The organism is Dyella sp. (assembly GCF_035508675.1).
GTDB lineage: Bacteria > Pseudomonadota > Gammaproteobacteria > Xanthomonadales > Rhodanobacteraceae > Dyella_B.
Genome location: NZ_DATJMN010000350.1, coordinates 1 through 45,055 on the forward strand (window position 1 = coordinate 1; position 45,055 = coordinate 45,055).

At 63.6% G+C, this 45,055-nt stretch carries 46 protein-coding genes and 1 pseudogene; 22 read left to right on the forward strand and 25 right to left on the reverse strand.

Annotated features, from left to right (window positions below; all coding sequences use genetic code 11):
• Together VMA74_RS18435 and VMA74_RS18440 are read left to right on the forward strand one after the other, a co-directional pair.
• Nucleotides 1-481 (forward strand): annotated as a pseudogene (locus tag VMA74_RS18435) (hypothetical protein); the annotation flags it as partial.
• Entirely contained in the window at nucleotides 478-1,494 is a 1,017-nt protein-coding gene (locus tag VMA74_RS18440; protein WP_325369626.1) for a Rieske 2Fe-2S domain-containing protein, read from the forward strand. The pseudogene VMA74_RS18435 and the gene VMA74_RS18440, both read left to right, overlap by 4 nt.
• A 17-nt stretch (nucleotides 1,495-1,511) precedes the next feature.
• Here VMA74_RS18440 and VMA74_RS18445 read toward each other — a convergent pair whose 3' ends face one another.
• The 7 genes from VMA74_RS18445 to VMA74_RS18475 all read right to left on the reverse strand — a co-directional run bounded on the left by VMA74_RS18445 (nucleotide 1,512) and on the right by VMA74_RS18475 (nucleotide 6,322).
• On the reverse strand, nucleotides 1,512-1,898 hold the full coding sequence (locus VMA74_RS18445) for a VOC family protein (protein ID WP_325369628.1): 387 nt from the start codon (nucleotides 1,896-1,898) through the stop codon (nucleotides 1,512-1,514).
• A gap of 44 nt (nucleotides 1,899-1,942) precedes the next feature.
• Nucleotides 1,943-2,344, reverse strand: a complete 402-nt coding sequence (locus VMA74_RS18450; RefSeq protein ID WP_325369629.1) for a VOC family protein — start codon at nucleotides 2,342-2,344, stop codon at nucleotides 1,943-1,945.
• Entirely contained in the window at nucleotides 2,262-2,768 is a 507-nt protein-coding gene (locus VMA74_RS18455) for a GFA family protein (protein WP_325369630.1), read from the reverse strand. The genes VMA74_RS18450 and VMA74_RS18455 overlap by 83 nt, the downstream gene beginning before the upstream one ends.
• A gap of 45 nt (nucleotides 2,769-2,813) precedes the next feature.
• Nucleotides 2,814-3,521 carry a DnaA regulatory inactivator Hda gene (hda, locus tag VMA74_RS18460; protein ID WP_325369631.1) on the reverse strand — a complete coding sequence of 236 codons (708 nt, stop codon included), beginning with the start codon at nucleotides 3,519-3,521 and terminating at the stop codon, nucleotides 2,814-2,816.
• The gene (locus tag VMA74_RS18465) at nucleotides 3,518-4,669 is read right to left on the reverse strand and encodes an AI-2E family transporter (protein WP_325369632.1); all 1,152 of its coding nucleotides are present in this window, start codon (nucleotides 4,667-4,669) and stop codon (nucleotides 3,518-3,520) included. Before VMA74_RS18465 ends, hda begins: the two co-directional genes overlap by 4 nt.
• Before the next feature lie 114 nt (nucleotides 4,670-4,783).
• Nucleotides 4,784-5,371 (reverse strand): CDP-alcohol phosphatidyltransferase family protein, encoded by a 588-nt coding sequence (locus VMA74_RS18470; RefSeq protein WP_325369634.1) that lies wholly within the window; start codon nucleotides 5,369-5,371, stop codon nucleotides 4,784-4,786.
• A gap of 15 nt (nucleotides 5,372-5,386) precedes the next feature.
• On the reverse strand, nucleotides 5,387-6,322 hold the full coding sequence (locus VMA74_RS18475; protein WP_325369636.1) for a DUF2066 domain-containing protein: 936 nt from the start codon (nucleotides 6,320-6,322) through the stop codon (nucleotides 5,387-5,389).
• Between the two features lie 163 nt (nucleotides 6,323-6,485).
• Here VMA74_RS18475 and purM point away from each other — a divergent pair, with 163 nt between their 5' ends.
• The 3 genes from purM (at nucleotide 6,486) to VMA74_RS18490 (ending at nucleotide 9,010) form a co-directional block, all read left to right on the forward strand.
• On the forward strand, nucleotides 6,486-7,514 hold the full coding sequence (gene purM, locus VMA74_RS18480; RefSeq protein WP_325369638.1) for a phosphoribosylformylglycinamidine cyclo-ligase: 1,029 nt from the start codon (nucleotides 6,486-6,488) through the stop codon (nucleotides 7,512-7,514).
• Between the two features lie 86 nt (nucleotides 7,515-7,600).
• On the forward strand, nucleotides 7,601-8,263 hold the full coding sequence (gene purN, locus VMA74_RS18485; RefSeq protein WP_325369640.1) for a phosphoribosylglycinamide formyltransferase: 663 nt from the start codon (nucleotides 7,601-7,603) through the stop codon (nucleotides 8,261-8,263).
• Between the two features lie 42 nt (nucleotides 8,264-8,305).
• A complete protein-coding gene (locus VMA74_RS18490) occupies nucleotides 8,306-9,010 on the forward strand; it encodes a DUF3108 domain-containing protein (protein ID WP_325369642.1) in 705 nt (234 codons plus the stop codon).
• 78 nt (nucleotides 9,011-9,088) lie between these two features.
• Here the strand turns inward: VMA74_RS18490 and murA are convergent, their stop codons facing one another.
• Nucleotides 9,089-10,348, reverse strand: coding sequence for a UDP-N-acetylglucosamine 1-carboxyvinyltransferase (murA, locus tag VMA74_RS18495; RefSeq protein ID WP_325369644.1), 1,260 nt, complete (start codon nucleotides 10,346-10,348; stop codon nucleotides 9,089-9,091).
• Between the two features lie 40 nt (nucleotides 10,349-10,388).
• Nucleotides 10,389-10,628 (reverse strand): BolA family protein, encoded by a 240-nt coding sequence (locus VMA74_RS18500; protein WP_325369646.1) that lies wholly within the window; start codon nucleotides 10,626-10,628, stop codon nucleotides 10,389-10,391.
• 168 nt (nucleotides 10,629-10,796) lie between these two features.
• Between VMA74_RS18500 and VMA74_RS18505 the strand changes: the two genes are divergently transcribed.
• From VMA74_RS18505 to ptsP, 12 genes are all read left to right on the forward strand, one after another.
• Entirely contained in the window at nucleotides 10,797-11,807 is a 1,011-nt protein-coding gene (locus VMA74_RS18505; protein WP_325369648.1) for a KpsF/GutQ family sugar-phosphate isomerase, read from the forward strand.
• Nucleotides 11,808-11,825: 18 nt separating this feature from the next.
• Nucleotides 11,826-12,368, forward strand: coding sequence for an HAD-IIIA family hydrolase (locus VMA74_RS18510; protein ID WP_325369650.1), 543 nt, complete (start codon nucleotides 11,826-11,828; stop codon nucleotides 12,366-12,368).
• Nucleotides 12,365-13,027 (forward strand): LPS export ABC transporter periplasmic protein LptC, encoded by a 663-nt coding sequence (lptC, locus tag VMA74_RS18515; RefSeq protein ID WP_325369652.1) that lies wholly within the window; start codon nucleotides 12,365-12,367, stop codon nucleotides 13,025-13,027. Before VMA74_RS18510 ends, lptC begins: the two co-directional genes overlap by 4 nt.
• Nucleotides 12,993-13,598 carry a lipopolysaccharide transport periplasmic protein LptA gene (gene lptA, locus VMA74_RS18520; protein ID WP_325369654.1) on the forward strand — a complete coding sequence of 202 codons (606 nt, stop codon included), beginning with the start codon at nucleotides 12,993-12,995 and terminating at the stop codon, nucleotides 13,596-13,598. Before lptC ends, lptA begins: the two co-directional genes overlap by 35 nt.
• Nucleotides 13,599-13,605: 7 nt before the next feature.
• Nucleotides 13,606-14,325 (forward strand): LPS export ABC transporter ATP-binding protein, encoded by a 720-nt coding sequence (lptB, locus tag VMA74_RS18525; RefSeq protein ID WP_325369656.1) that lies wholly within the window; start codon nucleotides 13,606-13,608, stop codon nucleotides 14,323-14,325.
• A 167-nt stretch (nucleotides 14,326-14,492) separates the two neighbouring features.
• Nucleotides 14,493-15,977 carry an RNA polymerase factor sigma-54 gene (locus tag VMA74_RS18530; protein WP_325369659.1) on the forward strand — a complete coding sequence of 495 codons (1,485 nt, stop codon included), beginning with the start codon at nucleotides 14,493-14,495 and terminating at the stop codon, nucleotides 15,975-15,977.
• A 154-nt stretch (nucleotides 15,978-16,131) separates the two neighbouring features.
• Complete coding sequence (gene hpf, locus VMA74_RS18535) at nucleotides 16,132-16,455, forward strand: ribosome hibernation-promoting factor, HPF/YfiA family (RefSeq protein ID WP_325369661.1); 324 nt, start codon at nucleotides 16,132-16,134, stop codon at nucleotides 16,453-16,455.
• Nucleotides 16,456-16,767: 312 nt separating this feature from the next.
• Nucleotides 16,768-17,718, forward strand: coding sequence for an HPr(Ser) kinase/phosphatase (hprK, locus tag VMA74_RS18540; RefSeq protein ID WP_325369663.1), 951 nt, complete (start codon nucleotides 16,768-16,770; stop codon nucleotides 17,716-17,718).
• Between the two features lie 4 nt (nucleotides 17,719-17,722).
• On the forward strand, nucleotides 17,723-18,616 hold the full coding sequence (gene rapZ, locus VMA74_RS18545; protein ID WP_325369664.1) for an RNase adapter RapZ: 894 nt from the start codon (nucleotides 17,723-17,725) through the stop codon (nucleotides 18,614-18,616).
• 43 nt (nucleotides 18,617-18,659) lie between these two features.
• A complete protein-coding gene (locus VMA74_RS18550) occupies nucleotides 18,660-19,052 on the forward strand; it encodes a PTS fructose IIA subunit family protein (RefSeq protein ID WP_325369666.1) in 393 nt (130 codons plus the stop codon).
• On the forward strand, nucleotides 19,045-19,314 hold the full coding sequence (locus VMA74_RS18555) for an HPr family phosphocarrier protein (RefSeq protein ID WP_325369668.1): 270 nt from the start codon (nucleotides 19,045-19,047) through the stop codon (nucleotides 19,312-19,314). The genes VMA74_RS18550 and VMA74_RS18555 overlap by 8 nt, the downstream gene beginning before the upstream one ends.
• 128 nt (nucleotides 19,315-19,442) lie before the next feature.
• Nucleotides 19,443-21,185, forward strand: a complete 1,743-nt coding sequence (gene ptsP / locus VMA74_RS18560; protein ID WP_325369670.1) for a phosphoenolpyruvate--protein phosphotransferase — start codon at nucleotides 19,443-19,445, stop codon at nucleotides 21,183-21,185.
• 96 nt (nucleotides 21,186-21,281) lie between these two features.
• Here ptsP and VMA74_RS18565 read toward each other — a convergent pair whose 3' ends face one another.
• Nucleotides 21,282-22,163 carry a LysR family transcriptional regulator gene (locus VMA74_RS18565; RefSeq protein WP_325369672.1) on the reverse strand — a complete coding sequence of 294 codons (882 nt, stop codon included), beginning with the start codon at nucleotides 22,161-22,163 and terminating at the stop codon, nucleotides 21,282-21,284.
• A 91-nt stretch (nucleotides 22,164-22,254) separates the two neighbouring features.
• On the opposite strand from VMA74_RS18565, the gene VMA74_RS18570 reads away from it, so the two are divergent.
• The gene (locus VMA74_RS18570; RefSeq protein WP_325369674.1) at nucleotides 22,255-23,289 is read left to right on the forward strand and encodes a YeiH family protein; all 1,035 of its coding nucleotides are present in this window, start codon (nucleotides 22,255-22,257) and stop codon (nucleotides 23,287-23,289) included.
• Between the two features lie 78 nt (nucleotides 23,290-23,367).
• Here the strand turns inward: VMA74_RS18570 and tsaB are convergent, their stop codons facing one another.
• Nucleotides 23,368-24,072, reverse strand: a complete 705-nt coding sequence (gene tsaB / locus VMA74_RS18575) for a tRNA (adenosine(37)-N6)-threonylcarbamoyltransferase complex dimerization subunit type 1 TsaB (protein ID WP_325369676.1) — start codon at nucleotides 24,070-24,072, stop codon at nucleotides 23,368-23,370.
• 96 nt (nucleotides 24,073-24,168) lie between these two features.
• Between tsaB and VMA74_RS18580 the strand changes: the two genes are divergently transcribed.
• Nucleotides 24,169-27,015 carry a valine--tRNA ligase gene (locus tag VMA74_RS18580; protein WP_325369678.1) on the forward strand — a complete coding sequence of 949 codons (2,847 nt, stop codon included), beginning with the start codon at nucleotides 24,169-24,171 and terminating at the stop codon, nucleotides 27,013-27,015.
• 38 nt (nucleotides 27,016-27,053) lie between these two features.
• Here the strand turns inward: VMA74_RS18580 and rimI are convergent, their stop codons facing one another.
• Genes rimI through pssA form a run of 3 tightly spaced genes read right to left on the reverse strand, consistent with a single transcriptional unit; the run spans nucleotide 27,054 to nucleotide 28,776 of the window.
• A complete protein-coding gene (gene rimI, locus VMA74_RS18585; RefSeq protein WP_325369680.1) occupies nucleotides 27,054-27,524 on the reverse strand; it encodes a ribosomal protein S18-alanine N-acetyltransferase in 471 nt (156 codons plus the stop codon).
• Entirely contained in the window at nucleotides 27,524-28,003 is a 480-nt protein-coding gene (locus VMA74_RS18590; protein WP_325369682.1) for a hypothetical protein, read from the reverse strand. The genes rimI and VMA74_RS18590 overlap by 1 nt, the downstream gene beginning before the upstream one ends.
• Nucleotides 28,000-28,776: a CDP-diacylglycerol--serine O-phosphatidyltransferase gene (gene pssA, locus VMA74_RS18595; RefSeq protein WP_325369684.1), complete on the reverse strand. Its 777-nt coding sequence runs from the start codon at nucleotides 28,774-28,776 to the stop codon at nucleotides 28,000-28,002. The genes VMA74_RS18590 and pssA overlap by 4 nt, the downstream gene beginning before the upstream one ends.
• Nucleotides 28,777-29,021: 245 nt before the next feature.
• Between pssA and VMA74_RS18600 the strand changes: the two genes are divergently transcribed.
• The 3 genes from VMA74_RS18600 (at nucleotide 29,022) to VMA74_RS18610 (ending at nucleotide 31,868) form a co-directional block, all read left to right on the forward strand.
• Entirely contained in the window at nucleotides 29,022-29,462 is a 441-nt protein-coding gene (locus VMA74_RS18600) for a DUF4124 domain-containing protein (RefSeq protein ID WP_325369685.1), read from the forward strand.
• A gap of 151 nt (nucleotides 29,463-29,613) precedes the next feature.
• On the forward strand, nucleotides 29,614-31,314 hold the full coding sequence (locus VMA74_RS18605) for a proline--tRNA ligase (protein ID WP_325369688.1): 1,701 nt from the start codon (nucleotides 29,614-29,616) through the stop codon (nucleotides 31,312-31,314).
• A gap of 224 nt (nucleotides 31,315-31,538) precedes the next feature.
• Nucleotides 31,539-31,868, forward strand: a complete 330-nt coding sequence (locus tag VMA74_RS18610) for an H-NS histone family protein (protein WP_325369689.1) — start codon at nucleotides 31,539-31,541, stop codon at nucleotides 31,866-31,868.
• Nucleotides 31,869-32,032: 164 nt separating this feature from the next.
• Here the strand turns inward: VMA74_RS18610 and VMA74_RS18615 are convergent, their stop codons facing one another.
• From VMA74_RS18615 to VMA74_RS18665, 11 genes are all read right to left on the reverse strand, one after another.
• A complete protein-coding gene (locus VMA74_RS18615) occupies nucleotides 32,033-33,319 on the reverse strand; it encodes a threonine/serine ThrE exporter family protein (RefSeq protein ID WP_325369691.1) in 1,287 nt (428 codons plus the stop codon).
• A 117-nt stretch (nucleotides 33,320-33,436) separates the two neighbouring features.
• On the reverse strand, nucleotides 33,437-33,877 hold the full coding sequence (locus tag VMA74_RS18620) for an NfeD family protein (RefSeq protein ID WP_325369693.1): 441 nt from the start codon (nucleotides 33,875-33,877) through the stop codon (nucleotides 33,437-33,439).
• Between the two features lie 14 nt (nucleotides 33,878-33,891).
• Nucleotides 33,892-34,851: an SPFH domain-containing protein gene (locus VMA74_RS18625; RefSeq protein ID WP_325369695.1), complete on the reverse strand. Its 960-nt coding sequence runs from the start codon at nucleotides 34,849-34,851 to the stop codon at nucleotides 33,892-33,894.
• Between the two features lie 153 nt (nucleotides 34,852-35,004).
• Nucleotides 35,005-36,378 carry a sensor histidine kinase gene (locus tag VMA74_RS18630; RefSeq protein ID WP_325369697.1) on the reverse strand — a complete coding sequence of 458 codons (1,374 nt, stop codon included), beginning with the start codon at nucleotides 36,376-36,378 and terminating at the stop codon, nucleotides 35,005-35,007.
• A gap of 129 nt (nucleotides 36,379-36,507) precedes the next feature.
• On the reverse strand, nucleotides 36,508-37,851 hold the full coding sequence (locus VMA74_RS18635; protein ID WP_325369699.1) for a sigma-54 dependent transcriptional regulator: 1,344 nt from the start codon (nucleotides 37,849-37,851) through the stop codon (nucleotides 36,508-36,510).
• Nucleotides 37,852-37,951: 100 nt separating this feature from the next.
• On the reverse strand, nucleotides 37,952-38,731 hold the full coding sequence (locus VMA74_RS18640) for a L,D-transpeptidase family protein (RefSeq protein WP_325369700.1): 780 nt from the start codon (nucleotides 38,729-38,731) through the stop codon (nucleotides 37,952-37,954).
• A 121-nt stretch (nucleotides 38,732-38,852) separates the two neighbouring features.
• Nucleotides 38,853-40,088: an ABC transporter permease gene (locus VMA74_RS18645; protein ID WP_325369702.1), complete on the reverse strand. Its 1,236-nt coding sequence runs from the start codon at nucleotides 40,086-40,088 to the stop codon at nucleotides 38,853-38,855.
• Nucleotide 40,089: 1 nt separating this feature from the next.
• Nucleotides 40,090-41,394 (reverse strand): ABC transporter permease, encoded by a 1,305-nt coding sequence (locus VMA74_RS18650; RefSeq protein ID WP_325369704.1) that lies wholly within the window; start codon nucleotides 41,392-41,394, stop codon nucleotides 40,090-40,092.
• Nucleotides 41,395-41,402: 8 nt separating this feature from the next.
• On the reverse strand, nucleotides 41,403-42,611 hold the full coding sequence (locus tag VMA74_RS18655; protein ID WP_325369706.1) for an ABC transporter permease: 1,209 nt from the start codon (nucleotides 42,609-42,611) through the stop codon (nucleotides 41,403-41,405).
• Between the two features lie 8 nt (nucleotides 42,612-42,619).
• Nucleotides 42,620-43,915, reverse strand: coding sequence for an ABC transporter permease (locus VMA74_RS18660; RefSeq protein ID WP_325369708.1), 1,296 nt, complete (start codon nucleotides 43,913-43,915; stop codon nucleotides 42,620-42,622).
• A gap of 27 nt (nucleotides 43,916-43,942) precedes the next feature.
• Nucleotides 43,943-45,055, reverse strand: a 1,113-nt coding sequence (locus VMA74_RS18665; RefSeq protein WP_325369710.1) for an ABC transporter permease, incomplete at its 5' end; no start/stop codon positions are given.

Sequence of the window (45,055 nt, forward strand, 5' to 3'; positions counted from 1 at the left end):
TGGCGAGGACAATTTCTTACGCGCCGAACAACTCTATACCGAGCTCTACATCCATAAATATTCGCGCTTCAATCCGCAGTATCGACATACCCTGATCAAGGCCTGGAACCATGCCGGCCTGCTGCAGCTGTTCGGGCTGCGCGACCCCGCAGGCATGTTGCAGGGGATTGTCGGCCTGTTCCGTTTCGGCAACCTGATCACCTCGCCCATCGTGGGCTACAACACCGATCTGCCACAGAAACTGGGGCTTTATCGCAGGCTGGCCGCCTGCGTCCTGCGCGAAGGGGCTGAGCAGGGGCGACTGGTCAATCTCAGTGCGGGCGTTGCACATTTCAAACGCCAGCGTGGCGGCCTGCCTGCGATCGAGTACAGCGCCGTGCTCGTCAATCATTTGCCGCCGCGTAGGCGCAGGGCCATTCATGCGCTAGGTTTCCTGACACGAAACATCGGTATCCCGATCATGCAGACGTTCAAGCTATGAGCGAATGGGCATCACACCTGGAGCATCGCTGGTTTGCGGTGGCGCTGGCGGCGAAGATCGGACGCAAGCCGGTCAGGGCCATGTTGCTGAACCGGCCAATCGTGCTCGCGCGGCTGGACGGTCAGCGTGTCGTGGGCTTTCAGGACCGTTGCCCGCATCGCCACGCGCCACTGTCCCAGGGCTCGGTGATCGACGGCACTCTGCAATGCCCGTATCACGGCTGGCGCTTCGATGCGCAGGGCCAGTTGCAGGCGTTGCCCGGCGCGCCGCCGGAAACGTGTTTGCCTGGTGTACGTGCGCGGGCGGTTTCCGTGATCGAGTACGACGGGGTGATCTGGGCACGCTACGCCGAAGAGGGCGACACGGACATTCCCGCGCGCGTTCGCGCGCTCGCCCCTGATCACCGGAAGTTTCTGTGGCAAACCACCTGGCACGCGCATATGGTGGATGCCCTGGAAAACGTGCTCGATCCCTTGCATACGCATTTCGTGCATGCCGGCCTGGTGCGCCGTAAAGGAGCCAGGCAGGCGATGCACGTGAGCTTGTGTGCCGATGCGGAAGGATTCGTGGTGGACTATGCCGGACAGAGTGTGCAATCGGGCCTGCTCTATCGCCTGTTTGAATCACCTCGCGAACGTGAACGGGCCTCTTTCAGCGCACCGGGCACCGCGCAGCTTCACTATCACTACCGCAACGGCAGCCGCGCCTGCATTTCGCTGCACTTCAGCCCGGAAACGGCGCACCGCTCACGCCTGATCGGCGTGCTTCATCTCGAGGGCCGGCGCGTTCCGGCATGGATGGTGAGGGCGTTCCTGTGGCCGTTTATCCGCAAGGTTGCCCAGCAGGATCGGCGCATGCTTGCCATGCAGACAGACAACAGCCGGCTGTTTGCCGACCGCAAGGACGTCATCACGCGCTTCGACGTCGTGCGCAGGCATCTGCTCAGCGCGTGGAGCAACGCGGAAGACGCGGCGGCCGCTCCGGCCGACTCCGACACCGTCCTCATGCTTTGACCAAAGATTTGCTGGCCCTAGACCGCCTGATGACACACCGCCTCGATATTGTGCCCATCCGGGTCCAGCACAAACGCCGCGTAATAGTGCTCGTGGTAATGCGGACGAAGGCCGGGCGCCCCGTTGTCGCGGCCGCCGGCTGCCATCGCGGCCTGGTAGAACGCATCGACTTTCGCGCGGCTATCCACGCGAAACGCCACATGGATAGCCGGCTGATTGGGCACGCCCTTGCTGATCCAGAAATCCGGCTTGGGCGGTTCGCCGAAGCCGGCCACGTCGGTGTAGCCGGTGACGGCGGCGGGGAATTCCATCAGCAAGGCGTAGCCAATCGCGGCGAGCGCCTTGGTGTAGAACGCCTTGCTCTTTTCGAAATCACGTACAGAGACACCGGTGTGGTCGATCATGCTTTGATCCTTGGAGTAGGCAGACTGGGATGCAATCCCGGCTTTTATCGCGATGGCACATTGAGTTGCCACGACACGCCGAAGCGGTCGTTGACCCAACCGAATTTTTTGCTGAAACCATAATCGTCGATCGGCATAAGTACCTTTCCGCCTTCCACGAGTTGGGAGAATGCGCGTTCCAGGCTGGCCTCGCTATCCAGATCGATGAACAGCGAAAGCGACGGCGTAAACGTGAAGCCGTGTTCTATCGGGCTGTCGGAACAATAGAAAGAACGTCCGCACAGGATGAATTGCGCCTTTTTCACCTTCCCTTCCGCGCCGACATCGTGTGCACCCCAGCGCTCCACCGAAACGATCCTGCAGTCATCGAACAAGGAGACGTAGAACTGCATCGCATCTTCGGCCGCGCCTTCGAACATCAAAAAGGGGGTAATGATCTGTGTCATCAGCCGAACTCCTCATATTGCGGCAGCTGTCGGTAATGCTGTACCAGGGCGCCTTCGAGCCGACGAAAATATGCGCGCTCGGCCGTATCGACGGTTCGTCGACCAGGGTACCCAGGGTGACGTGCACGTATTGCCCGTCGCGCACAACGGAATACAGCAACGAGCCACATCGCCTGCAATGCACGTCCTGCGCATGTTCGTCGCCGAACACGGTCAGGCCGTCTTGCCCATGGGTGATGCTGAGCTTGTCGCGTTCGATGCCCGCAAAGGGCTTGAAGGCGGAGCCGGTTGCCTTGCGGCACTGGGAGCAGTGGCAATTCAACGCATAGCGGAAACGGTCTTCGACACGATAACGGACATCACCACACAGGCATTCGCCCGAAAGCATTCGACCAGGCGTTACTTCAGGAATACGTGCACTCATGCCTGCTTTCCTCCAACCCGTCCGGAACGCTTGCTCAAAAGAAGTTCAGTGCGATGGTTGACCTGTCTCGCGCAAGAACGCCCGCAGAAACGGTACGGTAACCCGGCGCTGCGCCGCCAGTGACGCCTGATCCAGGCGATCGAGCAGATCGAGCAACGCCCCGAGGTCGCGCACGTAACGTGCAAACAACCAGTCGAGCACGGGGTCGTCCAATTCGATGCCACGCAATGCCGCTTGTTGTTTGAGCACTTCGCGGCGCTCGCCATCATCCAGCGGCTTGAGCGCGAACTGCGTGCAGGCGCCAAGCCTGGAACGCAAATCCGGCAAGGTAAGGGGAAGCTGCGCCGGGGCGACCTGCGCGGTGAAGATCAGCGCGGTGCCTTCGGCGCGGGCGCGGTTGTAAAGATCGAACAGCGCATGTTCGGCTTCGCGTTCGCCGGCAAGCGTGTCCACATCGTCCAGCGCGATGAGTTGGCTGCCGGCGACGCCGCGGATGGCCATGAAGTGTTCGCGCAGCTTCTTCAGCGGCAGGTATTGCACGGTGCGCCCAGCCTCGTGCGCCACCTGGCATGCGGCCATAAGCAGATGGCTTTTGCCGCTGCCGGCGGCACCGCTCAGGTACACCCACGGTGCACCGGGCTGGGTCGCTAGCGCCTGCATCGCGGCCAGTGCAGCAGCATTGGCGCCGGTGTGGAAATGCTCGAAGCGCTGGCGGCGCGGCCAGCGCAATCCCAAAGGCAGTTGCGCGGTCATGGTTGGTCGTTGTGTCCGACATGTACCGGTAGCTCGCCATCCTGGCTTTCGTGCACCGTCACGTCGACTTCGGCAATGACGCTGTCGGGCGCACCTTTCTCCGTATACAGGTCACTGAGCTTGTAGCGCTGCGCGAGATAGCGCAGCAGCACCAGGATCACCGACGCGGCCGGCAATGCCAGCAGCACGCCCAGAAAGCCGAACAGATAACCGCCGGCCAGCACGGCGAAGATCACCGCAACCGGATGCAGGCCGATCTTCTCGCCCACCAGCCGCGGCACCAGCACGTAGCCTTCCAGCAATTGCCCGATGGCGAACACGCCCACCACCATCAGCAGGTGCGTCCAGTCGCCATGTTGCACCAGCGAAGCAATGATCGCCGCCACGAAACCGGTGATGAAACCAAGATACGGCACGAAGCTGAGCAAGCCGGCGACCATGCCGATCAGTGGCCCCACCGAAATGCCCACCAGCGTCAGGGCGACACCGTAATAGATCGCCAGTGCCAGCATCACCAGCAATTGCCCGCGCACGAACGCGCCGAGCACGGCATCGGACTCGCGCGCCAGGTGCGCAATGGTCGGCTGGATCGAGCGAGGCAACATGCGATCGACCCACGCCACCAGGCGATCCCAATCGCGCAGCAGGTAGAACCACACCACCGGAATCAGCACCAGGTTGGTGAGCCATGCGACCACGCCCACGCCGGAGCGCGAAAGCGTGCCCAGCACGCTGCCGATGGAACCGATGTGCTCCTTGAACTGGTCGATCAGCCGGTCGGTGTCGAACGCCTTGGGGTCCAGGTGCAGCTTGGCTTGCAGCCACGGCAGGGCCGTATCCCGGCCCCACTCCACGTAGCGGGGGAAGTTCTGCACCAGGTTTTCGATCTGCCGCGCAATCAACGGCACCAATAGCAACAGCGCCGCAGCGATCACCAGGATCAGCACCACAAACACGATGCTCACCGCCAGGGTACGCCCCACCCCGAACCGCTCCAGCCGGTCGGCCAGCGGATCGCTGAGGTAGGCCAGCATGGCGGCGACGGCGAACGGCATCAGCACCGGCGCCAGCAGCCATACCAGCAGGCCGATGGCGACGATGATCGCCAGCATCTGCCAGCGGCGGGATGTCTCTTGGCTTATGGACACGAAAAGCTCGTCTGGAAGGGGCGAACGCAGCCAAGTGTGGCTGATGTGGGGGACTGTTCAAAGTCTTGCCGTGTGCCGCGACTTGCATCACCGGCGAAAGCGGCAGTGTTTCTTTCACACGCCAGGCGGAGAAAGGGAATCGGCGTGCCGCACCTGCCAAGCCCGGCGCGACCAGACCAGCACGTAATGCACGCCGCTCGCCACGCATAGTGCCGCCACCAGCCAGGCAAGCGCCGTGGAGCGCAGACCCGGCCAATCCGCCAGCGCCAACAAGACCATCAGCAAATAGATGATCTGCGCCAGCGTGCAGGCTTTCGACAGCAGGCTAGGCCGCGGTTCGATCAGGCCGATCAGCATGCGCCAGCCCAGCGCACCCAGCGCAATGATCACGTCCCGCCCGCATACGATCATCGCCAACCAGACGGGCGCGTGCTGCCGCCATGCCAGGATCACGAAGCAGGCGATCAGCAACAGCTTGTCGGCCACCGCATCGAGGATGCCGCCGAGCCGGCTTTGCCAGCCGTAATGACGCGCCAGGAAACCATCCAATCCATCCGACACGCCGGCCACCGCCACCAGCAGCAAGGCGAACGGCCAGCGCTCTTGCCATAGCAGCCAGCAGATCGGCGCGACGAGCAGCACCCGCAGCATGGAGATGGCGTTAGGGAGATGCCTCCAGGGTGATGGCGACGCAATGGGCATCGCGGCAAATACGGATCAATGCAGCCAGCGCAAGCTGGCGTCGGCGCCATCGTGGGACTGGCCTTCCATCACGCGCCCCGCCGCGGCAAGGTTGGTGACCAGGTTGTCCAGCGGCATGCCTGCCGTGACCGACAGCATCACGCCGTCGTCCTGGGCGCCTTCCGTGGCCACGCTATGCACGGAAGGATCGGCGCGCAGCGTGGCAAGCAGGTTGGCGTAATCCATCGCCGAATGCAGGCCCGACACCCACAGCTTGCCGCTCACGTCGCCGGTGGCGATCACATTGAGCGCCTGGCTCAGCCGGTCGGTGGCGCCTTGGCCGGCATCGGCCAGCAAGGCGTTCGGATCATTGTTCTGCGCGCTCCAGTGCTGGGATTGGCCGCCGCTGACCAGCGTCCAGTCGGCACTGTTCGCATGCAGGTTGCCGATCAGTACCAGGCCGGTGTGGTAGATGCGGCTGATCGCGGACAAGGCCGCCGGATCGGCATCGGCCAGCTTGCCCAGGTCCGGCAATTGCGAGGGATCATCGGCATAGCTCACCTGATAACCGTGCTTGTTGATCGCGCCGGCCAGCGCGCCTAGCTCGTCCTGCTTGAGCAGGTGGCCGTCGCCGGCCTTCACCACCAGCAGCAGCGGCGGCCGCACGCCGGCCGTGGTGGCGCCCAACTGCGTGATCAGGCGCTGCACAGCACCCTGGTCGAAACTGACCGCCAGCGTGAAGCTGGGCGGGTTGCCGTGATCGGCCTGGTACTGGAACTGTTTGACGATGCCGGCGGCGTTCTGCAAGGCATCGGCATAGCCTGGCTTGCCGCTCAAGTCCTGGCCGCCTGAGACGCGCACCAGCACCTGCCCCAAGGCCGACTGGAACGCCTGGCTGCGCTGCGTTGCGCTGGTATCGGTGACTGGCACCACCACGGTGTAGGGTGAGTTGGTGGTTTGCCCGCGTGCCATGGGGCTGAGCCCCAGAACGAGACCAAACAACAGAAGGGCGATCGGCAAACGTGGCAGACGCATGGGTCGGGTGGCCGTATTCAGGGGCGGGGATCGGGCAAAAGTCTGCCCAATCCGACGCTTAACGTCTATCATTGGATGTTTCTCCAAGCTCAGGTTGGCCATGTCCGACGCCCTTACTTACCGCGCTGCAGGCGTGGATATCGATGCCGGCAATGCCGTGGTCGAACGTATCAAGCCGTTGGTGAAGCGCACCTTTCGCCCCGAGGTGATGGGCGGGCTGGGCGGCTTCGGTGGCCTGTTCAACCTGGGCACCCGCTACAAGGAGCCGGTGCTGGTCTCGGGCACCGATGGCGTGGGCACCAAGCTCAAGCTGGCGCAGCAGTTGAACCGCCACGACACCATCGGCATCGACCTGGTGGGCATGTGCGTGAACGATGTGCTGGTGCAGGGCGCCGAGCCGTTGTTCTTCCTCGATTATTTCGCCACCGGCAAGCTGGACGTGGATACCACCGTGGCCGTGGTCGGCGGCATCGCCAAGGGTTGCGAACTGGCCGGCTGCGCCTTGATCGGCGGCGAAACGGCGGAAATGCCCGACATGTATCCGCCGGGCGAATACGACCTGGCCGGCTTCACCGTCGGCGCGGTGGAGAAGGAAGCCCTGCTCAGCGGCGACAGCGTGGTGGCCGGCGACGTGATTCTGGCCGTGGCTTCGTCCGGTCCGCATTCCAACGGTTATTCGCTGATTCGCAAGATCGTCGAGCGCGCGGGCCATCCGCTGGAGCTGGACCTTGGCGGCGTAAGCCTGGCCGATGCGCTGATGGCGCCCACCACCATCTACGTCAAGCCGATGCTGGAGCTGCTGCAGTCCGTGTCGGTGCACGGCATGGCGCACATCACCGGTGGCGGACTGAAGGAAAACATCATCCGCGTGGTGCCCGACGGCCTCGGTTTGAACATCGACGCATCCGCCATCGTGCTGCCGCCGGTGTTCGACTGGTTGATGCGCGAAGGCAAGGTGGCGCGCGAAGAAATGTGGCGCACGTTCAACTGCGGCGTGGGCTTTACCGTGCTGCTGCCGCGTGATGCGGTGAGCGCGGCTTCGGCGCTGCTCGCCAAGCATGATTTGAAGAGCTGGGTGATCGGCGAAGTGGTGCAGGCGCACGGTGACGAGCGCGTGCATATCGGCTGAGCACCAAACTCGCCGCACATTTTTTGTGCCGTCATTCCCGCGAGCGCGGAATGCCGGCCGCTAAAGCACTTCGCGACCGTCCTTACATGTCCACACCGCTTCGCATCGCAGTCCTCGCCTCCGGCCGCGGCAGCAATTTCGCCGCGCTGCTGGCTGCGCGCGAACGTGGCGAACTGCCGGTGGAATTCGTGCTGGTCGCCAGCGACAAGGCCGATGCGCCGGTGCTGCAACTCGCGCAAGGCGCAGGCGTGCCCACCACCGTGCTCGATCCGCGCGAATACGCCGATCGTCGTGCTTATGACTTCGCGCTGTTCGATCGCATCGGCGCCAGCAAGCCGGATCTGCTCGTGCTGGCCGGCTTCATGCGCATCATCGACGGCGACGCGCTCAAACCCTGGGCGGGGCGGATGATCAACATCCACCCTTCCCTGCTGCCGAAATATCGCGGCCTGCATACGCATCGCCGCGCACTGAAAGCCGGCGACCTCGAACACGGCGCAAGCGTGCATTTCGTGACCGCCGAACTCGACGGCGGCCCGATCATTGCGCAAACCACCTTGCCCATCGAAGCCGGCGATGACGAAACCACGCTGGCCACACGACTGCTGCCGCTGGAACACCAACTGCTGACCGCCGTCGTTGCATTGCTGGCTGCGAACAGGCTGGCCCTGGTCGAACAAGGCATCGTGTTCGACCATCAGCCGCTTCGCAAACCCTTGCGCTGTGTGGACGGCCAACTCGTGCGCTGATTGCCATCAGGCGTTCAGACTTCGCGCGTACACTGCCGATCCATGCGCACACACAACCTCCTCCGCTCCCTCCTCGCCGGCCTTGCGCTGGCTGCCTCCACCGCTGCATTCGCTGCACAGCCCACGCCGTTCACCGCCACCTACGCGGTAACCAGCCAGGGCCAACCGATGGGCGAAGCGACCATCACGCTGAAATCGCTGGGCAACGGCCAATACGAATACAGCAACCAGACCCAAGGCACGTCGGGCCTGGCGGCGGCGCTGGGCGCCAGCTCCAGCGATATCACGCGTTTCCGCTGGAACGGCAACGCGCCCGAGACGGAGAGCTATTCCTCCAAGGTCGTTGCCTTCAAGACCAAGCAACGCAGCATGCAGGTCAACTGGGATACCAGGCAGGTGAGCGTGGATGAAGGCAAAGGCGCCACCCGCTACGCCGCCGTGCCGGGCATGGTCGACCGCAACACCATTTCGTACGCGCTTGGCCTGGCGCTGCGCGGCGGCAACCAGAGCGTGAGCCTGCCGGTCGGCGTGAGGCAGCACGTGGAGCAGCAGCAGTTCAAGGTGCAAGGCAGCGAGAGCGTGAAAGTGCCGGCCGGCAGTTTCCAGGCCGAACGCGTCACGCGTACCGATTCGGACAAGCACTTCGATGCGTGGTACGTGCCGAACAAATACCCGCTGCCGGTGAAGCTGGCGCAGAGCGATGGCGGGGATTTGACGCTGGAGTTGGTGCGGTTCCAGCAACCGTAAATCGGGAATCGTCAATCGTAAATCGCCAAGAGCGGTCGCCCGCAATGTGCTGGGCCCGCTCTTACGATTCCCGCAGATTCAAGTCGGCAACCGGCGAATCCTCGCCCCAAGCGTGCTGAGCTTTTCCTCGATATTCTCGTAACCACGATCGATGTGATACACGCGATCCACCGTGGTGTCGCCTTCTGCCACCAGCCCCGCCAATACCAGGCAGGCTGAGGCGCGCAGGTCGGTGGCCATGATCGGCGCACCGCTCATCTTGTCCACGCCGCGAATGATCGCGGTGTTGCCTTCCAGGCGAATGTCGGCGCCCAGGCGCTGCAATTCATGCGCATGCATGAAGCGGTTTTCGAACACGGTTTCGGTAATCACGCCCACGCCCTCCGCCACGCAGTTGAGCGCGGTGAACTGCGCCTGCATGTCGGTGGGAAACGCCGGATACGGTGCGGTGGTGATGTTTACCGCCTTCGGGCGGCGGCCCTGCATGTCCAGCTCGATCCAGTCCGGCCCGGTGGAAATATGCGCACCGGCTTCTTCCAGCTTCGCCAGCACGGCATCGAGCGTGTTGGCGCGCGCGTTGCGGGCGCGGATCTTGCCGCCGGTCATCGCGGCGCCGACCAGGAAGGTGCCGGTTTCGATGCGGTCGGGCAGCACTTCGTAGTGGCCGCCATGCAGGCGTTCCACGCCGTGGATCACCAGGGTGGAGGTGCCCGCACCCTGGATCTGCGCACCGAGCGCATTGAGGCAATGGGCAAGATCCACCACTTCCGGTTCCTGCGCCGCGTTTTCGATCACGCTGGTGCCGGCGGCGAGCACCGCCGCCATCATCACGTTCTCGGTGCCGGTGACGGTCACCATGTCCATCACGATGCGAGCGCCCTTCAGACGCTTGGCGCGTGCCTTGATGTAGCCGTTCTCGACGTCGATCTCCGCACCCAGCGCCTGCAGGCCGCGGATGTGCTGGTCCACCGGACGCGAGCCGATCTGGCAGCCGCCGGGCAGCGATACCTCCGCCTGGCCGAAGCGCGCCACCAGCGGCCCCAGCACCAGGATCGACGCGCGCATGGTTTTCACCAGCTCGTACGGGGCGAAGTAGCGGTCGGCGGAGCGCGGATCCACCTGGATCTTCATGCGGTCGTCCAGCACCAGTTGCACGCCCATCTGGCCGAGCAGCTCCATGGTGGTGGTGACGTCGTGCAGATGCGGCACGTTGCTGATCGTGACCGGCTCATCGGCCAGCAGGCAGGAAGCGAGAATCGGCAGCACGGCGTTCTTGGCGCCGGAAATGCCCACTTCACCGCGTAGCGGCTCGCCGCCGCTGATCAGGATTTTTGCCATGGGTGAATCCTTGAAATAGGTGACGCCCGGGGCGACGGCGTCAACGGCGCGCAGCGGCTTCATCGGGTGTCAGAGTCTTGAGGGCGAGTGCGTGGATGGCGCCTCCCATGAGGTCGCCGAGAGTGGCATACACCAGGCGATGCCGCGCCAAGGGCAGCTTGCCCTTGAACTGCTCGGCCACGACTTCCGCCTCGAAATGCACCCCATCATCCCCCTGCACACTTGCCTTTGCGCCGGGCAGGCCGGTTTCGATCATTGCCTGGATGCTGGCTGCGTCCATTGATTTTCCAAATACTTGCGATGCTGAACGCCGGTTGCCAACCCGTACAGGTGGAACCATCGGCGACAGGCATCAAGATAGAATGCGAATATGCCATGTTAATGGAAATCCGCTGTCGCAGAAACGACACATGCTGTCGCCGCCCTGTCCAGCCAGCTACGAGGACGCATGAACGCACCCATCGCCAAGCCCAAATCCACCCGGGTGGACGCCGCCGCCGTCGTGCGCAGCGCGCGCACGGTCATCGCCACCGAAGCCGCCGCCATCCGCGCGCTGGAGCCGCGCATCGACCAGACCTTCGTCCACGCCTGCCGGCTGATCCTGGGCTGCAAGGGGCGCGTGGTGGTCACCGGCATGGGCAAGTCCGGGCACGTCGGGCGCAAGATCGCCGCGACCCTGGCCTCCACCGGCACCCCGGCCTTTTTTGTACATCCGGGTGAAGCCAGCCACGGCGACTTGGGGATGATCCTGCCGCAGGACGTGGTGCTGGCCCTGTCCAACTCGGGCGAAACCGACGAAATCCTGTTCATCCTGCCGGTGATCAAGCGCCAGGGCATTCCGCTGATCGCCATCACCGGCAACCCGGAATCCTCGCTCGCCGGGCAGGCCGACGTGCACCTGGACGCCGGGATTTCGGCCGAAGCCTGCCCGCTGGGCCTGGCGCCCACCGCCAGCACCACGGCGGCGCTGGTGATGGGCGACGCCCTCGCCATCGCGCTACTGGAGGCACGCGGGTTTACCTCCGAGGACTTCGCGCGTTCCCACCCGGCGGGCACCCTGGGGCGTCGCTTGCTGCTGCACATCAGCGATGTGATGCACACCGGCCAGGGCATCCCGATGATTGCCCCGGATGCCTCCGTGACCGAAGCCCTGATGGAAATGACCCGCAAGCATCTCGGCATGACCGCCGTCGTGGACCGCGAACAGCACCTGCTCGGCGTGTTCACCGACGGCGACTTGCGCCGCGCGCTCGATGACGACGGCGTCGACCTGCGCAATGCGCACGTCAGCGACCTGATGACGCGCGGCCCGAAGGTGATCGGTGCCGACAAGCTGGCGATCGAAGCAGCGCAGCTGATGGAGAAGTATCAGATTCACGCCCTGCTGGTGGTCGACGATGCGCAACGCGTGGTCGGCGCCCTCAACATTCACGATCTGCTGCGCGCACGCGTGGTCTAACGAGGTTTGGGTTACCGCATGGATTATTTATCCAACCTGCCTGCCGACGTGCTCGCCCGCGCCGCCAGGATCCGCCTGGCCGCGTTCGACGTGGACGGCACGCTCACCGATGGCCGCCTGTGGTACAGCGAAAGCGGCCACGAAACCAAGGTGTTCCACGTGCATGACGGCCTCGGCCTGAAGCGCCTGCAAGCGCATGGTGTTCAAGTGGCCATCGTCAGCGCGCGCATCAGTCATCCGGTGGCTTTGCGGGCGGAAGAACTCAATATCGCGCACGTGTATCAAGGCCAATCCGACAAGCGCGAATGCTTGCGCCAGATCCTGGAGGCCTTGGAACTGGCGCCGGAAGAAGCCGCCTTCGTCGGCGACGACCTGCCCGACCTGCCGGCCATGCAACTGGCCGGCCTGGCCGTTGCCGTCGCCAACGCCCACCCGTGGGTGGCCGAGCGCGCGCACTACCGTACGCGTCTCGGCGGCGGCCTGGGCGCGGTGCGCGAAGTGTGCGATCTGATCCTGCATGCGCAGGGCAAAAGCGCCGCCGAACAGGAGCATTGGCGGTGAGCCTGCGCCAATACCTGCGTGACAACCGTACCTATGTCGCCATCGTGCTGTTGGCGATTGCCGCGCCAGCCAGTTGGATGTTGCGCAGCTGGGTGGTGGGGGCGCCGCCGGTCAACGAATTCATCGGGCCGCCCATTTCCGACTATGTGCTCTACAACTCGACCGTGTGGAGCTATGACGTCGATGGCTTGCTGAGTTTCACCATGACGGCGCCGCGCATGGATCGCCGCGGCGGCGACGAATCGCTTTACATCAATGCGCCGGAGTTCGAGATCACCGCGAAGAAGCCGGGCATACCGGACTGGCATGGCAACGCGCCATTTGGCTGGGTCAATAAAAGCGGTACGGAAATGCGGTTGGACGGCGCGGTCTACATGCATCGCCCTGCCTACGCCCAAGGTCCCATGGCAACATTATGTACTTCCAATGTCACCGGCTGGCCGAAGGAGAACCGCATGCAAACCGCGGACCCGGCCACCATGACGCAGGGCGCAAGCGTAATGAACGGCGTCGGCATGCGTGCCAGCCTCAACGATAACCATTTGGAGTTGCTCCATGACGTGCACGGCCTGCTGTATTCAAGCCAGAACAATGCTACGGCTAAGCCTGTTGATTGCAGGACTCTTGTCGCTGCAGCCGGCGCTGGCAAGGCAGGATGACCGCAACCAGCCGATCCATGTCGTGCATGCCGACAGCTTCGACGGCTACAACCAGCCCAATACCGTCAGTACCTTCACCGGCAATGTGCTGATTACGCAAGGCACGATGAAGCTCACGGGCGAAGTCGCCAAGATCTACACGGCGAAGGAAGACACCTCCGTCGACCACATCATCGTGACCGGCACGCCGCAAAAGCGTCCGCATATCGAACAGATCGACGACAACGGCAACCTGATGACCGGCGACGCCGACCAGCTGTATTACGACAACGTCAACGGCATCGCCATCCTCACCGGCAATGCCTTCGTGCACCAGCAGAACAAGGGCGACGCGCACGGCGCCAAGCTCACCTACAACACGCAGACCAACTACATGGTCGGCGAAAGCAATGGCGCCGGCCCGGTCACCATGACCTTCCTGCCCAAGCAGAAGCCGCTGCCGCCGCCGAAACACGGCGCCGCACCGGCGACGCCGCCAACACCCGCCAAACCGGCGCCGGGCGCCGGCAAGCCGGCATCGTCATCCAGTACCCGCGCGCCGGCCTCCGCCAGCAGCGCCTCGAAGGAATAACCGTTACATGCTTTCCGCAGAAGGGCTGCAAAAAAGTTTCCGCGCACGCCAAGTGGTGCGCGATTTCGCCTTTTCGATCCGCCAGGGCGAGGTAGTCGGCCTGCTAGGGCCCAACGGCGCCGGCAAAACCACCTGTTTCTACATGATCGTGGGCCTGATCGAGGCCGATGGCGGGGCGATCAAACTCGACAAGCAGGACATCACCGGCCTGCCCATGCACGCGCGCGCCAAGCTCGGCATCGGCTACCTGCCGCAGGAAGCCTCGGTATTCCGCCGCCTTAGCGTGGCCGACAACATCATGGCCGTATTGGAACTGCGTGAAGGCCTGGACCAGCGCAAGCGCGACGCCGAACTGGAAAGCCTGCTGGACGAGCTGAAAATCGCCCACATCGCCGGCCAGAAAGGCATCAGCTTGTCCGGTGGTGAGCGTCGCCGCGTGGAAATCGCGCGCGCCCTGGCCGCGCAACCACGCTACATGCTGCTGGACGAACCGTTCGCCGGCGTGGACCCGATTTCGGTGGGGGAAATCCAGCGCATCGTGCGCCACCTGAAGGAACGCGGCATCGGCGTGCTGATCACCGACCATAACGTGCGCGAAACATTAGGCATCTGCGACCGCGCCTACATCATGAACGAAGGCGAGGTGCTCTCGCGCGGCACGCCAGCACATATCCTGGCGGACGAGCGGGTGCGCGAAGTGTACCTGGGTCGCGAATTCCGGCTTTGACCGGCGCCTTCAAAACCTAGGTAAATACTCCAACTTTTTTACCCGCACAAGCCTAATATGCGCCGCTTCACATCCGCGTATAAGGCGGCATGACGTGAGCCGTGTCAACTATGGCCGGCGTTCCGCCGAGGGGTTAGGATGAAGCCAGCTAAACCCTATTGGCAGGCATGAAACCAGGGCTCCAGTTCCGTCTCAATCAACAGCTGGCTCTCACACCGCAATTGCAACAAGCCATCCGGCTGCTGCAACTGTCGCAACTGGAGCTGGCCGCCGAACTGCGCCAGCTCGCCGAGAGCAACCCCTTGCTGGAGTTCGCCGAAGACGCGACAGAAGAACAGGCCGAAACCGAAGCCGACGGCGAATACGACAGCGAATTCGAATCGCTGTCCTCGGCAAGCAGCGACGCGGCCCCCGGCGGCAGCGATGCCAACGACGAAGCGCCTGAGTGGACGGAGCCGGAGATCAGCTCCGACGAGCCGATCGACTTCTCCTCCAACAACGGCAGCGGCAACGGCAACGGCTCCGGCAATCGCGACGAAGAAGGCATGGAGCCGCAAAACGCCGCGGCCGAATCGCTGCAGGAACACCTGCTGTGGCAGCTTAATCTCACGCCGATGGAGCCGCGTGCGAAAGCGATCGCCACCGTGCTGATCGACGCGCTCAATACCGACGGTTACCTGGGCGAAGGCATCGACGCCGTACTCGCCGCGCTGCCCCCACACCTGAAGGCCACCGCCGAGGAAGTGGAAGCGGTACGCCGCCAGCTGCAGCATTTCGATCCCGCCGGCGTGGCCAGCATCGACCTTCCCGATTGCCTGCGCGCGCAGCTTGAACAGTTCGATCCCAGCACGCCGTTCCGCGATCTCGCCCTGCGCATCGTGGAACACGAACTGGAACTGCTGGCGCGCAACGACATGGCCAAGCTGGCTCGCCGCCTGCACGCCACCGAGGAAGAAACCACCGGCGCCGCCATTCTCATCCGCAGCCTGGACCCGCGCCCGGGCGCGGCGATGGACACCACGCCAGTGGAATACGTGGCGCCCGATGTCTACGCGCGCAAGGACGGCACGCGCTGGCGCGTGCTGCTCAATCCCGACAGCCAGCCCAAGCTCAGCCTCAACCACCATTACTGCAGCCTGATCGCCCAGGCGCGCAGCGAAGATGCCAGCTGGATGCGCGGCCAACTGCAGGAGGCGCGCTGGCTGATTAAAAGTTTGGAATCCCGTGCCGAAACACTCTTGAAGGTCGCCGACGCGATCGTGCGAAGGCAGAGCGCCTTCCTGGACTATGGTCCGGAAGCGATGCAGCCGCTGGTGCTACGCGAAGTGGCGGAGGAGGTGGGTATGCACGAATCAACCATTTCACGTGTAACCACGCGCAAATACATCCACACGCCGCGCGGTACGTACGAGCTGAAGTATTTCTTCTCCAGCGGCGTGTCCACCGAAGACGGCGGCAGCGCGTCCGCCACCGCCATCCAGGCCATGCTGCGCAAGCTGGTCGACAACGAAGATCCGCGCAAGCCGCTCTCCGACCAGGCGCTGGCCGAGGAACTGCACAACAAGGGTATCCAGGTGGCGCGCCGCACGGTTGCGAAATACCGGGAAATCCTGCGCATTCCCAGCTCCAGCGAACGACAGCGCAATAGTTGAATGCGTTGTTTCGGCGTGACTAGGGAACTTGCGTTGTAGGAGAGCGATCCCACATTCATACACAAGGTCTTGCTTCACGATGCAACGATCGCTCACACGATCCGCGCATCGACCAACGCCGCCATTGGCGGCCAGCTCTAGTAGGAGGCGTACCATGCAATTCCAACTCAGTGGCCAACGGATCGAAGTAACGCAGGCTTTGCGCAGCCGTGCCGAAGCCAAGCTTGACCGATTGACCCGCCTCGATGACCGCATAGTCAGCCTGACGGTGGTGCTGTCGGTGGACAAGCTGCAGCAATGCGCTGAGGGAACCCTCAAGGTAGCGGGCAATACATTGCACGCCGAAGCCACCGAGAACGACATGTACGCTTCCATCGACGCCCTGTTCGACAAACTCGTCGATCAACTTCGCCGTTATCGCGAAAAGCTGTGCGATAAACATCAACGTGAAGTAAGAGAAATCCGTCAGTACGGTTGATACACCCGCTACCTACCCTCTCCCCGCCGGGGAGAGGGTCACCCTTGCGATACCTCTGAATCATTCCTCAAACACGCGTAGTTGGCGGTGAGGCGCAGCCGAACCCCTACGCCGTCAGGTACATCGTCATGTAGGGGGCCGCCCCGGATCGAGTCCAGGGCTAGCCGCCAACCTACGGACCATTCGGCAGCAGGCAAGGCTGTCCCCTCATCCCGCCCCGCTCCCCCAAAAGAGAGTGGGAGCCGTAAAACTGGCACAATGTCCCTCGCCGCCGCCCCGCCCAGGCAGCCACGCGGCGCAAAGGGAATATCTTTGGACCGGCTTACCGCACGACAACTCTTCGATGACATCCACGAGCGCATGGCACTGCGCTGGGTGGCCGGCATGCGTGGCGAAACGCGCGTGCTCGAATACGGCTCCACTCCGGCCCGCCGCCCGTCGCTGGTGGGTTATCTCAATGTGATCTACCCGAACAAGATCCAGATCGTCGGCACCGAGGAGCTCAGCTATCTCGACAGCCTGGATTCGCGCCAGCGCTGGGAAGTAATCCACAAGGCCGCCGCCACGCAGCCGGTCGCCTTCATCGTCACCAAGGACCAGGCGATTCCCGCCGACCTGCGCGAAGTGGCGGAAGAAACCGACACGCCGTTATGGCTCAGCGCCAAGCGCGGCCATGAACTGCTGACCTGGATGCAATACCACCTGGCGCGCACCATGGCGCCACGCCTCACCTTGCATGGTGTGCTGTTGGAAGTGTTCTCCATCGGCGTACTCATCACCGGCGACGCCGGCTCCGGCAAGAGCGAGCTGGCGCTGGAACTGATCAGCCGCGGCCATCGCCTGGTCGCCGACGATGCGCCGGAATTCACGCTGATCGCACCCGATGTGATCGATGGTGGCTGTCCCGAACTCCTGCAGGACCTGCTCGAAGTGCGCGGCCTCGGGGTGCTAAACGTGCGCGAGATGTTCGGCCATACGTCGGTCAAGCAATCCAAATACCTGCGCCTGGTGATTCATCTCAAACCCTTGCGCGACGGTGAAAACGTCGATGCGCTCACCCGTCTTACCGGCGACGTGGGCCATCGCGACATCTTCGACGTGAAAGTGCCGATGATCACCCTGCCCGTCGCGCCCGGCCGCAACCTGGCGGTGCTGGTGGAAGCGGCGGTACGCAGCCATATGTTGAAGAGCAAAGGCATCGATCCGGCCCAAAGCTTCATGGACCGCCAGGCCCATCAGATGCGCCGGCTGCCGCCTTGGTGAACCCATGACTCAGTACGAAGGGCTGATTTCCAACGACGACCCGAACGCCATCCACCTGGTGGTGCTTACCGGCATGTCCGGTGGCGGCAAGACGGTGGCCTTGCGCGCGCTGGAAGATCTGGAGTTCTACTGCGTCGACAACCTGCCCAGCGCGCTGCTGCCGCAGCTGGTGGAAGCGGCTACGCGCGGCGACAGCCATCGCCGGCGCATTGCCGTGGGCGTGGACGTGCGCAACCGCGACGAAGATTTCCGGCACATGCCCAAGGTGCTGTCCGCATTGGCCGCCACTGTGCAGGTGCACCTGATCTTCATCGACTGCAACGACACCGTACTGATCAAGCGTTATTCCGAAACGCGCCGCCGGCATCCGCTGGCCCTGCGCGGTGTATCGCTCGCCGACGCCATCGCCGAGGAACGCCGCCTGCTGCGCCCGTTGATGGCGATCGCCGAGCGCGTGATCGACTCCAGCGACTTGAATGTGCACCAGCTGCGCCGCCTGATCGCCACCGGCTACGCGCAAACCACCTCGGGCCTTACCCTGATGTTCCAATCGTTCGCGTTCCGGCGCGGGCTGCCGCTGGATTCGGATTTCGTGTTCGACGCCCGTTGCCTGCCCAACCCGCATTGGGAGCCCACGCTGCGCCCGCTGTCCGGCAAGGATGGTCCGGTGCGCGAATTCCTGGAGCGCCAGCCCGTAGTGGGCGAATACTTCGACGACACCGCACGCTGGCTAGACGCGTGGCTGCCCCGCTTCGAGGCGGACGATCGCAGCTACGTCACCATTTCCATCGGCTGCACCGGCGGCCGCCACCGTTCGGTGTACCTGGTCGAGAAACTCGCCGCGCACTATCGCACCACGCGCGAAGGGGTTCTCACTTTCCATCGCGAACTTGAGTGATGTTTATGCTGCCTTTCACCCACCCCAACGAAGCCGCCGCGTCATGAGCGTGGGCGTGCTTCTGATGACCCACGAGTCGGTCGGCCAGGCGCTGGTCAAGGCGGCACGCCATGTGCTGCCGAAGCTGCCGCTGCGGGTCGCCACCGTGGAAGTACCCGCACAGGCCGATCCGGATGTGATGCGCACGCTGACCGCCAAGCATGCGCGCGAACTGGATCAAGGCGAAGGCGTGCTGGTGCTGGCCGACTTGTATGGCGCGACCCCCTGCAACATCGGGCTGTCGTTGAGTACGGTAGGCGTAAGGCTGCGCTGTGTTTCGGGATTGAACCTGCCCATGCTGCTGCGCGTACTCAACTACGCCGACAAGCCGCTGGACGAACTTGCGGAAATCGCGGCCAGCGGCGGTCGCGGAGGAATCTTCATCGATCATGCTTGAAAAAGATATTGTCGTCTCCAACAAGCTGGGCTTGCATGCCCGCGCATCGGCCAAGCTGGTGCAACTCGTGCAAAGTTTCAAATCCACCGTGTGGCTGGTCAGCAAAGGACGCGAAGTGAATGCGCAAAGCATCATGGGCGTGATGATGCTGGCGGCAGGCATCGGTACGCCGCTGACCATTCGCGCCGATGGCCCGGATGAGACCGCGGCACTCAGCGCAGTGATCGATCTGTTCGATCGCAAATTCGACGAAGGGGCGTAGATGGAGCCGGGAATCGGGAGTCGTAAATCGGGAATCGGAATAGCAGCCCGCCGCGCTGAGCGGATCGCTGCGACGACGATTTACGATTTACGATTCACGATTCACGCTGTCTCCCAAGGGGGCTGCCCATGAGGCAAATCCTCGCCGGCACCATGGCCTCGCGCGGCATGACCCTTGGGCGCGCCCGTCTGGTGCAGCCCAGCCGCTATCTGGTCGACACGCGTCCGCTTGCCGAAGAGGAAATTCCTTCCGAACTGGAACGCCTGCACGCCGCGCTGGATACCGCGCGGCAGGAACTGCACGAGCTGCGCGGCAAGCTGCACGGTGCGCTGGCGCGCGAAGTCAACGAATTCATCGACGCGCACAGCCTGCTGCTGGACGACGCGGAGCTGATCCGCGGCCTGGACGAAATGATCACCATCGGCCGCTACCGCGCCGGCGCCGCGCTGAAGAAACAGCGCGACCGCCTGGCCGGTGTCTTCAGCGCCATGGACGATCCTTATCTGCGCAGCCGCATGGAAGACGTCGACCAGGTCATCGGTCGCGTCATCTCCGCCCTGCAACGCCAAACCAGCGCAGAAGAACGCAAACTTGCCGCGCGCGTCGGCGAAATCCTCGTCGCCGATACCATCGCGCCGGCCGACATGGCGCACCTGGCCGGCCACGGCTTGCTCGGCGTCATCACCAGTTCCGGCAGCCCGTATTCGCATAGCGCCATTCTTGCGCGCAGCCTCAACCTGCCGATGCTGGTGGGCACGCGCGATGCGCTTTCCACCATCCACGACGACGACCTGATCCTGCTCGACACCGAGCGCGGCGAGGCCGTACTGCATCCCACCGCGCAGGATCTGGCGCACTACCGTTCCTGGCAGCGCGAAGCCGCGCAGGAAGGCCGCCGCCTTGCCAGCCTGGCCAATGCCCCCACGCAAACGCGCGATGGCATTGGCGTGCGCCTGCTGGCCAACGCCGAATCGCCCAGCGACGTTGCGCTCGCCCGCGCACGCGGCGCCGACGGCGTCGGCCTGTACCGCACGGAATTCCTGTTCCTACGCCACAAGGGCCTGCCCTCCGAAGACGAACAGTTCAACGCCTATCGTGACGTGGTGCTCGGCATGGGTGGCGCACCGGTCACCATCCGCACGCTCGACCTCGGCGCCGACAAGGCCGATGCAGCCGGCCTAGTCATCCGCGGCGAAGAAAACCCCGCACTGGGTGTGCGCGGCGTGCGCTTGTCGCTGCGCCATCCCGCGGTGTTCACCACCCAGATCCGTGCCATCCTGCGGGCCGCCTGCTACGGTCCGGTGCGCGTGCTGGTCCCGATGGTGACGCAACCGGATGAGCTCATTGCGGTGCGCACGCTGTTCAAGCTGGCGCGCCAGGACCTCAAGCGCGAGAACATCGACCTGCCGGAAAAACTCCCGCTCGGCGCGATGATCGAAGTACCCGCCGCCGCCATCAACGTGCGCGCCCTGCTCGAACATTCCGACTTCCTCGCCATCGGCACCAACGACCTGGCGCAATACGTGCTCGCCGCCGACCGCGGCAACGACGCGCTCGACAACATCTACAACCCGCTGCAGCCCGCGCTGCTGCGCTTGCTGTCGCATGTCATCTCGGCCGGCCGCCGCGCGGGCAAGCCGGTAAGCCTGTGCGGCGAAATCGGCGGCGACGAAAACTTTACCGCCCTGCTGCTCGCCCTTGGCCTGTGCGAATTCAGCATGCACCCCAGCAAGATCCTGGTCGTACGCGACCGCCTCGCCTCGCTCGATCACGCCAGATTGCGCAGCTACGCACCGCGATTGATTCGCGCACGCACGCACGAAGAAGCCGAAGCCTTGCTCGCCTCGATCACCTGTTCGGTGCCGGCATAAATCCCAGTTCCCCGTGCTTGAGATTCGCCGGGGCGATGGATAAGTCCAGCGCGTAGTTGGTGGTGAGCGTATGCGAACCCCAACATTGCTCGGACCTCAAAGCTTCACCGAATGCAGGAACGCCTCCAGCGCCGCACCGCGATATTTCTGGCGATGCAGAAGAATGGAAAGCTTCCGGCTCAAATCCAGGAACGGCGTTTTCAACGCCACCAGGCGTCCCGTCGCCAGCACATCAGTCACCGCCACCTGCGGCAGGCAGGCGATGCCAAGCCCGGCGGTAACGGCCTGCTTGATCGCTTCGATCTGATCCAGCTCCATCACCGTCTCGCCCGGCGGCAGTTGCGCGAGCGCGCGCTCGGTGGTGACGCGCGTGGCGGAGCCGGGTTCGCGCAGCACCCAGCGGGCGCCGGCGAAATGCTCGGGCTTGAGCGCACGTTTTTTTGCCAACGGATGATCGGCCGGCGCGCATACCAGCAGCACGTCGTCGCGCCAGGCCCGCGCTTCCAATAAAGGGTGGGTGGCCGGCCCTTCCACGCAGCCGACGTCCAGGCTGTGGTCGAGCACGGCGGCGGCAATGTCGTCCGTATTGGCCACGCGCAGGCGGATCGCGACGTGGGGATGCGCGCGCACGAAATCGCCGAGCAGCTCGCCGACCCGGTAATTGCCGACCGTGTTGCTGGCGCCGATGCGCAGTTCGCCGGCCAGCGCCATCGTTTTGCCGGCGGCAATGCGCCCGAATTCGGCGTGGCGCTCCAGCAGTTCCTGCGCCAGCGGCAGCAGTTCGCGCCCGCGCGCATTGAGGCGCAGACGGCCGCGTTCGCGATCGAAGACGGGGGCATCGAGCTGACGCTCCATTTCCGCCAGCGCCATGCTGGCGGCGGGCTGGGTGAGGTGCAGGCGCTCGGCGGCGGCGCGCACGCCGCCGAGCAAGGCGATCTGCACGAATACATCGAGCTGACGCAGGCTGACGTTAAGCATCAGCGTATCTTATAGGATTGATTAGATATTTCAAATTTTCCTAATACATGACGAATCGGACAATGCCCCTATCCCCTGTGGGCCATTCGCCATGAACGCCGTCTCCCTGCCTGCTTCCCCCGCCCTGCGCCTGCGTTCATCCGGGCTGCTGCTTGCCTGCGCCATCGCCCTCGTCGCGTGGTGGCTGGGCCGCGAGCTGCCGCTGATCGGCGGTCCGGTGTTCGGCATCGTGATCGGCATCGGCGTGCGCAACCTGTTTGCGCCGGGGGAAAGCTTCAATCCCGGCATCCAGTTCGCCAGCAAGCAAATCCTGCAGTGGTCGATCATCGCGCTGGGGTTCGGGCTGAGCCTTACCCAGGTGGCCAAGACCGGGCTGGCATCGCTGTCCGTCACGCTGGTGACCATGAGCGTGGCGTTCGCCTCGGCGTGGCTGCTTGGCCGCCTGCTGAAGGTGCACGACAAACTCAAGATCCTGATCGGCGTGGGCACGGCGATCTGCGGCGGCTCGGCGATTGCGGCGGTGACGCCGATCATCAAGCCGGACGATCACGACACCGCGTTCGCAATCTCCACCATCTTCCTGTTCAACATCGTGGCGGTGCTGCTGTTCCCGCTGCTGGGACATGCGCTGCATCTTTCCGATCTGGGTTTCGGCTTGTGGGCGGGTACGGCGATCAACGACACCTCCTCGGTGGTGGCGGCCGGTTACAGCTACAGCACCACGGCCGGTGATTACGCCACCATCGTGAAGCTGACGCGCGCCACCTTGATCATTCCGATCTGCCTGGTACTCGCCATGCTGGTGGCGATGCGCGAAAAGCGTGCGGCGAAGCATGCCGGCGTGGTCAGCGACTTCAAACTGAGCCGCATTTTTCCGTGGTTCATCCTGTGGTTTCTGGTGGCCTCGGCGGTGCGCACGGGGGGCTTCGTGCCAGCCGCGATCCAACCGGCGATCCATCTGGCGGCGGAATTCATGATCATCGTGGCGCTCACGGCGATCGGGCTGTCGGCGAATCTGCGCAAAATGGCATCGACCGGTGTGCGGCCGATTCTGCTGGGGCTGGGTGTGTGGGCCGCGGTTTCAGTCAGCAGCTTGCTGGTGCAGTTGGTGATCGGGCAGTTGTGAGTGGGGCCGTCAATCGTGAATCGTTAGGAGCGGGGCTTCGGCCAGCTTGCGAACGGTCCGCTTTTAACGATTCCCGATTTACGATTTACGATTCCCGTTCCCCATCTGCTCCGTCAACGTCAACGCTACTTTGTCGCGCAAATACACCGGCAGCGCATGCTCCGGCGCCACCGCACGGCCGGCCTTGAAGGCACGCACGGCCAGCGTCGCCACATGACGCGCTTGCGGGTAGCTCGTGCCATCCGCCGAGCGCGGTTCGCTACCCAAGCGGCCGACCAAGGCCTCGCGATACGTCGCCCAGCCCGAGCCGACTACGTTCCACGCATCGGCCTGCGGCAGCACCAGCGATTCGGCGATGCACACGCGCTCTTCATCCAGGGCGATCACGCCGCCGTCATCGTCGCGTCGATAGCAGGCGGCGTAGATCTCGCCCATGCGTGCATCGATCACGGCCAGAATGGCTGCATCGTCCTCTGGCGCCTCGAGCGCCAGCGCGGCTAGCGAGGAGACCGTCACCACCGGCCGGTCCAGCGCCATCGCCATGCCCTGCGCCAACGACACCGCCAGCCGCACACCGGTGAATGCACCCGGACCGCGGCCTACCGCAATGGCATCCAGCGCATGCTTGCCGATGCCCGCTTCGGCCAGCAGATCGTCCGCCATCGGCAGCACCCGCTCGGCGTGCCGGCGTGGCGCCAGCTCGCTGCGGGCGATCACGGTTTCGCCATGGACCAGGGCGACGGAGCAGGATTCGGTGGCGGTTTCAATCGCGAGCAGGTTCATCGCGGCATTCTCGCATTCCGCCAGCCGCCCCGTACAATTGCGATTTCTATGTCTCTTCACGCGCTTGCCCTAGCGGCGCGCCAATGCGAGTCCCTGATGGAAAAGAGTTTCGAGCCCCGCCCGATCGAGTCCAAGTGGTATGCCCGCTGGGAACAGAGCGGCCAATTCAAGATGGGAACGTCCGGCCGGGGCGAGCCGTACTGCATCCTGCTGCCGCCGCCGAACGTCACCGGCACCCTGCACATGGGCCACGCGTTCCAGCAGACCGTGATGGACATGCTGATTCGCTACCAGCGCATGCGCGGCATGAACACGCTGTGGCAGGTCGGCACCGACCACGCCGGCATCGCCACGCAGAAGATCGTGGAGAACCAGCTCGCCGCCGAAAACAAGACCCGCCACGACTTGGGCCGTGAACCGTTTGTGGAGCGCGTGTGGCAGTGGAAGGAGGAATCCGGCTCCACCATCACCAACCAGATGCGCCGCCTCGGCGTGGCCGCCGACTGGTCACGCGAGCGCTTCACCATGGACGAAGGCCTGTCCGCCGCGGTGCGCAAAGTGTTCGTGGAGTGGTATCGCGCGGGTTTGATTTATCGCGGCAATCGCCTGGTGAATTGGGATCCGGTGTTGGGCACGGCGGTGTCCGACCTGGAGGTGAACATGGAAGAGCGCGACGGGCACATGTGGCACATCCTGTACCCGTTCAGCGACGGACCCGTCGGCGCGATGCGCGGCATGCACATCGCCACCACGCGCCCGGAAACCATGCTGGCGGACGGCGCGCTCGCCGTGCATCCGGATGACGAACGCTACAAGCACCTGGTCGGCAAATACGTCGACCTGCCGCTTTGCGACCGGCGTATTCCCGTCATCGCCGACGACTTCGTCGACCCTGCCTTCGGGTCGGGTTGCGTCAAGATCACCGGCGCACACGACTTCAACGACTATGCCTGCGCCAAGCGCCATGGCATCGAGATGATCGTGATCATGACGCTCGATGCAAAAATGAACGACAACGCGCCCGAAAAGTATCGCGGCCTGGATCGCTATGCCGCGCGCAAGGCCGTCGTTGCCGATCTGGAAGCGCAGGGCTATCTCGAAAAAATCGTCTCGCACAAACACCAGGTGCCGGTCGGCGATCGTTCCGGCGCGGTGATCGAACCGATGCTCACTGATCAATGGTTCGTCGATCTCACCAGCGACACGCTCAAGGACGGCCGCCCCGGTGGCCGCAAGGCGATTACCGAACCCGCGCTCGACGCGGTGCGTTCGGGCGCCATCAAGTTCGTGCCGGAGAACTGGACCACCACCTACACGCAATGGCTGGAAAACATCCAGGACTGGTGCATCAGCCGCCAGCTGTGGTGGGGCCATCGCATTCCGGCGTGGTACGACGAAGCAGGCAACATCTTCGTCGGCGAAGACGAAGCCGATGCACGCAAGCACGCAACGGTCGAGCCCATCGGCGCGCTCAAGCAGGACGACGACGTGCTCGACACCTGGTTCAGCTCCGCGCTGTGGCCGTTCTCCACGCTCGGCTGGCCATCCAAGGGCCCAGTGAAGAACGAGCGCGGCGAAGTCGTCGCCAACTGGGAACACGACAAGATTTTCCTGCCCAGCGCGGTGCTGGTCACCGGCTTCGACATCATCTTCTTCTGGGTCGCGCGCATGGTGATGGCGACCCTGTACTTCACCAAGCAGGTGCCGTTCCGCGAGGTGTACATCAACGCGATCGTGCGCGATGCGGAAGGTCAGAAGATGTCCAAGTCCAAGGGCAACACGCTGGACCCGCTGGATCTGATCGACGGCATCGAACTGGAACCGCTGGTGGAAAAATCCACCAAGTCGCTGCTGATTCCGCAAGTGCGCGAGAAAGTGGAAAAGCGCATCCGCAAGGATTATCCGCAGGGCATTCCCGCCATCGGCACCGACGCGCTGCGTTTCACCTTCGCCGCGCTGGCTACCTACAGCCGCACCATCAATTTCGACGTCAAGCGCGCGGAAGGTTACAAGGCGTTCTGCAACAAGTTGTGGAATGCGGCGCGCTTTGTGCTGATGAATCTGCCGGAAGGCCAACTGCCCGCGCCGGCCGGCACGCCCGTCACGGAAGCGGAGCGCTGGATTCTTACCCGCTTGAAGCAGACCTTGCTGGAGGTGGAGCAACACTTCACCACCTACCGCTTCGACCTGTTGGCGCACGCGCTGTACGAATTCGTGTGGAACGAGTATTGCGACTGGTTCCTGGAGCTGTCCAAGCCGGCCTTGAATGGCGACGACGCCGTGGCCGCGGCGTCGACACGCCATACCTTGCTGGTCGTGCTCGAAACCGTGCTGCGCGCGCTGCATCCGATCATTCCGTTCATCACCGAAGAAATCTGGCAAGCGGTAGCGCCCAGGCTCGGCATCCAGGCGCAAAGTATCTTCCTGCGGGCATGGCCGGAGGCCGATGCGATCGCCGCGGACGAAGCGGCCACCGCCGAGATCGAATGGTTCAAGAACGTGCTGAGCGGCATCCGCCGCATTCGTGCGGAAATGAACATCGCACCCGGCAAGACCATTCCATTGCTGCTGGCCGACGGCGATGCGAGCGATCGCGCACGCGCTGCCAAGTTCGCCGCGCAAATCAGCTTCCTGGCACGCGTGGAAGCGCCGCAGTGGATTGCCGCCAGTGACGACGAACCCGCCGCCGCAGCCGCCGTAGTCGGCACGCTGCGCGTAATGATCCCACTTGCCGGCTTGATCGATCTCGACGCCGAAAAAACGCGCTTAAGCAAGGAAATCGCCAAGATCGAAGCCGAGATCAAGAAGTGCGAGAACAAGCTGGGCAATGCCAACTTCGTGGCGAATGCGCCAGCGGACGTGGTGGCGCAGGAGCGTCAGCGCATCGCCGATTGGGGCACACAGCTCGGTGCGCTGCGCGAGCAGATGCGCAAGCTGGGGTGATGCTGACGCAGGCTGGGATTTCATCCCAGCCTGCCTGCTCAGCGCAGATCGAAATCCAGCGCCATCACGATCGCGTCCTCGCGTCCGCCGTGCGCGGGGTAATACCGCGGGCGCCGCCCGATCTCGTGGAAACCCAGCGATGCATACAAGGCCTGCGCATTCGGATTGGATGGCCGCACTTCCAGAAACACGCGCTCTGCACCGTTCCAGCGTGCGATATCGAGCAGGCGTTTCATCAAGTGGCGGCCGAAACCCTGGCCGCGCTGGTCGGGCGCAATGCACACGTTCAGCACATGCGCCTCGCCGGCGCCAATGGAGAGAATGCCGTAGCCGATGATGTGGCCGTCCAGGCACAGCACCCAGGCAGGATGGCCCGCCTTGAGGCAGTCGCCGAAGATGCCCTGGCTCCAGGGAAAAGCATAGGAGGCGTGTTCGAGCTCGCTGACGTGCGCCAGGTCTTCCCGCCGCATGGCGCGCATCTCCAGCGAGGGGCGCGCGACGGCAACCATTACCGCCCCTCGGCCACCAGTGCGCGGCGCAAGCTGCGCAGCGCCTGCCACAGCCGCCGCTTGGCGCTGGCCTGCGTGAGGATGTCCGCCGGCGTGTCGGCCAGCACGATGTGCGCATCACGCATCACCTGCGCCGGCAGCGCACGCCCGAGCGCATGGGCCTGGGCCTGTCCGAAGACCAGATAGGCAGGCACGTGCGGCACCTGCATGGCATCGCCATCGGCGGCTTCGATGCGCGGCGCACGCGCCAGCTGTGCGCCGAAGGCCGACAGGGCACGGCCGAGCAGATCCAGCTCGCGCACCGCGCAGCCAGGCGGCAGCACCACTACCACGCTGGCCTTGGCGGGCAAGGATGACGGTTCAACCGAAGGGACCGCTGCCGCTGCCGGCGCGCTAGCCGCGCGCCGCCGCCAAGCCACCACGCCCAGCGCACGCAGCACGCGGGCGCGATGCACAGGGCTGGCAACCGCAGCGTTCACGCCGCTCCACGACGCGCGCGCTTGCGACGCGTAGCCAGGCCCCACACCGTCACCACCGGCCCGGACAGCAGGAACAACGAGAACACCGCCAACAGCACGCGCGGCGGATCGACGAAGAACGGCACCAGGATCAGCACGGCAATCAGGATCCACAGAAACGGCACCTTGTCGCCCATCGGCAAGGACTTGAAGCTGTAATAGCGGAAACGGCTCACCATCAGCAAGCCCACGATCACCGCCATGAACGGCATGACCATGTTGAGGTCGCTGCCGTTATAGCCCCAGCTGTCCATGCTCCACACGAACGACATGCATACCGCGGCCGCGGCCGGGCTAGGCAGGCCCTGGAAGTAGCGCTTGTCGGCCACGCCCACCTGGGTGTTGAAGCGCGCCAGGCGCAGCGCGGCACAGACGGCATAGATGAACGCCGCCGCCCAGCCGATCTTGCCGGGCAATGGCCCGAACTCTTTCAGGCTGGAGAGCGACCAGTTGTACATCACCAGCGAAGGCGCCAGGCCGAAGCTCACCAGATCCGAGAGCGAGTCGTACTGCACCCCGAATTCGCTCTGCGTGTGGGTAAGGCGCGCCACGCGACCGTCGATGCCGTCCAGCAGGGCCGCCACGAACACGGCAATGGCGGCGTCGGTGAAGCGCCCGCCGATGCTGACGACGATGGCATAGAACCCGGCGAACATGGCGCCGGTGGTGAACAGGTTCGGCAGCAGGTAAATACCGCGATGCCGCGGTACCCGGGCTGGTGTCGTCTCGGTCATGAAGCCATCCGTGATGGGATGCGGGCAGTTTAGCAGGCGCTCTGGCGCGCCCGGGCATCGTCAAGCGGGAATCGTCAAAAGGGGACCTGCCGCAAGCGTGCGGCCTCTCGCTGTTACGATTCCCGCTGCGCCAATTGACGACTCCCGCACGTTCCCGATACGCCAGCGGCATCACCCGCTTGAGTCCCAACCGCGCCGGTTGTTAACTAGCCGTGTTTTCCCCCTTTCCGCTCTGGAGTTTCCCCATGCGTCGATTGTCCATCGCCCTGGCGCTGCTGCTGGTCGCGCCCCTGGCCTGCGCCCAGGTCTACAAGTGGACCGACGCCCATGGCACCGTCCACTACTCGGAGACACCCCCGCCGACCGGCACCAAGTACAGCCAGGTCAGCGTGAGTACTGGCACATCCGCGCCGGCCGCCGACAGCACCCCGGCGGCCGCAAGCAGCAGTGACGATGCTGCGCAAGGCAGCAACAACCCGTCACAACAAACCAACATGGCCGATACACCCGAGAACCGCGCCAAGCTGTGCAGTTCGCTGAAGGCGAATATCACCACCTTGCAGGGCAGCGGGCCGGTGGTCATGACCGGGACAGCCGGCAAGCAGCAATTGCTCAATGCGGATCAACGCAAGCAGCAGCTCGACGCCAGCCAATCGCAATACAGCCAGTATTGCGCGAATCAGTAGCTCGCGCAGGTAGCGGGAATCGTCAATCGGAAATCGCAAGAGCGAGGGGGCCGCAGGCTAGCGCAGGGCCGCTCTAACTGTTCACGATTTACGATTGGCGCCCCTTCCCACTCGCTATACTCACGGCTTTTCCCGCCGGACCGCTCAACCCATGCGCCTTAGCCAATTCCACCTGGCCACCGTCAAGGAAGTCCCTGCCGATGCCGAGATCGCCAGCCATCAGCTGATGATCCGCGCCGGCATGATCCGCAAGCTCGCCGCCGGCTTGTACACCTGGTCGCCGCTGGGCTTGCGCGTGTTGCGCAAAGTGGAAGCCGTCGTGCGCGAGGAAATGAACCGTGCAGGCGCGATCGAAATGCTGATGCCCTCGGTGCAGCCGCGCGAGTTGTGGGAGGAAACCGGCCGCTGGCAGAAATTCGGCGGTCAGCTGCTGAAGATCAAGGACCGCAAGGAGCAGGAATTCTGCTACGGGCCCACGCACGAGGAAGTCGTCACCGATTTCGCGCGCAATGAGCTGAAGAGCTACAAGCAGTTGCCGATCAACTTCTACCAGATCCAGACCAAGTTCCGCGACGAGATCCGTCCGCGCTTCGGCATAATGCGTGCGCGCGAATTCCTGATGAAGGATGCGTACTCCTTCCATCTCACCCAGGAATCGCTGGCCGAAACCTATGACGTGATGTACCAAGCTTACGCGCGCATCTTCAGCCGCCTGGGCTTGAAGTTCCGCGCCGTGCAGGCGGATACCGGCGCCATCGGTGGCAACGCCAGCCATGAATTCCAGGTGCTGGCCGATTCGGGCGAGGATCTGCTCGCCTATTCCGATGGATCCGACTACGCCGCCAACGTCGAGAAGGCCGAAGCCATCGCGCCGGGCGTCAGCCGCCCCGCTCCCACAGTCGCACTGCAGCGCGTGGATACGCCACGCGTACGCACGGTCGAAGACGTTACGCGGCATTTCGGCATCAGCGCCGATCGCGTACTGAAAACCGTGCTGGTACGCGGTAAAGATGGCCTGGTCGCGCTGTGCCTGCGCGGCGATCACGAGATCAACGAAGTGAAGGCCAGCAAGCTGCCCGAACTGCCCGGCGAATCGGTACTGGCCTCCGACGAGGAAATCCTCGCCGCCGTCGGCGTACGCCCCGGCTTTATCGGCCCGGTCGGCCTGCCCGGCAACGTTCCGGTCATCGTCGACCGCAGCGCCGCGGTGCTGGCCGATTTCGTCTGCGGCGGCAATGCCAACGACACCCACTACACCGGCGCCAACTGGGACCGCGACGCGCACATCACGCGCGTGGAAGACCTGCGCCAGGTGATCGCAGGCGATCCTTCGCCGGACGGCCGCGGCACCCTGCAGATCGCGCGCGGCATCGAGGTGGGCCATGTGTTCCAGCTCGGCAGCAAATACGCCGAAGCGCTGAACGCCACCGTACTCGACGACCAGGGCAAGAAACAGGTAATGCTGATGGGTTGCTATGGCATCGGTGTCAGCCGCATCGTCGCCGCAGCGATCGAGCAAAGCCACGACGACGCCGGTATCATCTGGCCCGAGCCGATGGCGCCCTGGCGCGTCGCGGTGTGCGTGATCAATCCCAAGAACGCGCCGGAAGTGAACGCCGCCGCCGAATCGCTTTACAACGAACTCACTGCACGCGGCATCGACACCGTGTGGGACGACCGCGGCCTGCGCCCAGGCGCCATGTTCGCCGACATGGAACTGATCGGCATTCCGCATCGTGTCGTGGTAAGCGAACGCGGCCTGGCAGCCGGCACGCTGGAATATCGCGCCCGCAGCGCCAGCGAAAGCAGCGCCATGACGCGTGACGAATTGTTCGACGTATTGACAGCATAGGCTGGCGGAAATCCCCGCCTGAGAGCTAAACACAAGGCCGCCTGGGGCGGCCTTTTTCATGCAGCACAACATTGCATTAGCGGCATGAAAATCATTTTTCCTACACAAATGCGCTTTACAATTTCGCGTTTAATGCGAGAGAATTAAAAATACATCCGGGCATTTACTTCCAAATTCAATAGCCCGGTTTGTCCTGCTCATTCTTTTTTTACCGGAGTCGCCTTATGGCCATTGATATCAAGAGTCTCAACCAGAACCAGCTCAATGACCTGATCCAGAAGGCGCAAGCGCGCCAGCAAGAACTCGAGAAAGAAAAAGTCACGCGCGCACGCGAAAAGGTGCTTGCCTTGCTGAAGGCCGAAGGCGTGAGCTTCGAAGAAGTATTCGGCGGCGCAGGCGCCGCTCGCGGCAAGCGTCGCGGCACCGGCACGGTGGCGCCGAAATACCGCAATCCGGCCGATCCGGAGCAAACCTGGTCCGGCCGCGGCAAGCGCCCGCGCTGGTTCAACGACGCACTCAAGGCCGGCAAGAAGGAAAAAGATCTGGCGATCTGATTTTCCCGGTTTTCAAATGCGCGAGAACGCCGGCTTTATGGCCGGCGTTTTTGTTTTGCATTAGGAGCAACAAAACGGCCTTCTTCATTCGTCGCCCCATGGCGACAGGCACGTTGGCGGTGAGACGAAGTCGAACCCCAACCTACGTGAGCTTGCCGCATGCCTTACAGCGACCGCCGCGGTGCGATCAGCAACTCGCCAAACATCAGCCCCGCCACCAGCGAAATCAAAATCGTCACCAGCAGCACGGTGGAATCGAAGCCCAGGGATGCATTGCGCTCAAGCAAATAGGAAACGCTGCGAAATCCCACACTCCCCGGTACCAGCAACAAGATGCCCGGCTCGCGGATGACCGCACCGGGGCGCCCCGCATAACGCGCATACAGATTCGCCAAGGCGCTCAGCAGGAGCCCGCCAAGAAAGACGCCAAACGCCGCCCCATTCAAGTGGATCGGCAAGGCGCCACCTAGCCGCGTAGCCACGTAACCGAGGATCACCGCCGCGATCACCGCCGGCCAATCGCGCCAGGCAGCGCGGAACAGCATGGCGAAGGCGACCGCACCGACCAGCAGGGCCGGATAGTCCATCCACTCCGGCAACGCCGGCAGCGTGAAATCACGCGGCTCGATGCCCAGCACCGCGCAGATCTGCGTCGCCGCCACGGTACCGAACGTCAACTTCAGCAAGGTCGCCATCGCCCCGCCCATGCGCGCCATGCCCGCCACCAGGTGCAAGCTGGAAATCTCGCGCACCGCGGTAGTCAACGACATGCCCGGCATCAGTACGATCAAGCCGGCCAGCACCACCGACTTGATCGCCAGCGGCGCCACGAACGCGCTGAAGACGATGGTGATCAAGGTGGCGACCATGGCGCAGATCGCGTCGCTGGCCACCTGCAGGCGCGGACGCGTGCCCGCCAGGATGGTAATCGTGCCGATGACCAGCCCCACCAAACCCGCGACACAAAGATCCACCCACGAGCTATGCAGGAACAACGCATCGATCGCAGCGGCGGACAAGCCGTAGCTGATGATCACACCCGCTTGCTGACGTGGCGTATCCGGCAGCTCCAGCGCTCGCAACAAGCGAAAGCCCTCACGCAGATCCAGTTCCCCGGCAATCACCCGGTCGGCGATTTCATCGGCGCGGCACAGCTTGTCCAGGTTCACGTCACCCGGCAACAGGCGGATCACCTGGGTGACCTGCGCCAGACGCGCTTCTTCGCCGTGTCCCAGGTCCGAAAAGGAAATGATGATGGCCGTAGGGCTGGACCACACATCCGCGTGCAAGCCGATGCGCTGTGCCGAGCCGCTGATCGCCATCTCCAGGCGCGGCGATGCGGCACCGTATTTGTGCAGGCGGGTGGCGAGTTCCACCAGGAAGGCGATACGGGTATTGAGCGCCGTGGTGGCGAAGGACGCTAATGGCGATCGGATGGCGGATGTGGGCATGGCACCATTGTTACCGTAAGCGTGTCGCTTGGGTATGTCGCCATCAGCCCTCGATGGCAGGCGTCACGCGTCATCCCGATGCCCGTCGCTCCCGCGAAAGCAGCGGTGCGCACCACATCAGGCCGGCTTCACCTTCAACGTCGCCCCTTCCACCGCCACAACTTCCACCGCGGTACCCGCCGGCAGGTCCGGCCCGCTGACCAGCCACTGCCCATCGCCCACCTTGGCCTTGCCGCGCCCGTTGATGATGGCTTCGATCAACACATAACGTCCGCCGATCAACTGTTCCGCGCGCCGGTTGAGCCGCCCATCGTCCTGCTCGCCTTTCTGCAGGGCCGGCCGCACGGCGTACCAGTAGACCGCGCAGGAAACGAAAGCGAGCACCGCAAACATGATCGCCTGCACCACCATCGACAGCCCGGGCATCAGCAGCACCAGCAAGCCGGTGGCGGCAGCGCCGATGCCGATCCACAGCATGAAATAGCCGGGCATCATCACCTCGATGGCGATCAGCACCAGCGCGACGATCCACCACAGATAATGCGCAGCGACACTCATGGCGGCCTCTTCGCTCAGCTCATCGACGGCGGTGTGCGCCGCGTTGCGGCTAGTTTTTCCTGTTGCTGCCCCAGCGATTCTTTCGCCAACTCCGCGATGCCGGCCAGCGAGCCGAGAATACCGGTGGCCTCCATCGGCAACAGCAGCATTTTCTGGTTGGGCGAGTTGGCCATTTCCTTCAACGCCTCGACGTACTTGTTGGCGACGAAGTAGTTCAATGCATTGACGTTGCCGTTGGCGATCGCCTCGGATACCAGCTTAGTCGCCTGCGCTTCGGCCTCGGCCAGACGGATGCGCGCTTCGGCCTCGCGGAAGGCAGCTTCCTTCTTGCCCTCTGCGGCCAGGATCGCCGATTGCTTTTCGCCATCGGCCTTCAACACCGCGGCCTGGCGGAAGCCTTCGGCCTCCAGGATGTTGGCGCGCTTCTCGCGTTCGGCTTTCATCTGGCGCGCCATCGAATCGACCAGGTCGCGCGGCGGTGCAATGTCCTTGATCTCGATGCGGTTGACCTTGACGCCCCACGGATGGGTGGCTTCGTCCACCACCGTCAGCAGCTTCGCGTTGATCGCATCGCGCTGGCTGAGCGATTCGTCCAGGTCCATCGAACCGAGCACGGTGCGGATGTTGGTCATCACCAAGGCCAGCGCGGCCTGCTCCAGGTTGGCCACTTCATATGCCGCCTTGGCCGCATCCAGCACCTGGTAGAACACCACGCCGTCCACGCGCACCACGGCGTTGTCCTTGGTGATCACGTCCTGGCTCGGCACGTCCAGCACCTGTTCCATCATGTTGATCTTGCGGCCGATGTCGTAGATGAAGGGAATCAGGAAATGCAGGCCCGGCGTCAGCGTGCGCGTGTATCGGCCGAAACGCTCCACCGTCCATTCGTAGCCCTGCGGCACGATACGCACCAGCTTGGCGAGCACGATGATCGCCACCACCACGACCACCAATGCAAAAACGATACTGCCCATGGCATCTACTCCTTGTTGACCTGAAGCAGTATAGGCCAGGACCCTTGACAGAATGGCACTCGCTCGCGTGCGCGGCTTTCGTAAGCTGGGATGCAATCCCAGCTTTAATTGGCATGGCGATGCTGGGATTTCATCCCAGCCTACAGATCAAGCTCACGCCGCTGCCGTGGGCTGCGGCAGCAACAAGGTCACGCGCAAGCCACCGTCCTCGCGATTGGCCAGCGCAATCCGGCCGCCATGCGCCTCGCTGATCTCGCGCGCCAGCGCCAAGCCCAGGCCGGTGCCCGAGCGCTTGGTGGAATAGAACGGCAGCAGCGCCTGCGCCAGCACCGCTTCACTCATGCCGGGGCCGCGGTCGCCGACTTCGATGCGCAACTCGTGGCCGACCATGCTGAGCAACAAGGTCACGCCTTCCGGTGCACTGCCTGATTCGTGCGCATTCTTCACCAGGTTGATCAACACCTGTTCGATCTGTACCGGATCGAACCAGCCCGGTTGCGATGGTACGGAGCCGGTCAGTTGAAAGCTGCAATGCAGCGACAGCGCATCCAGGAACGGCTTCCATGCCACTGCCACCAGACGCGGCGCAGGCAGCTTGGCGAAGCGCGCGTAGCCGTCGATAAATCCGTGCAGGTGGCGCGCGCGCTCGCCGATGGTGGCGAACACACCCGGCAATCGCTGCACGTCCCCGCGCCGTGCCAGTTCGGCGCCGGAATGCGCCAGCGAGGAAATCGGTGCCAACGAGTTGTTCAACTCATGGCTGACCACGCGGATCACGCGCTTCCATGCCGCCACTTCCTGTCGCGACAGTTCACGCGTCATGCGGCGGAACAATTGCAGGCGATGCGGTCGACCCTGCAAGCGGAACGCACGCTGCGAGAGATGAAAGGTTTCTTCGCTGCCATCCATTTCCACGCTGAATAGTGCGTCTTCCGAACCCTCGGTCGCCTTGCGCAGCGCCGCGGGCATGTTGGCAATCAGTTGGGCGAAATGCAGGCCATTGAGGCTGCGGCCTTCGTTGAACAGATGCCGCGCTGCGATGTTGGCGTAAGCGACGCGGCCATTGGCGTCAGTCAGCACCAGCGCCACCGGCGTGTTCTGCACCACGGTATCCAGCAGCAGCTCGCGCTGCGCCAGGTTCTGCCGCTGCTCGCGCAGCGTTTGCCCCAATTCGTTATGCACCCGCACCAGATCGCCCAGCTCATCGCGCCGATTGAGCGCAATGGAAATACTGAAGTCGCCGTCGCGGTAACTCGCCACCGCACCTTCCAGCGCACGCAGCAAACGCTTCACCGGTTCCATCACGATATGCGCGAACCACCACGACAGCGGCGCCAGGATCGCCACGCAGATGATGATCGCTTCGGTGCGGTTCGGCGCCCTGACCGAGTGCGTGAGCTCGTTATGCAACCACCCCAGGATGGCCGGCAGGGGCCACTGCATCACGCCGATATAGACCAGCGCACCCATCAACGCCGCAAGCGCCAGCAACAGGGCAAGGCGGGTTTCCAGCGATCTCAGGCGCATGGGATGATCCTGGCTTGACGACTGGGTGAAGGCATGGACGGTCTCAGCATGAAGTGCGCTTGTTCTACACGTTGCTGCCTGCATGTGCCACTGCCAGAAGCTACGATGTCGCGCGCGCGAGCTTGCGACTCACGCCTGCGTCATCAACCCATACCGTTCCATGCGCCGATACAACGCCTGCCGCGACAAGCCCAAGGTCTGCGCTGCACGACTTACCACGCCATCGGCTTTCTGCAAGGCTGCTTCCACCACTTCGCGGCTGGGTTCGTCCAGATTGCGCACCGCTACGGCCCCGGCATGCTGCGGCAAGTTGAGCAGCTCCGGCGTAATCGGGCCGCTGCCGGTGAGCAAGGCCGCACGCTCGATCGCGTTTTTCAGCTCGCGCACATTGCCCGGCCATGCATAGGTGAGCAGCGCCTCGCGCGCGGCCTCGTTGAGTTGCGCACGGCCGGCCAGGAAATGCTCGGCGAGCGGCAGGATGTCATCGATACGTTCGGCCAGCGGCGGCAGGTTCACGTCGATCACGTTGAGGCGGTAATAAAGATCCTCGCGGAAGGTACCGGCGCGGATCATGCTTTTCAGATCCGCATTGGTGGCGCTCAGCACGCGCACCTTCACCTTGCGCGTGCGGCCGGAACCAAGCCGCTCGAACTGCCCGGTTTCCAGCACGCGCAGCAGCTTCACCTGGCCCGGCAGCGGCAGGTTGCCGATTTCGTCGAGGAACAGCGTGCCGCCATCGGCCAGCTCGAAGCGCCCTTCGCGCGCCTTGTTGGCGCCGGTATAAGCCCCCGCCTCGGCACCGAACAGTTCCGCTTCGATCAGCTCGCCCGGCAAGGCGCCGCAGTTCACCGCCACGAAGGGGCCGTTCTTCACCGATGAGTTGGCATGCACGATGGCCGCGATCCGCTCCTTGCCGGAACCGTTGGGGCCGGTGATCAACACCGGCACCTCCGAGCGCGCCACCTGGCAAGCCAGGTCGATCGTGCGCGCCATCGCTTCGGAAGCGAACACCAGGCCGTCGAGGTTGTAGCGGCGCTGCAGGTCCTCGCGGCGCTTGCGGCGCTCCATGCGCGTTCGGTTCACCTCGCGCGTGGACTCCGACAGCTCCAGCAGGTTTTCCACCGTGGCCAGCAGCTTGGCATCGTCCCAGGGCTTGGCCAGGTAGTCAGCGGCGCCGGCCTTCACCAGTTCCACCGCGGTTTCCAGATGCGTCCACGCGGTGAGCAGGATCAGCGGCAAATCCGCATGGCGCTGGCGGATAGCGCGGAACAATTCCACGCCCTCCTCGCCGGAGGTGGTGTCGGCAGTGAAATTCATGTCCTGGATCACCACGTCCACGGACTGGCGCGCCAGCGTGGCCAGGCCGTCCTCGGGCGTCAACGCCACCAGGGGCCGCACGTCGTGCAGCGAAAGCAGCAACGAGAGCGCCTCGCCCACGGCCGGATTGTCATCGATGATCAGTACGGTACGCATTCGTCGTCTACACATGCAGGCATGGATGCCGCTCCAGCCCAAAAGGTTGCCATGCCCAATGGGCTACGTACATCAAAACTAGCGAAACGGTGCTCCATGGTCAGTGGATGGCCGGCAGCTTGCCTGCTCCCAGATGCTTGCGCGCGCTTTCGTACTGGGTCAGTGGCATCTGCACCAGCAGTGGCGACTTCGCCGGGTCGAACCACTCGATCAACTGCTCGACATCCTGCCTGGGCATGGCCGTACATCCCACCGTGCCCTGGCCCGGCCCACGCCAGATATGCAGGAAAATGCACGAACCGCCGCCGGGCCTGGCCGGATGCGTGTTGTGGTCGACATATACGCCCCAGTGATAAAGCTCGTCATCCCGCAACATGTGCTCGGAACTGCTCCAGTCCGGCTGTTTGATGTGCTGACGATCGACGATGCGGTTGTAGTACTGCGACTTCGCATCGTCCACGCACTCGACCGATGGCGTAAGCCGCACGTACGACATGCGCGAACCGGCCAGCAACTGCGGTTCGTAGCCGAACGCCGTACCCAGCGAAAACACGCCCGCCGGCGCCTTGCCATCCCCTTCCCGCTTGATCGGATCGCCCGCATCGGCACCCAGCCGTTGGTTGCCGACCAAGCCATCACCCCACGCCAGACCGGTCTTGCCGACCACGATCGCAAACGGCTGCCCCACCGCTTTCCACTTGGCGCGAGGCGTGCCGCGCTCAAATCGCTGCAACGTACCGCTCACGCTGTTCCAGTCGGCGGTGGTGACAACCACCATCTGACGTGCATTGTCCAGCGCGTCATGCGCCCGCGCGGCGAGAGAAGCAAACAGGCCGGCCGCGCAGAGCCCCAACAAGGAAAAACGAAGCCTTTTGCTCATCAGCTATTTGCCCCGAAAGAAGTCACCAGTACGGCCCGCATGCAACGACGACCCATGCGAGCATGGCGCCGCTACCTGCACAGAGGTTGCCACGGCAACGGGCGCAGGTACATCAGATCGCTCATACGGATCGCGTGGCCACCACTGGCGGCACTGCCGCAGCGCGCAGGGCCGGCCCGAGTACCGCCGCCTGCCCGAGGCACCACAGCAAAATCGCGCCTACCGGAAAATAAACCACCGGCATGCGCGGCAATTCGTAGTGCACGATCAGGAACAGGTTGATGCCATAGGCCAGCACCATGCCCAATGCAATGCCCATGCTGGTGAGCAGGAAATTCTCGGTCTGGAAGTAGTGCAGGATGTTGCCGCGCGTGGCCCCCAGCGCACGACGCACACCGATGCTTCGATTGCGTTGCGCCACCCAGAAACTGGCAAGGCCGACGATGCCCAGCGCCGTAACGATCAGCAGTGCCAAGCAGATGCCGAGGAGCATGCCTGCCATGGCGCGGTCGTTCTGGAAGAAATCGCGCCGGTGCTGTTCGATCGTGCCCTTTCCGAGCACGATGCGGTTGGGATCCAACGCCTTGAGCTTGTCCACTGCGGCACGCAACACCCGGTCCCGGTCCTGCGGTGCGCAGCGGATGATGAACGACGCGCCTTCGGTCAGCGACACGCGCACCGGCCAAAGGGTGCTGTATTGCGCGCCAAGACCCAGACGGTCATGGCCTGGGCGAATCAGATCGGCCATCACGCCGACGACCGTAAAAGGTATGCCCTGCCCCACATAGAACCGCTTGCCGAGCGGATCCTGCCCGGGCCACAGACGGTCCGCCATGGCACGCGTGACCAGCGTGGTATTCGGCAGTTTGTCGTACTGCTTGTTCGCCAGCAGGGTAAACGCATCAGAAAGATCCATGTATTCCTCGGGCCGCAAATCGCGCCCCTCCACGATCCGCAAGCCCAGCGTCTGCACCAGGTTTTCGCCGAAGTATTGCGTCGCGCTGAGCGAGGGCATGCGTTGCGCGGGATCGGTGCGCACGTCCATGTTGTCCGATCCATCATCGAAGGGTAGCTCGTTGATCAGCGTCGCCGCTTTCACACCCGCAATCGACTGCAACGCGGCCACATCCTCCGCGGCGCGCGCATTGGCATCCGGACGATCGCCGATATAGGCCATCTGGACGTACACCAGTTCGCGCTCGGCGACGCCGCTGGGTGTGCGCATGCGGTCCAGGCGCTGACCAATCAGGAAGATCGTGTTGCAGACGATCGCGCAGGTGAACGCAATTTGCAGGATCAGCAGGAAGCAGGTGAGCTTGTGCCGGCGCAGGGTGAATAGTATCGGTCGAATATCCATGTCATTGCGCCTTCAATTGCAGTGCGGGAGCAACGCGGCATGCGCGCCAGGCAGGCAACAGTCCTGCCAGCGTGCTTGCCGCCACCGAGATGACAAAGGTCGCCAGCAACATCGACGAATCCATGTGCGCGAGCTTGGCGTAGTCCGAAGGCTGCTGGCGAACCAGCCACAACCCCAGCAGGGCCAGCAGCAGGCCCAGCATGCCGCCAACGAAACCGATGACACCCGACTCCAGCAGCAACTGCCCGAACAGCGTGCGCCGCGAAGCGCCCAAGGCGCGGCGTACACCAAGCTCACCGGCACGACGCATGAACTTGGCCAGCATCAGGCCCACCGTATTGACCAGGCACACTACCAGAAAGCCCAGCGCCAGCCACGCCTGCAGGCGCGTATCGCTCGGCACCACGTGGTTGTAATCCAGCCATTGCATCAGGCTGCGCAAGCGCACATTGGGCGGCCGCACAAAGCGCCCGGCGGCGTGTTGGTCGGCTGAATAATGTTCCAGAAAATCTTTGTAGGCCGCGACGCTGGCCGGGGAATCCAGCTCCACCCAGAACTGCAGCCACGTGCAAGGCTGGATCTCCAGATGCACCTGGTCGCCACCGCCATCGCCCCAGCAATCGGTGGAACCGTCGTGTTCCATATGCAATGCACGCGACGTCGACAGCGGCACATAGACCTGCTCGTAATCGGCGTAGGCACCCATGTACAAATCATAGAAGTGCGGATTGGGCCGCCAGTCGCCCAGCACGCCGATGATGCGGAAATCGGCTTTCTGCAGGCGCAAGGTCTTGCCTACGCTGTTCTTGCCGCCGAACAGCTTGTCGTTCAGTTCGGCGCTGATCACCACCACGCGCGCGCTGGCTTGATCTTCCTCATCACCCCACGCCGTGCCGTACTGGAACGGTACGCCGAACATCGGGAAGAAGTCGGCAGTGGTGTAGCGCGCATTGGCATGAAACGGGTCGATACTCGATTGCGCCGGCTGCAACGGCACCATGCCTCCGGTCATCAGGGCCTGGCGCGTTCCACGTTTCGCATGCAGCAGATACATGCCGTCGATCCACGTCAGCTGGCCAGGCGGCTCGACGTCCGGCGTATACGCCTGCATGTCACGTGGATCGAGCTGCGGGTAATACAGCGATGCACTGCGTCCCGGCAACGGATCGCCGGACAGCACGTGCAACACCGTCAGCGTGGTCATGCTGGCGCCGATACCCATCGCAATGGCGAGCACCATCAAGCCGGTCAACGCTTTATTGCGCCGGAGACTTCGTACTGCCAAATCCAGGTAATAGCCGAACATATCCCCTCCTATACGGTTCGCGTCGCTTCGACCGGTGGCACGGAAGCGGCGCGCAAGGCCGGCCCGAGCACGGCCAGCTGGCCAAGCAGCCACAGCGCCGCTGCGCCGCCGCCCAGGTAATACCAAGGCATGCGGTTCACTTCGTAGTGGCGCATCAGATAGATGTTGATGGCGCAAGCCAGCACCACGCCAAGCAACACCCCTGCCGAGCTCAGCAGAAAGTTCTCGGTCTGGAAGTACGCCAGGATCTGCCGGTATGAAGCGCCGACCGCACGGCGTATGCCGATCTGCTTGCGGCGCTGTCCCACCCAGAAACTGGTCAGGCCGACGACGCCCAGCGCCGTCACCGCCAGCATCACCACGCACACCAGCACCAGCATCCAGGCCAGGTTGCGGCTGCCGGCAAAATACTCCGCGCGCACGCCGGCAAAGGTTTTTCCTTCCAGCACCGCGCCCGGCTCCAGCTTGCCCACCGCTTGCATGGCTTGCTGCAAAACGCGCTCGCGCGCCATCGGGTCGCTGCGCAAAATGTAGTTGTTCAAGTCGGCGCTGGGGCGCTGCGGAAAGAACACGCTGGAATATTTGCCGGACGCGCCGCTGAAATGCGGGTCTTGCGCGATCACGTCGGCGACTACGCCGATCACCGTCCAGGCATTGCCGTCGCTGTAGATATGCCGCCCCAATGCGCTTTGCCCCGGCCACCAGCGCGTGGCATCGCTCTGGTTGACCAGTACGACGTGGCTGGCCGATTGATGGCTGGGCAGCAGTTCGCCCTGGGCGTATTCCTCGTCGGTGAAGTAGCGCCCTTGCAATAGCCGCAGCCCGAGGGCCCGCTCGGCGCCTTTGCCGACGAGATAGACCGAGCTGTTGACCGTAGGCTGCGCGTCAGGCTGGCTGGTAAATCCGTTGAACGCGGCATCCGGTCCCAGCGGCACATCGCTGATGGCAGCGGCGGCTTTTACGCCAGGTAGCGTACGCAGAGCAGCCAGGTCACGGGACACGCTATCGGAAGCCAGCCGGCCATCCAGGCCGCCGATATGGATCACCGAGATACCTTGCTCATCGATGGCGTTGGGCGCGCGGCCATCGACCACGCATTGGGCCACCATGAATACCGCGTTGCACAACACGGCGCACGCCAGCGCGATTTCCAGCACGATGAGCAAGGCGGGAATGCGATGCCTGGGCAGCGTGGCGAGGATCGGGCGGATTTCCATGGTTATCCTCAGGCCGATTTCAGTTGCGGGGCAGGCGTCACCGCGCAGGCGCGCCATGCCGGCAGCATGCCGGCGACCAGGCTGGCGATCAGCGCCACGGCGAACGTACACACGAACATTTGTCCATCCAGATACACCAGGCTGGCGTACTCGGCCGGTTGCTGGCGGATGCACCACAGGCCGAACAGCGCAAACACCAAGCCCAGCGCGCCACCGACCAGACCGATCAAGCCGGCTTCCGCCATGAATTGCGCAAAGATCGCCGCACGCGAAGCACCCAGGGCTCGCCGCACACCGATCTCGTTCGCGCGGCGCAGGCATTTGGCCAACAGCAGCCCCACCGTGTTGACCATGCAGATCAGCAAAAAGCTGAACGCCAGTCCGGTCTGCATGCGCACGTTGCCGGGCACCACCTGCTGGCTATCGAGCCATTGCATCAGGCCGGACAAGCCCGTGTCGGAGCGCTGAAAACGCCCCAGCGCAATCTGCTGCCGGGCATAGCCGGCGAGAAACGATTGATAGGCGGAAACCGCCGCCGCATCCGGCAATTGCACCCACAGGCCCAACCAGATGCTCGGCGCGTTTTCCAGTGTCTGTTTGTCGCCGCCGGCGAAAGACATGAGGTTGATCGGCTCCATGCCCGCCGCTCTTGCCGACTGCAACGGCAGGAACACCGCTTCGCCCTTGCCGTAATTGGGGCCGCCCAGATACAGCGAATAGAAACGCGGCTGCGGCGCCCAATGCCGCAGCACCCCGACGATGCGGAAATCCTGGTCGTTGATGCGCAAGCTGCGGCCGACGCTGTTGGCGCCGCCGAACAGCTGGTCGTTGAGGAAATCGGCGATCACCACTACCTTGGCACGGCTTTCGCCATCCACGGCACTCCACCCGCCGCCGTATTGAAACGGCGCCTCGAACATGCTGAAAAAATCAGACGTGGTCATCACGCCATCGCTGAAGAAGGGGTGCTGTTGCGGGGCAGTCAGCTTGACCCGGGTCATCGCCATCGCAGCCTGGCGCTCGGCCCGATGCGCATGCAGCAGGTTCATGGCATCGAGGTAGCTCGTCAGCCAGGGCAGTTTGCCGCTGCGGGAAAACGGTCGATCCTTGGGATACGGATCGACCTGCACGTAAAACAGTTGCGCGCTCTTGTGCGGCAGCGGATCGCCGGATAGCAACCTAAGCACGGTCAAGGTCGTCATCGATGCCCCGATCCCCAGCGCGAGGGTCAGCACCATCAATGCCGTGAGCACCTTGTTGCGCCTGAAGCTGCGCAGCGCCAGATCGAGGTAATAGCCCAGCATCACTATGCTCCCTTCGCCCGGTTCACATCACGCCGAGCGCGTCGCTGCGACCGGCGGCACATTCGAGGCGCGCAGTGCCGGTACGAACACCGCGATCTGCCCCAGCAACACCACTACCGCCAACCCGGCCAGCACGTAGTAGACCGGCATGCTGTCCATTTCGAACTTGCTCATCAGCATGCGGTTCAGGCCAATCGCCAGCGCGATGCCAACCAGCGCGCCGCCGCCGGCGATCAACATGTTTTCGAGCTGGAAGTAATGCAGGATGTCGATCTTCCGCGCACCAAGCGCGCGACGTACGCCGATCTGGCGGTGGCGCTGACCCACCCAGAAACTGGTGAGCCCGACGATGCCGGCAGCCGTGACGGCCAGCAGGATCACGCAGATCACGCCCATCAGCGCAGCCATGCCGATATCCGCGCGATAGGCTTCGGCGCGAATGTCCTTGAACGACTTGACGCTGTCGTCATTGAGCACGCGCATCGGATTGACACCGTATAACCTGGATGGCACCGCCCGCATCACGGCATTCAGCCGCCCCGGCTTGGTGCGCACCGCATAGCGCGAGAAATTGGAATTCAGGCGAACCGGTTCGATCGTCGAGTTCCATACGAAACTGCTGGCCCAACTGCTTACGGACGGCACCTGCAGGCGCTCGACCTCGCCGACAACCGTGCTGGGCGTGGTGGCGCCATCCAGATAAGCCACCTTGCCGACCGCATCGCCCTTTGGAAACAACTTGTCGGCAAGCGCCTTGGTGATGATCACCATGCTCGCTTCGCTGGGATCGCGGAACCCTTTGTTGGTCACGTCCGACGCCGTGAAGTTGCGGCCGGCAACCAGACGCAGACCCAATGTCTTCATCATGTTTTCGTCGCCGAAATAATAGGTCGTCCGCGTATTGCCGGCACCAAGTTCTGCGCCCGGCTTCAACGAGACGGAGCCGTTCCAGCTTGACGGATACAACGGCAAGGTGTTGATCGGGGTGACCGATTCAACATCGGGCAGCACGCGCAGGGCTTGGATGTCCTCGTTCAACATGGCATCGAGTTTCTGGATGCTGGCCGGATCGTCGCCGCTCGGCGCGCCCACCCATTGCTGGGTGATCATGAAGAGGTTGTTTTCATCCATGCCGGTGGG

Coding starts and splice junctions, on each gene's coding strand:
- VMA74_RS18440 (WP_325369626.1), top strand. CDS start 478: ATGAGCGAATGGGCATCACACCTGGAGCATCGCTGGTTTGCGGTGGCG.
- VMA74_RS18445 (WP_325369628.1), bottom strand. CDS start 1,898: ATGATCGACCACACCGGTGTCTCTGTACGTGATTTCGAAAAGAGCAAG.
- VMA74_RS18450 (WP_325369629.1), bottom strand. CDS start 2,344: ATGACACAGATCATTACCCCCTTTTTGATGTTCGAAGGCGCGGCCGAA.
- VMA74_RS18455 (WP_325369630.1), bottom strand. CDS start 2,768: ATGAGTGCACGTATTCCTGAAGTAACGCCTGGTCGAATGCTTTCGGGC.
- hda (WP_325369631.1), bottom strand. CDS start 3,521: ATGACCGCGCAACTGCCTTTGGGATTGCGCTGGCCGCGCCGCCAGCGC.
- VMA74_RS18470 (WP_325369634.1), bottom strand. CDS start 5,371: ATGCCCATTGCGTCGCCATCACCCTGGAGGCATCTCCCTAACGCCATC.
- VMA74_RS18475 (WP_325369636.1), bottom strand. CDS start 6,322: ATGGCACGCGGGCAAACCACCAACTCACCCTACACCGTGGTGGTGCCA.
- purM (WP_325369638.1), top strand. CDS start 6,486: ATGTCCGACGCCCTTACTTACCGCGCTGCAGGCGTGGATATCGATGCC.
- purN (WP_325369640.1), top strand. CDS start 7,601: ATGTCCACACCGCTTCGCATCGCAGTCCTCGCCTCCGGCCGCGGCAGC.
- VMA74_RS18490 (WP_325369642.1), top strand. CDS start 8,306: ATGCGCACACACAACCTCCTCCGCTCCCTCCTCGCCGGCCTTGCGCTG.
- murA (WP_325369644.1), bottom strand. CDS start 10,348: ATGGCAAAAATCCTGATCAGCGGCGGCGAGCCGCTACGCGGTGAAGTG.
- VMA74_RS18500 (WP_325369646.1), bottom strand. CDS start 10,628: ATGGACGCAGCCAGCATCCAGGCAATGATCGAAACCGGCCTGCCCGGC.
- VMA74_RS18505 (WP_325369648.1), top strand. CDS start 10,797: ATGAACGCACCCATCGCCAAGCCCAAATCCACCCGGGTGGACGCCGCC.
- VMA74_RS18510 (WP_325369650.1), top strand. CDS start 11,826: ATGGATTATTTATCCAACCTGCCTGCCGACGTGCTCGCCCGCGCCGCC.
- lptB (WP_325369656.1), top strand. CDS start 13,606: ATGCTTTCCGCAGAAGGGCTGCAAAAAAGTTTCCGCGCACGCCAAGTG.
- VMA74_RS18530 (WP_325369659.1), top strand. CDS start 14,493: ATGAAACCAGGGCTCCAGTTCCGTCTCAATCAACAGCTGGCTCTCACA.
- hpf (WP_325369661.1), top strand. CDS start 16,132: ATGCAATTCCAACTCAGTGGCCAACGGATCGAAGTAACGCAGGCTTTG.
- rapZ (WP_325369664.1), top strand. CDS start 17,723: ATGACTCAGTACGAAGGGCTGATTTCCAACGACGACCCGAACGCCATC.
- VMA74_RS18550 (WP_325369666.1), top strand. CDS start 18,660: ATGAGCGTGGGCGTGCTTCTGATGACCCACGAGTCGGTCGGCCAGGCG.
- VMA74_RS18555 (WP_325369668.1), top strand. CDS start 19,045: ATGCTTGAAAAAGATATTGTCGTCTCCAACAAGCTGGGCTTGCATGCC.
- ptsP (WP_325369670.1), top strand. CDS start 19,443: ATGAGGCAAATCCTCGCCGGCACCATGGCCTCGCGCGGCATGACCCTT.
- VMA74_RS18565 (WP_325369672.1), bottom strand. CDS start 22,163: ATGCTTAACGTCAGCCTGCGTCAGCTCGATGTATTCGTGCAGATCGCC.
- VMA74_RS18570 (WP_325369674.1), top strand. CDS start 22,255: ATGAACGCCGTCTCCCTGCCTGCTTCCCCCGCCCTGCGCCTGCGTTCA.
- tsaB (WP_325369676.1), bottom strand. CDS start 24,072: ATGAACCTGCTCGCGATTGAAACCGCCACCGAATCCTGCTCCGTCGCC.
- VMA74_RS18580 (WP_325369678.1), top strand. CDS start 24,169: ATGGAAAAGAGTTTCGAGCCCCGCCCGATCGAGTCCAAGTGGTATGCC.
- rimI (WP_325369680.1), bottom strand. CDS start 27,524: ATGGTTGCCGTCGCGCGCCCCTCGCTGGAGATGCGCGCCATGCGGCGG.
- pssA (WP_325369684.1), bottom strand. CDS start 28,776: ATGACCGAGACGACACCAGCCCGGGTACCGCGGCATCGCGGTATTTAC.
- VMA74_RS18600 (WP_325369685.1), top strand. CDS start 29,022: ATGCGTCGATTGTCCATCGCCCTGGCGCTGCTGCTGGTCGCGCCCCTG.
- VMA74_RS18605 (WP_325369688.1), top strand. CDS start 29,614: ATGCGCCTTAGCCAATTCCACCTGGCCACCGTCAAGGAAGTCCCTGCC.
- VMA74_RS18610 (WP_325369689.1), top strand. CDS start 31,539: ATGGCCATTGATATCAAGAGTCTCAACCAGAACCAGCTCAATGACCTG.
- VMA74_RS18615 (WP_325369691.1), bottom strand. CDS start 33,319: ATGCCCACATCCGCCATCCGATCGCCATTAGCGTCCTTCGCCACCACG.
- VMA74_RS18620 (WP_325369693.1), bottom strand. CDS start 33,877: ATGAGTGTCGCTGCGCATTATCTGTGGTGGATCGTCGCGCTGGTGCTG.
- VMA74_RS18625 (WP_325369695.1), bottom strand. CDS start 34,851: ATGGGCAGTATCGTTTTTGCATTGGTGGTCGTGGTGGTGGCGATCATC.
- VMA74_RS18630 (WP_325369697.1), bottom strand. CDS start 36,378: ATGCGCCTGAGATCGCTGGAAACCCGCCTTGCCCTGTTGCTGGCGCTT.
- VMA74_RS18635 (WP_325369699.1), bottom strand. CDS start 37,851: ATGCGTACCGTACTGATCATCGATGACAATCCGGCCGTGGGCGAGGCG.
- VMA74_RS18640 (WP_325369700.1), bottom strand. CDS start 38,731: ATGAGCAAAAGGCTTCGTTTTTCCTTGTTGGGGCTCTGCGCGGCCGGC.
- VMA74_RS18645 (WP_325369702.1), bottom strand. CDS start 40,088: ATGGATATTCGACCGATACTATTCACCCTGCGCCGGCACAAGCTCACC.
- VMA74_RS18650 (WP_325369704.1), bottom strand. CDS start 41,394: ATGTTCGGCTATTACCTGGATTTGGCAGTACGAAGTCTCCGGCGCAAT.
- VMA74_RS18655 (WP_325369706.1), bottom strand. CDS start 42,611: ATGGAAATCCGCCCGATCCTCGCCACGCTGCCCAGGCATCGCATTCCC.
- VMA74_RS18660 (WP_325369708.1), bottom strand. CDS start 43,915: ATGCTGGGCTATTACCTCGATCTGGCGCTGCGCAGCTTCAGGCGCAAC.